Source organism: Kitasatospora sp. NPDC101157 (assembly GCF_044768255.1).
GTDB lineage: Bacteria > Actinomycetota > Actinomycetes > Streptomycetales > Streptomycetaceae > Kitasatospora.
Genome location: NZ_JBIWPL010000039.1, coordinates 1 through 56048, shown reverse-complemented (window position 1 = coordinate 56048; position 56048 = coordinate 1). Strand labels below are relative to the sequence as shown.

Annotated in this window: 51 protein-coding genes (1 of these 51 running past the window's edge); 15 read left to right on the top strand and 36 right to left on the bottom strand. The window is 73.8% G+C overall.

Annotated features, from left to right (window positions below; genetic code table 11):
- The 3 genes from ACIRVF_RS40235 to ACIRVF_RS40225 form a co-directional block, all read right to left on the bottom strand.
- Nucleotides 1-40 carry the beginning of a response regulator gene (locus ACIRVF_RS40235; RefSeq protein ID WP_402829532.1) on the bottom strand. Its footprint begins 626 nt before the window's first position, so the window shows 40 of its 666 coding nt (coding positions 1-40); it begins with the start codon at nucleotides 38-40; its stop codon lies off the left edge, out of view.
- Nucleotides 33-1130 carry a GAF domain-containing sensor histidine kinase gene (locus tag ACIRVF_RS40230; protein ID WP_402829552.1) on the bottom strand — a complete coding sequence of 366 codons (1098 nt, stop codon included), beginning with the start codon at nucleotides 1128-1130 and terminating at the stop codon, nucleotides 33-35. Before ACIRVF_RS40230 ends, ACIRVF_RS40235 begins: the two co-directional genes overlap by 8 nt.
- A gap of 315 nt (nucleotides 1131-1445) precedes the next feature.
- The gene (locus ACIRVF_RS40225) at nucleotides 1446-4064 is read right to left on the bottom strand and encodes an FHA domain-containing protein (protein WP_402829530.1); all 2619 of its coding nucleotides are present in this window, start codon (nucleotides 4062-4064) and stop codon (nucleotides 1446-1448) included.
- A 236-nt stretch (nucleotides 4065-4300) separates the two neighbouring features.
- Between ACIRVF_RS40225 and serB the strand changes: the two genes are divergently transcribed.
- The gene (gene serB, locus ACIRVF_RS40220; RefSeq protein ID WP_402829528.1) at nucleotides 4301-5548 is read left to right on the top strand and encodes a phosphoserine phosphatase SerB; all 1248 of its coding nucleotides are present in this window, start codon (nucleotides 4301-4303) and stop codon (nucleotides 5546-5548) included.
- A 91-nt stretch (nucleotides 5549-5639) separates the two neighbouring features.
- Here serB and ACIRVF_RS40215 read toward each other — a convergent pair whose 3' ends face one another.
- The 3 genes from ACIRVF_RS40215 to ACIRVF_RS40205 all read right to left on the bottom strand — a co-directional run bounded on the left by ACIRVF_RS40215 (nucleotide 5640) and on the right by ACIRVF_RS40205 (nucleotide 7705).
- On the bottom strand, nucleotides 5640-6167 hold the full coding sequence (locus tag ACIRVF_RS40215) for a SixA phosphatase family protein (RefSeq protein WP_402829526.1): 528 nt from the start codon (nucleotides 6165-6167) through the stop codon (nucleotides 5640-5642).
- A 69-nt stretch (nucleotides 6168-6236) separates the two neighbouring features.
- On the bottom strand, nucleotides 6237-6359 hold the full coding sequence (locus ACIRVF_RS40210; protein ID WP_402829524.1) for an SGM_5486 family transporter-associated protein: 123 nt from the start codon (nucleotides 6357-6359) through the stop codon (nucleotides 6237-6239).
- A gap of 56 nt (nucleotides 6360-6415) precedes the next feature.
- On the bottom strand, nucleotides 6416-7705 hold the full coding sequence (locus tag ACIRVF_RS40205; protein WP_402829522.1) for a CynX/NimT family MFS transporter: 1290 nt from the start codon (nucleotides 7703-7705) through the stop codon (nucleotides 6416-6418).
- 124 nt (nucleotides 7706-7829) lie between these two features.
- Between ACIRVF_RS40205 and ACIRVF_RS40200 the strand changes: the two genes are divergently transcribed.
- Nucleotides 7830-8504, top strand: coding sequence for a FadR/GntR family transcriptional regulator (locus ACIRVF_RS40200; protein ID WP_402829520.1), 675 nt, complete (start codon nucleotides 7830-7832; stop codon nucleotides 8502-8504).
- Between the two features lie 87 nt (nucleotides 8505-8591).
- Here the strand turns inward: ACIRVF_RS40200 and fabI are convergent, their stop codons facing one another.
- A complete protein-coding gene (fabI, locus tag ACIRVF_RS40195; protein WP_402829519.1) occupies nucleotides 8592-9359 on the bottom strand; it encodes an enoyl-ACP reductase FabI in 768 nt (255 codons plus the stop codon).
- 2 nt (nucleotides 9360-9361) lie between these two features.
- The gene (fabG, locus tag ACIRVF_RS40190; protein WP_402829517.1) at nucleotides 9362-10081 is read right to left on the bottom strand and encodes a 3-oxoacyl-[acyl-carrier-protein] reductase; all 720 of its coding nucleotides are present in this window, start codon (nucleotides 10079-10081) and stop codon (nucleotides 9362-9364) included.
- Between the two features lie 316 nt (nucleotides 10082-10397).
- Between fabG and ACIRVF_RS40185 the strand changes: the two genes are divergently transcribed.
- The 6 genes from ACIRVF_RS40185 (at nucleotide 10398) to ACIRVF_RS40160 (ending at nucleotide 16287) form a co-directional block, all read left to right on the top strand.
- Nucleotides 10398-11543, top strand: coding sequence for an MBL fold metallo-hydrolase (locus tag ACIRVF_RS40185; protein WP_402829515.1), 1146 nt, complete (start codon nucleotides 10398-10400; stop codon nucleotides 11541-11543).
- 139 nt (nucleotides 11544-11682) lie between these two features.
- Nucleotides 11683-13284, top strand: a complete 1602-nt coding sequence (locus ACIRVF_RS40180) for a TldD/PmbA family protein (RefSeq protein WP_402829513.1) — start codon at nucleotides 11683-11685, stop codon at nucleotides 13282-13284.
- Entirely contained in the window at nucleotides 13284-14681 is a 1398-nt protein-coding gene (locus ACIRVF_RS40175; RefSeq protein ID WP_402829512.1) for a metallopeptidase TldD-related protein, read from the top strand. Before ACIRVF_RS40180 ends, ACIRVF_RS40175 begins: the two co-directional genes overlap by 1 nt.
- Before the next feature lie 32 nt (nucleotides 14682-14713).
- The gene (locus ACIRVF_RS40170) at nucleotides 14714-15262 is read left to right on the top strand and encodes an RNA 2'-phosphotransferase (protein ID WP_402829550.1); all 549 of its coding nucleotides are present in this window, start codon (nucleotides 14714-14716) and stop codon (nucleotides 15260-15262) included.
- A 143-nt stretch (nucleotides 15263-15405) separates the two neighbouring features.
- Nucleotides 15406-15789 (top strand): DUF3099 domain-containing protein, encoded by a 384-nt coding sequence (locus ACIRVF_RS40165; RefSeq protein ID WP_402829510.1) that lies wholly within the window; start codon nucleotides 15406-15408, stop codon nucleotides 15787-15789.
- A 279-nt stretch (nucleotides 15790-16068) separates the two neighbouring features.
- On the top strand, nucleotides 16069-16287 hold the full coding sequence (locus ACIRVF_RS40160) for a hypothetical protein (RefSeq protein WP_402829509.1): 219 nt from the start codon (nucleotides 16069-16071) through the stop codon (nucleotides 16285-16287).
- Here ACIRVF_RS40160 and moaA read toward each other — a convergent pair.
- The 4 genes from moaA to ACIRVF_RS40140 form a co-directional block, all read right to left on the bottom strand.
- Nucleotides 16284-17273, bottom strand: coding sequence for a GTP 3',8-cyclase MoaA (gene moaA, locus ACIRVF_RS40155; RefSeq protein ID WP_402829507.1), 990 nt, complete (start codon nucleotides 17271-17273; stop codon nucleotides 16284-16286). The genes ACIRVF_RS40160 and moaA overlap by 4 nt on opposite strands.
- Nucleotides 17274-17371: 98 nt before the next feature.
- Nucleotides 17372-18979, bottom strand: a complete 1608-nt coding sequence (locus tag ACIRVF_RS40150; RefSeq protein WP_402829505.1) for a cation acetate symporter — start codon at nucleotides 18977-18979, stop codon at nucleotides 17372-17374.
- Nucleotides 18976-19332, bottom strand: coding sequence for a DUF485 domain-containing protein (locus ACIRVF_RS40145; RefSeq protein ID WP_402829503.1), 357 nt, complete (start codon nucleotides 19330-19332; stop codon nucleotides 18976-18978). The genes ACIRVF_RS40150 and ACIRVF_RS40145 overlap by 4 nt, the downstream gene beginning before the upstream one ends.
- Nucleotides 19333-19592: 260 nt before the next feature.
- Nucleotides 19593-20636 (bottom strand): zinc-dependent alcohol dehydrogenase family protein, encoded by a 1044-nt coding sequence (locus ACIRVF_RS40140; protein ID WP_380412858.1) that lies wholly within the window; start codon nucleotides 20634-20636, stop codon nucleotides 19593-19595.
- 146 nt (nucleotides 20637-20782) lie between these two features.
- Between ACIRVF_RS40140 and ACIRVF_RS40135 the strand changes: the two genes are divergently transcribed.
- Together ACIRVF_RS40135 and ACIRVF_RS40130 are read left to right on the top strand one after the other, a co-directional pair.
- Nucleotides 20783-21778: a DEDDh family exonuclease gene (locus ACIRVF_RS40135; RefSeq protein WP_402829501.1), complete on the top strand. Its 996-nt coding sequence runs from the start codon at nucleotides 20783-20785 to the stop codon at nucleotides 21776-21778.
- A 31-nt stretch (nucleotides 21779-21809) separates the two neighbouring features.
- On the top strand, nucleotides 21810-22613 hold the full coding sequence (locus ACIRVF_RS40130; RefSeq protein ID WP_402829499.1) for an SURF1 family protein: 804 nt from the start codon (nucleotides 21810-21812) through the stop codon (nucleotides 22611-22613).
- Between the two features lie 46 nt (nucleotides 22614-22659).
- Here the strand turns inward: ACIRVF_RS40130 and trxA are convergent, their stop codons facing one another.
- Together trxA and ACIRVF_RS40120 are read right to left on the bottom strand one after the other, a co-directional pair.
- On the bottom strand, nucleotides 22660-22992 hold the full coding sequence (gene trxA / locus ACIRVF_RS40125; RefSeq protein ID WP_402829497.1) for a thioredoxin: 333 nt from the start codon (nucleotides 22990-22992) through the stop codon (nucleotides 22660-22662).
- 3 nt (nucleotides 22993-22995) lie between these two features.
- On the bottom strand, nucleotides 22996-23403 hold the full coding sequence (locus ACIRVF_RS40120; protein ID WP_402829496.1) for a MerR family transcriptional regulator: 408 nt from the start codon (nucleotides 23401-23403) through the stop codon (nucleotides 22996-22998).
- A gap of 120 nt (nucleotides 23404-23523) precedes the next feature.
- Between ACIRVF_RS40120 and ACIRVF_RS40115 the strand changes: the two genes are divergently transcribed.
- Nucleotides 23524-24285, top strand: coding sequence for an SDR family oxidoreductase (locus ACIRVF_RS40115; protein ID WP_402829494.1), 762 nt, complete (start codon nucleotides 23524-23526; stop codon nucleotides 24283-24285).
- A 1-nt stretch (nucleotide 24286) separates the two neighbouring features.
- Here ACIRVF_RS40115 and ACIRVF_RS40110 read toward each other — a convergent pair whose 3' ends face one another.
- The 9 genes from ACIRVF_RS40110 to ACIRVF_RS40070 form a co-directional block, all read right to left on the bottom strand.
- Entirely contained in the window at nucleotides 24287-24928 is a 642-nt protein-coding gene (locus tag ACIRVF_RS40110; protein ID WP_402829492.1) for an alkaline shock response membrane anchor protein AmaP, read from the bottom strand.
- On the bottom strand, nucleotides 24925-25536 hold the full coding sequence (locus tag ACIRVF_RS40105) for a DUF6286 domain-containing protein (RefSeq protein ID WP_402829490.1): 612 nt from the start codon (nucleotides 25534-25536) through the stop codon (nucleotides 24925-24927). The genes ACIRVF_RS40110 and ACIRVF_RS40105 overlap by 4 nt, the downstream gene beginning before the upstream one ends.
- Nucleotides 25533-25886 (bottom strand): hypothetical protein, encoded by a 354-nt coding sequence (locus ACIRVF_RS40100; RefSeq protein ID WP_402829488.1) that lies wholly within the window; start codon nucleotides 25884-25886, stop codon nucleotides 25533-25535. The genes ACIRVF_RS40105 and ACIRVF_RS40100 overlap by 4 nt, the downstream gene beginning before the upstream one ends.
- A complete protein-coding gene (locus ACIRVF_RS40095) occupies nucleotides 25886-26077 on the bottom strand; it encodes a hypothetical protein (RefSeq protein WP_380412872.1) in 192 nt (63 codons plus the stop codon). Before ACIRVF_RS40095 ends, ACIRVF_RS40100 begins: the two co-directional genes overlap by 1 nt.
- A 28-nt stretch (nucleotides 26078-26105) precedes the next feature.
- On the bottom strand, nucleotides 26106-26654 hold the full coding sequence (locus ACIRVF_RS40090; RefSeq protein WP_402829486.1) for an Asp23/Gls24 family envelope stress response protein: 549 nt from the start codon (nucleotides 26652-26654) through the stop codon (nucleotides 26106-26108).
- A 156-nt stretch (nucleotides 26655-26810) separates the two neighbouring features.
- Nucleotides 26811-27617: an enoyl-CoA hydratase/isomerase family protein gene (locus ACIRVF_RS40085; protein WP_402829485.1), complete on the bottom strand. Its 807-nt coding sequence runs from the start codon at nucleotides 27615-27617 to the stop codon at nucleotides 26811-26813.
- Between the two features lie 232 nt (nucleotides 27618-27849).
- On the bottom strand, nucleotides 27850-28083 hold the full coding sequence (locus ACIRVF_RS40080; RefSeq protein ID WP_030285640.1) for a helix-turn-helix domain-containing protein: 234 nt from the start codon (nucleotides 28081-28083) through the stop codon (nucleotides 27850-27852).
- A gap of 327 nt (nucleotides 28084-28410) precedes the next feature.
- Nucleotides 28411-30009, bottom strand: coding sequence for an ABC-F family ATP-binding cassette domain-containing protein (locus ACIRVF_RS40075; protein WP_402829483.1), 1599 nt, complete (start codon nucleotides 30007-30009; stop codon nucleotides 28411-28413).
- A gap of 203 nt (nucleotides 30010-30212) precedes the next feature.
- Nucleotides 30213-31211, bottom strand: a complete 999-nt coding sequence (locus ACIRVF_RS40070) for a hypothetical protein (RefSeq protein ID WP_402829481.1) — start codon at nucleotides 31209-31211, stop codon at nucleotides 30213-30215.
- A gap of 369 nt (nucleotides 31212-31580) precedes the next feature.
- Here ACIRVF_RS40070 and ACIRVF_RS40065 point away from each other — a divergent pair, with 369 nt between their 5' ends.
- A complete protein-coding gene (locus ACIRVF_RS40065) occupies nucleotides 31581-32813 on the top strand; it encodes a glycoside hydrolase family 26 protein (protein ID WP_402829480.1) in 1233 nt (410 codons plus the stop codon).
- Nucleotides 32814-32820: 7 nt separating this feature from the next.
- Here the strand turns inward: ACIRVF_RS40065 and ACIRVF_RS40060 are convergent, their stop codons facing one another.
- The 9 genes from ACIRVF_RS40060 to ACIRVF_RS40020 all read right to left on the bottom strand — a co-directional run bounded on the left by ACIRVF_RS40060 (nucleotide 32821) and on the right by ACIRVF_RS40020 (nucleotide 43783).
- Nucleotides 32821-33981, bottom strand: a complete 1161-nt coding sequence (locus tag ACIRVF_RS40060) for a GNAT family N-acetyltransferase (protein WP_402829478.1) — start codon at nucleotides 33979-33981, stop codon at nucleotides 32821-32823.
- Nucleotides 33978-34871 (bottom strand): Wzz/FepE/Etk N-terminal domain-containing protein, encoded by an 894-nt coding sequence (locus tag ACIRVF_RS40055; RefSeq protein WP_402829476.1) that lies wholly within the window; start codon nucleotides 34869-34871, stop codon nucleotides 33978-33980. Before ACIRVF_RS40055 ends, ACIRVF_RS40060 begins: the two co-directional genes overlap by 4 nt.
- 46 nt (nucleotides 34872-34917) lie before the next feature.
- A complete protein-coding gene (locus ACIRVF_RS40050) occupies nucleotides 34918-36033 on the bottom strand; it encodes a glycosyltransferase (protein ID WP_402829474.1) in 1116 nt (371 codons plus the stop codon).
- A complete protein-coding gene (locus ACIRVF_RS40045) occupies nucleotides 36030-36905 on the bottom strand; it encodes a polysaccharide deacetylase family protein (RefSeq protein ID WP_402829472.1) in 876 nt (291 codons plus the stop codon). The genes ACIRVF_RS40050 and ACIRVF_RS40045 overlap by 4 nt, the downstream gene beginning before the upstream one ends.
- Nucleotides 36895-38730: a lipid II flippase MurJ gene (locus tag ACIRVF_RS40040; protein WP_402829470.1), complete on the bottom strand. Its 1836-nt coding sequence runs from the start codon at nucleotides 38728-38730 to the stop codon at nucleotides 36895-36897. The genes ACIRVF_RS40045 and ACIRVF_RS40040 overlap by 11 nt, the downstream gene beginning before the upstream one ends.
- Nucleotides 38727-40097 (bottom strand): O-antigen ligase family protein, encoded by a 1371-nt coding sequence (locus ACIRVF_RS40035; protein WP_402829468.1) that lies wholly within the window; start codon nucleotides 40095-40097, stop codon nucleotides 38727-38729. The genes ACIRVF_RS40040 and ACIRVF_RS40035 overlap by 4 nt, the downstream gene beginning before the upstream one ends.
- Before the next feature lie 6 nt (nucleotides 40098-40103).
- A complete protein-coding gene (locus ACIRVF_RS40030) occupies nucleotides 40104-41627 on the bottom strand; it encodes a sugar transferase (RefSeq protein ID WP_402829466.1) in 1524 nt (507 codons plus the stop codon).
- Nucleotides 41628-42020: 393 nt separating this feature from the next.
- Complete coding sequence (locus tag ACIRVF_RS40025; RefSeq protein ID WP_402829464.1) at nucleotides 42021-43175, bottom strand: glycosyltransferase; 1155 nt, start codon at nucleotides 43173-43175, stop codon at nucleotides 42021-42023.
- 167 nt (nucleotides 43176-43342) lie between these two features.
- Nucleotides 43343-43783: an SRPBCC family protein gene (locus tag ACIRVF_RS40020; protein ID WP_402829462.1), complete on the bottom strand. Its 441-nt coding sequence runs from the start codon at nucleotides 43781-43783 to the stop codon at nucleotides 43343-43345.
- A gap of 157 nt (nucleotides 43784-43940) precedes the next feature.
- Between ACIRVF_RS40020 and ACIRVF_RS40015 the strand changes: the two genes are divergently transcribed.
- Nucleotides 43941-44837 (top strand): HipA family kinase, encoded by an 897-nt coding sequence (locus ACIRVF_RS40015; protein WP_402829460.1) that lies wholly within the window; start codon nucleotides 43941-43943, stop codon nucleotides 44835-44837.
- A gap of 115 nt (nucleotides 44838-44952) precedes the next feature.
- On the opposite strand, the gene ACIRVF_RS40010 is transcribed toward ACIRVF_RS40015, so the two are convergent.
- The 4 genes from ACIRVF_RS40010 to ACIRVF_RS39995 all read right to left on the bottom strand — a co-directional run bounded on the left by ACIRVF_RS40010 (nucleotide 44953) and on the right by ACIRVF_RS39995 (nucleotide 52090).
- Nucleotides 44953-46443: a S8 family peptidase gene (locus ACIRVF_RS40010; RefSeq protein ID WP_402829458.1), complete on the bottom strand. Its 1491-nt coding sequence runs from the start codon at nucleotides 46441-46443 to the stop codon at nucleotides 44953-44955.
- A gap of 246 nt (nucleotides 46444-46689) precedes the next feature.
- The gene (locus ACIRVF_RS40005) at nucleotides 46690-47814 is read right to left on the bottom strand and encodes an amidohydrolase family protein (protein ID WP_402829456.1); all 1125 of its coding nucleotides are present in this window, start codon (nucleotides 47812-47814) and stop codon (nucleotides 46690-46692) included.
- Nucleotides 47815-47817: 3 nt separating this feature from the next.
- On the bottom strand, nucleotides 47818-49287 hold the full coding sequence (locus tag ACIRVF_RS40000) for a glutamine synthetase (RefSeq protein WP_402829454.1): 1470 nt from the start codon (nucleotides 49285-49287) through the stop codon (nucleotides 47818-47820).
- A gap of 76 nt (nucleotides 49288-49363) precedes the next feature.
- A complete protein-coding gene (locus ACIRVF_RS39995) occupies nucleotides 49364-52090 on the bottom strand; it encodes an MXAN_6230/SCO0854 family RING domain-containing protein (RefSeq protein WP_402829452.1) in 2727 nt (908 codons plus the stop codon).
- A gap of 544 nt (nucleotides 52091-52634) precedes the next feature.
- Between ACIRVF_RS39995 and ACIRVF_RS39990 the strand changes: the two genes are divergently transcribed.
- Nucleotides 52635-54410: a 3-hydroxyacyl-CoA dehydrogenase family protein gene (locus tag ACIRVF_RS39990; RefSeq protein WP_402829450.1), complete on the top strand. Its 1776-nt coding sequence runs from the start codon at nucleotides 52635-52637 to the stop codon at nucleotides 54408-54410.
- A gap of 230 nt (nucleotides 54411-54640) precedes the next feature.
- Entirely contained in the window at nucleotides 54641-55561 is a 921-nt protein-coding gene (locus ACIRVF_RS39985) for a TetR family transcriptional regulator (RefSeq protein WP_402829448.1), read from the top strand.
- Nucleotides 55562-56048 lie beyond the last annotated feature (487 nt).

Genomic DNA, 56048 nt, shown 5'->3' with positions numbered 1-56048 from the left:
CGACCAGCAGGACGCGGATCGACGGCGTGCTCTCAGGCACCGGGGACCTCCATCTCGACGAGCGTCCCCTTGCCGGGGGCGGACTCCAGGGTGAGCGTGCCGCCGACGGCGGCCGCGCGGTCGCGCATCGAGGCCAGGCCGAGGTGCCGGCCGGCCCGGCGGACGGAATCGGGGTCGAAGCCGCGCCCGTCGTCGCGCACCCGCAGCACGGCGCCGCGGGCGGCGGTACCGGTGAGGGTGACGGTGACCCGGCGGGCGCCGGAGTGGCGCAGCGCGTTGTGCAGCGCCTCCTGGGCGACCCGCAGCAGCGCGGCCTCCTGGGCGGGCGGCAGGGCGCGGACGCCGTCGGCGGCGAAGGCGAGGTCGGCGGTGTGCGCGCGGTCGAGGAGCTGCACCTGGGAGGCGAGGGTGGCGCTCAGTCCGTCCTCCTCCAGGGCGGCGGGGCGCAGTTCGACCACCACGGCGCGCAGTTCGTCGGCGGCCTCGGCGGCGAGCCGGGCGACCTCGGCGAGTTCGGCGCGGGCGCGGGCCGGGTCGCGGTCGACGAGCTTGGCTGCGGCCTTGGCGGTCAGCCGCAGCGAGAAGAGCTTCTGCGATACGGCGTCGTGCAGGTCGTGGGCGATCCGGGCGCGCTCGCCGGCCAGGGTGAGTTCGCGGCTGCGTTCGTACAGGCGGGCGTTGGACAGGGCGAGGGCGGCGTGTGCGGCGAGGATCCGCAGCAGTTCCTCGTCGTGGTCGGTGAACAGGCCGCCGCCGCGTTTGTTGGCGAGGAAGATGACGCCCATCACCTGCGGCTCGTCCTCGGCGGCCTCGGTGTCCAGGACGGGCATGCCGAGGAAGGCGTCCATCTCGGGGTGGGCGGAGGGCCAGCCCTCGAAGGCGGGGGCCTTGCGGACGTCGACGAGACGGGTGGGGCCGGTCTCGTGCAGCAGCTCGGCGAGCACGCCGTGCTGACGGGGCAGCGGGCCGATCGCCCGCCACTGTTCGTCGGTGACGCCGTCGACCACGAACTGGGCGAAGCCGCCGTGGTCGTCGGGCACGCCGAGGGCCGCGTACTCGGCGCCGAGCAGGTCGCGGGCGGAGGCGGTGATGCGGCGCAGCACCTCGCGGACCTCCAGGTGCCGGCTCATCGCGAGCAGGGCCTGGCTGACGGCTTCGATACCGGCCAGCGGGTCGCAGGCGGTGGGCGGGTCGCAGGCGGTGGGCGGGCCTTCAGGGGTCCGGTGGTCACCGGTGGTGCAGGGCATACCGCCAAACTACCGCCGCCGGGGGCGCGTCCGCGTCCGCCCCGGGCCGCCCCGGACGCAGGTCCGGGGACCTAGGGCGGTGGGCCTGCCGCCCCCGAGCCACCGCTGTCCGAGCGCCCCGGGGGCGAGCGCGGCGGGGGACGGCGAAGGGCGGCCCTCCCCTCGTGGGGAGAGCCGCCCTGGGCGAGGCCGGGGGTGTCAGCCCTTCTGCATGACCTCCGGCTCGTGCCGGCGCTGCAGCCGGGTCACGATCACGCCGATGACGATCGAGATGACGACCAGCACGCTCGCGTCGATCGCCCACTGGGCGACGGAGTGCTTCCACAGCGGGTCGTAGTTCGGGTGCTGGAAGTCCTTGTTCCAGGGGCCCATGAGCTCCGACAGGTTGAGCGTGGTGGAGACGATGCCGGTGCCCCAGCGGGCGGGCATCAGCCAGGCGACCTGCTCCAGGCCGGGCTTGCCGAAGATCTGGAAGAGGCAGCCGGTGAAGACGACCTGGACGATGGCGAACATGACCAGCAGCGGCATGGTCTTCTCGGCGGTCTTCACCAGCGCGGAGATCATCAGGCCGAACATCATCGCGGCGAAGCTCAGCAGGATCATGCCGATGGTCATCTCGATCATCGGCGTGTTCTGGACGATCAGACCGTGCTCGGGGAGCTTGCGCGGCAGGAAGCCGACCGCAGAAATGATCGCGCCCTGGATCACGGAGAAGATGCCCAGCACGATGATCTTGGACATCATGTAGGCCGACCGGGACAGGCCGGTGGCCCGTTCCCGTTCGTAGATCGCCCGTTCCTTGATCAGCTCGCGGACCGAGTTGGCCGCTCCGGAGAAGCAGGCGCCGATCGCCAGGATCAGCAGGATCGTCGCGGCCCCGCTGTTGAGGTGGAGTTGCGTCTTCGGGTTGGGTGCGAGCCCCGGTTCGTTGGGGATCAGCACGCTGACCGCGCCGATGACCGCGGGCAGCAGCACGGACAGCGCCAGGAAGCCGCGGTCGGAGGCGAGCACCGACATGTAGCGGCGCATCAGCGTCCACAGCTGCGAGCCCCAGCTCTGCGGCTTGGGCGGCTTGATGGCCTCCTGGGCGACCTGGACGTGCTGCACCTCGCCCGCCTCGACGGTCGGGGCGGAGTACTGCTGGTAGTGCACCGAGCCCCGGTAGCGGCCGGCCCAGTCGTGGTCCGGGTAGTTCTCGAAGGCCTGGAAGACGTCCGCCCAGGTCTCGTACCCGAAGAAGTGCAGCGCCTCGTCCGGCGGGCCGAAGTAGGCCACCGAGCCGCCCGGCGCCATCACCAGCAGCCGGTCGCAGAGCGCGAGTTCGGCCACCGAGTGGGTGACGACCAGGATCGTGCGGCCGTCGTCGGCCAGGCCGCGCAGCATCTGCATGACCTCGCGGTCCATGCCCGGGTCCAGGCCCGAGGTGGGCTCGTCCAGGAAGATCAGCGAGGGCTTGGTGAGCAGCTCCAGCGCGACCGAGACGCGCTTCTGCTGGCCACCGGAGAGCGCGGTGATCTTGTTGTCGGCGCGCTTGTCCAGGCGCAGCTCGTAGAGCACCTCGTCGATCCGGGCGTCGCGCTCGCGGGCCTCGGTGTCACCGGGGAAGCGCAGCCGGGCCGCGTACTTGAGGCCCTTCCGGACCGTCAGCTCGCGGTGCAGGATCTCCGACTGCGGCACCAGGCCGATGCGCGAGCGCAGTTCGGCGAACTGCTTGTAGAGGTTGCGGCCGTCGTACAGCACCTCGCCGCGGTCGGCCGGGCGGTAGCCGGTGAGGGCGCGCAGCAGGGTCGACTTGCCGGAGCCGGACGGGCCGATGACGGCCACCAGGGACTTCTCCGGGACGCCGAAGCTGACGTCGTTGAGCAGGATCTTCTTGGCGCCCTTGTGCTCGACCTCGACGGTCAGGTGGCGGGCGGAGAAGGAGACCGCGCCGGTGTCGACGAACTCCTGCAGCTGGTCGCCGACCAGCACGAAGCTGGAGTGGCCGACGGTCAGCCGGTCCTGCGGGCCCATCAGCTGGCGCTGCACCGGCTGGCCGTTGAGGAAGATGCCGTTGTGGCTGCCGAGGTCGACGATCTCGTAGCGGCCGTCCGGCAGCTGGCGCAGCTCGGCATGGTGGCGGGAGACCTGGAGGTCGGACACCACGATGTCGTTGTCCAGCGCACGGCCGATCCTGACGGTGCGCATGCCGGCCGTCAGGTTGCGGATCATCGTCGGCTGCGGGCCGCCGCCACCGCCGTGCTGCGGCGCGGCCGGGAAGCCCTGCTGCTGCGGGGGCGGGAAGCCCTGCTGCTGCGGGAACCCGCCGTGCTGCGGCGGTTGCTGGTCCTGCGGCTGCGGCGCGTACGCCTGCTGCTGCGGCACGTACTGCTGCTGGGGCCGGCCCGGCCAGGCCTGCTGCGGCTGCTGGTACGGGTCCTGACCCGGCCACGGCTGCTGCGGGGCGGGCTGCTGGGGCGTCGGGCCGGGGCTGCGGCTGGTGACGGCCTCGTGCACCGGGGACGGCTGCGGGGCGGCGGCGTGCGCGGGGGCGGAGAAGGCGAGGCGGGGCCCGTTCTCCGGGTTGCCCAGGTTGACCACACCACCGGGGAACAGCTGGGCCTGCATGGTGCGGGCGCCGGCCACGTACGTGCCGTTGGTGCTCCCGTGGTCGTCCAGCTGCCAACCGCTGCCGTTGAAGCTGATGGTCCCGTGCTGCCAGGAGACCCTGGCGTCGTCGAACGGGAAGTCCGACTGCGGGTTGCGTCCGATGGTGTAGGACCGCCCGGGCTCAAGAGTCCGCTGCTGTCCGTTGATCTCAATGACGAGTTGCGGCACTGCTCGCCTGCCCCGCTCTCTCGGTTCCCCCGAATTCGGCCCCCGGCCGGGGTGCGCTGTTCCTCTGACTGACGGGGGGAATCATTCCAGCCCGCCGTCCGCCGATGAAAGTCACCCCGGGTGACTGTGACCAGCCTGCTACCCACGGCCGCCGGCCGGCCCCTCGGGCGCGCGCGTCCCGCGACGTGGGACGGGTGCCCTCGGCCCGGCGACCGACGGGTAGCGTGGGAGTCACCATGAACGCATCGCCCTTGGCCGCTGAGCCCCTCCCCGCCGCCCAGCCCCGGACCGCGGACGAGCGCACCCTGCTCGTCAAGGTGTTCGGCAAGGACCGCCCCGGCATCACCGCCGGCCTCTTCGCCACCCTGGCCGGCTTCGGCGTCGACGTGATCGACATCGAGCAGGTCGTCACCCGGGGCCGCATCACGCTGTGCGCCCTGGTCACCCCGCCCCACGCGCCCGGCGCCGAGGGCGGCCTGCGGGCCACCGTGCACCGCTGGGCCGAGGAGCAGAAGCTTCAGGCCGAGATCCTCTCCGGCATCGGCGACAACCGGCCGCGCCGCGAGGGCCGTTCGCACGTGACGGTGCTCGGCAACCCGCTGACCGCCGCCGCCGTGTCCGCGCTGACCTCCCGGATCGCCGCGGCGGGCGGCAACATCGACCGTGTCTTCCGCCTCGCCAAGTACCCGGTGACGGCGGTCGAACTGGCCGTCTCCGGTGTGGCCACCGAGGAGCTGCGGGCCGAGCTGGCCCAGGAGGCGGCCACCCAGCGGGTGGACGTCGCGGTGGTGGCCGCCGGGCTGGAGCGCCGGGCCAAGCGCCTGATCGTGATGGACGTGGACTCCACGCTGATCCAGGACGAGGTGATCGAGCTGTTCGCCGCCCACGCGGGCTGCGAGGAGCAGGTGGCCGAGGTGACGGCGGCGGCGATGCGCGGCGAGCTGGACTTCGCCGAGTCGCTGCGCGCCCGGGTCGCACTGCTGGCCGGGCTGGACGCCTCGGTGACCGAGAAGGTCCGTTCGGAGGTCCGCTTCACCCCGGGCGCGCGCACCCTGATCCGCACCCTGCAGCGCCTGGGCTTCCAGGTGGCGGTGGTCTCCGGCGGCTTCACCCAGGTCACCGACCACCTGGTGGAACAGCTGGGGCTGGACTTCGCGGCGGCCAACACCCTGGAGGTGGTGGACGGGAAGTTCACCGGCCGGGTGGTCGGCGAGATCGTGGACCGGGCCGGCAAGGCCCGCTGGCTGGCCCGCTTCGCCGAGCAGGCGAAGGTGCCGCTGGAGCAGACGGTGGCGATCGGCGACGGCGCCAACGACCTGGACATGCTGAACGCGGCCGGGCTGGGGGTGGCCTTCAACGCCAAGCCGGTGGTGCGCGAGGCCGCCGACACCGCGGTGAACGTGCCCTTCCTGGACACCGTGCTCTACCTGCTGGGCATCACCCGCGAGGAGGTCGAGGCGGCCGACGGCCTCCCGATCGAGTAGTCAGCCGATCGAGTGGCTCCGAGCCGGGCCTGCGGACGTACGTGAGGGGCGCGCGGATCGATCCGCGCGCCCCTCACGCGTGTGTCGGCCGTCAGTCCTGCGGCGTGTGGTACGAGACCAGCTCGGCCACGCCCGGCTCGACGCCCTTCCACGAGCCGCTGAAGCTGAGCACCGCGATCGCCGCCGTGGGGAAGCCGCCCAGGCGCAGCCGCTCCAGCGCGTCCCGGTCGCCGGCGTCCCCGGCCAGCACCTGGGTCAGGCCCAGCACCCCGGGGTTGTGGCCGACCAGCACCACGTCCGCGTACTCCTCGGGGGTCTCCTGGAGGACGGCGATGATCTGGCCCGGGCTGGCCTCGTAGATCCGGTCCTCGTACACCGTCTTGCGGGCCCGCTTGGGCAGCTCGTGCGCCGCCAGTTTCCAGGTCTCACGGGTGCGCAGAGCGGTGGAGCAGAGCACGAAGTCGGGGTTGATGCCGGAGTCGGCCATCCAGCGGCCGGCGTCCGGGGCCTGATGGCGGCCCCGGTCGGCCAACGGCCGCTCGTGGTCGTCCACGCCGTTCGGCCAGTCGGCCTTGGCGTGACGGAGAACGATGATCCTGCGGGGCGTGTCGGCGCTCATACCCAGCAAGCTTGGCAGAAAAGCGGCCCGGGGGCGCGACGCCCCCGGGCGCCGCCACTCCCCGGGGCGTCAGCCCATCGAGGTGGCGACGGTGGCGATGATCGCCACCAGCACGACGATGGCGGCGAAGGCGAGGGCGATGCGGCCGAGCTGCTTGCGGCCGTCGGTGGGATTCGGGTCGAGAACGGGCATGTCGGGAATTCTTCCATCCCGAACACGCCCGTCCTCCGCTGGCCCCACCGCCTTGGTCAGGCCTTGACCCGTCGCTCGGCCGGGTGATCCGCCTCGTCCTCGATGTGCCGGGCGCGCGCGGCCCGCAGGCCGAACAGCATCTGCGGCACCAGCAGCAGCGCCAGGAAGCCCAGCGGCCCGTACCACTGGCCGGTGGCCTGGTAGATCCGGCCGACCAGGATCGGGCCCGGGATGGAGATCAGGTAGCCGACGCCCTGGGCGAAGGCGGACAGCTGCGCCACCCCGCCCGCCGTCCGGGCGCGCAGCCCGATCATGGTCAGCACCAGCGGGAAGGCGCAGTTGGACAGGCCCACCAGGACCGCCCAGATCCATGCGCCCCCGGCCGGGGCGAGCGCCAGACCGGCGTAGCCGGCGATGCCGCAGGAGGCCAGCACCACGACGAAAAGCCGCTGGTCACCGCGCCGGGCGGCCAGGTTGGGCAGCACGAAGGAGACCGGCACGCCGATCACCATGGTGACCGCGAGCAGCACTCCGGAGGTGCCCTTGTCGACGCCGGCGTCCTGGAAGATCTTCGGCAGCCAGCCCATCACCACGTACGCGCCGGTGGCCTGGAGGCCGAAGAAGCAGGCCATCGCCCAGGCGGTGCGACTGCGGGTGATCGGCAGCTTGGCGGGGGCGGCGGGGCCGCCCGCCCGGTCGCCCCGCTCGCGCTTGGACACCAGCACCGGCAGCCAGAGCAGCAGCGCGAGCGCGCCCAGGGCGGCCCAGATGCCCAGGCCGTAGCGCCAGTCGCCGCCGAGCGCGCCGGTCAGCGGCACGGTGACGGCGGCGGCCAGCGCGGTGCCCGCGGACAGCGCCATGGAGTACAGGCCGATCATCGGACCGACCTTCTCCGGGAAGTACCGCTTGATCACCACCGGCAGCAGCACGTTGGAGACCGCCACCCCGGCCAGCGCGAGCGCGGTGAGCAGCAGGAACACCGCGGTGCCGCCGGCGAAGGAGCGGGCCAGCACGCCCGCGGTGATCGCGCCCATCCCGGCGGTGACCACCGCGATCGGGCCGATCCGGCGGGCCGCCGCGGGGGCGGCGAAGCCGAACAGCGCGAAGCACAGCGAGGGGACGGCGGTGAGCAGTCCGGCCAGGGTCGGGTTCATCCCGAGGTCTGCACGGACCTGGTCGAGCAGCGGCCCGAGGCTGGTGACCACGGGACGCAGGTTGACGGCGGCGGCGGCGATCGCGACGGCGAACAGCACGCCGAGGTACTTGGCGGGGCTGGAGGGCCGCTCGGTCTGCGGCCGGGCCCCGGTTCGTGGGGAGGCGGTGGTGGTGTCTGCTGCGGGAGGCATGTGACCCATCATAGAATGATGGGATGAATTGATGCACCTCGGAATTGGCATGATGTGCCGACCGTTCATCCACCGGTCACCTCCCTCCAGGGGGCCACCCACCCCGTAGTCGCAAGGAGTCCCCGTGGCGCTGTCCTCGCCGAGGCGCACCCCGCTGTCCGACCAGGTGATCGCGCAGCTGCGCGCCCAGATCACCTCCGGGGAGTGGCCCGTCGGTTCGCGCATCCCCACCGAGGCCGCCCTGGTCGAGCAGCTGGGGGTGGCCCGCAACACCGTCCGCGAGGCCGTCCGCGCCCTCGCCCACAACGGGCTGCTCGACATCCGCCAGGGCTCCGGCACGTACGTGCTCGCCACCAGCGAGCTGGCCGGGGTGATGCACCGCCGCTTCGCCGACGCCGACCAGGCGCAGGTCGCCGAGCTGCGGGCGGCCCTGGAGACCTCCGCGGCCGGCCTGGCCGCCGTCCGCCGCACCGACCGCGACCTCGAACTCCTGGAGGCCGCGCTGGAGCGGCGCGAGGCCGCCTGGCGCTCCGGAGACGCCGAGGACTTTGTCCAGGCCGACGCCGCCTTCCACCAGGTCGTGGTGGCCGCCGCCCACAACGACGTACTGCTGGCCGTCTACTCCGACCTCGGCGAGGTCACCCGCGAACACCTGCGCAACGACGTCGGCCCCGAGCTGATCGCCGAGCGCTACATCGGCCACGACACCATCCGGGACGCCATCCGGGACCGCGACGCCCAGCGCGCCTCGGTCGAGGCCGGCCGGGCCATCGGCGTCTGTGCGACCCCCGAGGCCTGACCGGCCGGGTGACCCGCCCGCTCACGGAAAACGCCGCTGCCCGGCGCCCCCGAGGACGGGGTGCCGGGCAGCGGCGGTGTCGGACGGTCAGGCGCCGATGGCGTGCAGACCGCCGTCCACGTGGATGATCTCGCCGGTGGTCTTCGGGAACCACTCCGACAGCAGCGCGACGATGGCGCGGCCGGCCGGCTCCGGGTCGCTCAGGTCCCACTTCAGCGGGGAGCGGTGGTTCCAGGTGTCGGCCAGGTCGCCGAAGCCCGGGATGGACTTGGCGGCCATCGAGCCCAGCGGGCCGGCCGAGACCAGGTTGCAGCGGATGTCCCGCTCGCCCAGGTAGCGGGCCAGGTAGCGGTTGGTCGCCTCCAGCGCGGCCTTGGCCGGGCCCATCCAGTCGTACTGCGGCCAGGCGAACTGCGCGTCGAAGGTCAGGCCGACGACCGCGCCGCCGTCCTGCATCAGCGGCAGCAGCGCCGTGGTCAGCGACTTCAGCGAGTACGCCGAGACGTGCATCGCGGTGGCCACGGACTCCCACGGGGTGTCCAGGAAGTTGCCGCCCAGCGCGTCCTGCGGGGCGAAGCCGATCGAGTGGACGATGCCGTCCAGGGTCGGCAGGGTCTCCCGGACCTGGTCGGCGATGCCGGCCAGGTGCTCCGGGTTGGAGACGTCCAGCTCCAGCACCTTGACCGGCTTCGGCAGCTTCTTGGCGATCCGCTCGGTCAGGCTCGGGCGCGGGAAGGCCGTGAGGATGATCTCCGCGCCCTGCTCCTGGGCGAGCTTGGCGGCGTGGAACGCGATGGAGGACTCCATCAGCACGCCGGTGATCAGGATCCGCTTGCCTTCGAGGATTCCACTCATGATCAGTGACCCATGCCCAATCCGCCGTCGACGGGAATGACGGCTCCGGTGATGTACGCGGCCTCGTCCGACGAGAGGAACCGCACGGTGGAGGCGACCTCGGCGGGCGCCGCGTAGCGGCCCAGCGGCACGCCCGAGACGATCTCCGCGCGGCGCTCGTCGCTGAGCACGGCGGTCATGTCGGTGTCGACGAAGCCGGGGGCGACCACGTTGACGGTGATGTTGCGCGGGCCGAGCTCGCGCGCCAGCGAGCGGGCGAAGCCGACCAGGCCGGCCTTGGAGGCGGCGTAGTTGGCCTGGCCCGGCGAGCCGGAGAGGCCCACCACGGAGGAGATCAGCACCACGCGGCCCTTCTTGGCCCGCATCATCAGCTTCGACGCGCGCTTGACCACCCGGAAGGTGCCGGTCAGGTTGGTGTCGACGACGGAGGTGAAGTCCTCCTCGGACATCCGCAGCAGCAGGGTGTCGTTGGTGATGCCGGCGTTGGCGACCAGCACCTCGACCGCACCGTGCTTCTGCTCGATCTCGGTGAAGGCGGCGTCGACCTGGGCGGCGTCCGTGATGTCGCAGCGCACCGCGAGGACGTCGAACTTGGCCAGCGCCTCGGGCACCTCACCCGAGCGGCTGGTGATGGCCACCTTGTCGCCTGCCTCGGCGAAGGCCTGGGCGATCGCGAGGCCGATGCCCCGGTTTCCTCCGGTGACGAGAACCGAGCGGCTCAACGATCCACCTCTCTCCGTGTGTGAGCGCGTACGTCGGAATGCGTACGCGGTGTGACGCTATCGGGCGGTCGGCGGCGGCGGCGAATCGGGCTCCCACAGCGCCGCACCGGCGGAACTGTGGCAATCCGACAATCCGCACCCGCAGCACCGGGCGTCCCGGGACCGTCCGCCGCAGGCCGGGGCCCCGCCCGGATCGGCGTGGGCTGTCCGGGAACAACACGGGCGGGCGTGCCCGTTGCCCCCCTGGTGCGAACCGCCCCGGGGCCGGCCGTACCCTTCCCCGAAGAGTCCCGGCGAGGAAACGAAGGCAGGGCGCATGACCAAGGTACGGCCCGGGAGCACCCACCGACGCGGACGACTGCTCGCCCTCACCGCCCTGGCGGCGGGCCTGGGCGCCACCGCCTGGTCGCTGCGCGACCTGCCCGCGGCGTTCGGGCGCCGCCCCGACGGCGAGCGCGAGGAGCGGGTGCGCAACTCCCCCCAGTACCGCGACGGCGTCTTCCACAACGCGCCGTCCACCCTGGCCCGGGCCGCCGGCGCCCCGGACATCGACCGCGACACCGTCCGCCGGATGCTGTTCGAGCGCGAGGGCCGCGTCCCGGCCCACCCGGTGCCCACCGTGCGCCCCGCCGCCGCGACCGGTCCGGCCGCCGAGGGCGTGGAGATCACCTGGTACGGCCACGCCTCCGCGCTGGTGGAGATCGAGGGCTCGCGCGTCCTGCTCGACCCGGTCTGGAGCGACCGCTGCTCCCCCTCCGCCCACGTCGGCCCCAAGCGGCTGCACCCGGTCCCGGTCGAGCTGGAGGAACTGCCGCCGGTCGACGCGGTGCTGATCTCGCACGACCACTACGACCACCTCGACATGGCCACCGTCAAGCGCCTGGTGCGCAGCCAGTCCGCACCCTTCGCGGTGCCGCTGGGCATCGGCGGCCACCTGCGCCGCTGGGGCGTCCCCGAGCACCGGATCATCGAGCTGGACTGGGACGAGACCTGCACCCTGGGCGAGCTGGTGCTCACCCTCACCTCCGCGCACCACTTCTCCGGCCGCGGCCTGACCCGCAACACCACCCTGTGGGGCTCCTGGGTGATCGCCGGCCCGCGCCGCAAGGTCTTCTACACCGGCGACTCCGGTTACTTCGAGGGCTACGCCCGGATCGGTGAGCAGCACGGCCCCTTCGACGCGGCCCTGGTGCAGATCGGCGCCTACGACGAGGCCTGGGCGGACATCCACATGACCCCCGAGGACGCCGTCCTCGCCCACCGGGACCTCCGGGCCGGACTCCTGGTGCCGGTCCACTGGTGCACCTTCAACCTGGGTCTGCACCGGTGGGCCGAGCCGATCGAGCGGCTGCTCAAGGAGGCCAAGACCCAGGCCGTCCCCCTGGCCGTCCCGCGCCCCGGCGAGCGGGTCGACGTCGACAACCCGCCGGAGCTGGACGGCTGGTGGGAGGCCGTCGCCTGACGGCGCGGCAGGCCCCCTGGCCGAAACCGCAACGCACCGGGCCGAATACGCTGGCCGGAAACCCCGCGGACGGGAAATGATGCGGTGCGGACGCCCCTGCGGCGCCCGCACCGCCACCCTCCGCGACCTGGGAGCCCGATTGCCTCCGATCCCTCCGGCCGACACCGCCGGCGCCGCGCGCGAGCGCGCCGTCGACCCGCTGTTCCTCGCCCTCCCGCTGCGCTCCCTCGCCGACGCCGCCCTCAGCCGGGCCCGTGAACTGGGCGCCGGTCATGCCGACTTCCGCCTGGAGCGGGTCCGCAGCGCCTCCTGGCGGCTGCGCGACGCCCGTCCGGCCGGCACCTCGGACAGCGTGCAGCTGGGCTTCGCCGTCCGGGTGCTGCTGGACGGCGCCTGGGGCTTCGCCGCCGGTGTGGACCTCACCCCCGAGGCCGCGGCGAAGGTCGCCGCCCAGGCCGTCGCGGTGGCCCGGCTCTCCGGCGGGATCAGCCGGGCGGCCGGTTCCACCGAGCGGGTCGAGCTGGCCGACGAGCCCGTCCACCGGGACGTCACCTGGGTCTCCGCGTACGAGGTCAACCCCTTCGAGGTGCCGGACGCCGAGAAGACCGCCCTGCTCGCCGAGCGCAGCTCCCGGCTGCTGGCCGCCCCCGGCGTCTCGCACGTCCAGGCCGCCCTGCTGACGGTGCAGGAGAACAAGTTCTACGCGGACACCGCGGGCACCATGACGACCCAGCAGCGGATCCGGCTCTACTCCGACCTGGAGGCCACCTCGGTCGACGAGCGCACCGGCGCCTTCGACTCGATGCGCACCCTGGCTCCGCCGGTCGGCCGCGGCTACGAGTTCCTCACGGGGGTGCCGGGGTCGTCCCCCCACGGACGCGGCCTGACCGGCGGCGGGTGGGACTGGGACGCGGAGCTCGCCGAACTGCCCGTCCTGCTGGCCGAGAAGATGAAGGCCCCGAGCGTCCGGGCGGGCCGCTACGACCTGGTCATCGACCCGTCCAACCTCTGGCTGACCATCCACGAGTCGATCGGCCACGCCACCGAGCTGGACCGCGCGCTCGGCTACGAGGCCGCCTACGCCGGCACCTCCTTCGCCACCTTCGACCAGCTCGGCAGCCTCCGCTACGGCTCCGATCTGATGCACGTCACCGGCGACCGCACCGCCGAGCACGGCCTGTCCACCATCGGCTACGACGACGAGGGCGTCGCCACCCAGTCCTGGGACCTGATCCGGGACGGCGTCCTGGTCGGCTACCAACTCGACCGCGGCATGGCCAGGTTGAAGGGCTTCGAGCGCTCCAACGGCTGCGCCTTCGCGGACTCCCCCGCGCACGTCCCGGTCCAGCGGATGGCCAACGTCTCGCTCCAGCCTGCCGCCGACGGCCCCGACACCGAGGGCCTGTTCGCCGGGGTGGAGAACGGCCTGTACATCGTCGGAGACCGTTCGTGGTCGATCGATATGCAGCGCTACAACTTCCAGTTCACCGGGCAGCGCGCCTACGCCATCAAGAACGGCGAACTCGCAGGCCAGGTGAAGGACTTCGCCTACCAGGCCACCACCACCGACTTCTGGGGCTCGATGGCGGCGGTCGGCGGCCCGCAGACCTACGTCCTCGGCGGTGCCTTCAACTGCGGCAAGGCGCAGCCCGGTCAGGTCGCGGCGGTCAGCCACGGCTGCCCGTCGGCGCTGTTCCGCAACGTCAACGTGCTCAACACCCAGCAGGAGGCGGGTCACTGATGACCGCGATGCAGCCCCACGAACTCGTCGAGCTGGCACTCGGCCTCTCCCGCGCCGACGGCTGCGTGGTGATCGCCGACGAGGAGTCCACCGCCAACCTGCGCTGGGCCGGCAACGCCCTGACCACCAACGGCGTCACCCGCGGCCGCCGCCTCACCGTGATCGCCACCGTGGCCGGCGCCGAGGGCACCGCCTCCGGCGTGGTCTCCCGCGAGGCCGTCACCGCCGAGGACGTTGAGGACCTGGTCCGGGCCGCCGAGGAGGCCGCCCGCGCGGCCGGTCCCGCCGAGGACGCCCAGCCGCTGATCGCCGACCGGCCGCCGTCCCCGGACTTCACCGCGCCGCCCGCCGAGACCTCGATCGAGGTGTTCGACGCCTTCGGCCCGGCCCTCGGCGAGGCCTTCGCCCGCGCCGCCGCCCAGGGCGAACTGCTCTACGGCTTCGCCCGGCACGAGATGACCACCAGCTACCTGGGCAGCTCCACCGGCCTGCGGCTGCGCCACGACCAGCCCACCGGCACGGTCGAGATCAACGGCAAGACGGCCGACCTCACCGGCTCGGCCTGGGTCGGCGCCGCCACCCGGGACTTCACCGACATCGACGTCCCGGCCCTGCACGCCGAGCTCACCAAGCGGCTCGGCTGGGGCGCCCGCAAGGTCGACCTGCCGGCCGGCCGCTACGAGACGCTGCTGCCGCCCTCGGCCGTCGCCGATCTGATGATCTACCTCCACTGGTCCTCCGGCGGCCGTGACGCCCACGAGGGCCGGACGGTCTTCTCCAGGCCCGGCGGCGGCACGCGGGTCGGCGACAAGCTCTCCGGCCTGCCGCTGACCCTGCGCGCCGCCCCGGACGAGCCCGGCCTGGAGGCCGCCCCGTTCGTGCTGGCGCACAGCTCCGGCGGCGACGTCTCGGTCTTCGACAACGGCGCGCCGATCACCGCCACCGACTGGATCCGCGACGGCGTGCTGACCGAACTGATCACCAGCCGCCACGCGGCCGGCCTCACCGGCCTGCCGCTGCGCCCGGCGGTCGACAACCTGGTGCTGGAGACGGCCGACCAGGAGTCCGCGCCGACCCTGGACGAGATGATCGCCCGCACCGAGCGCGGCCTGCTGCTCACCTGCCTGTGGTACATCCGCGAGGTGGACCCGGCGACGCTGCTGCTCACCGGCCTCACCCGGGACGGCGTCTACCTGGTGGAGAACGGCGAAGTGGTCGGCGCCGTCAACAACTTCCGGTTCAACGAGTCCCCGGTCGACCTGCTCGGCCGGATCACCGAGGCGGGCCGCACCGAACGCTGCCTGCCCCGCGAGTGGAGCGACTACTTCACCCGCACCGCGATGCCACCCGTGCGTGTCGCGGACTTCAACATGAGTTCGGTCAGCCAGGCCTCATAGCCGCTGGCCAACGGGGGGATACCGAGAACATGATGGACGAGAAGCGGCTGGTCAGGTCGAGCAGGATGCTGTCGCGCATCCTGCGCCACGAGCCGGAGCTGGTGGGCATCACCCTGGACGGCTCCGGCTGGGTCCGGGTCGACGTCCTGCTCGACGCCCTCGCGGCGAAGGGCAGGCCGCTCTCCAGGGCCGAGCTCGACCACGTCGTGGCCACCAACAACAAGCGCCGCTTCGGCTTCTCGCCGGACGGCCTCTCCATCCGCGCCAACCAGGGCCACACGGTGGCGGTCGACCTCGGTCTGACCGCCACCGCGCCGCCCCACGTGCTCTACCACGGCACCGCCGACCGCCACCTGGCGTCGATCTTCCGCGAGGGCCTGCGCCCGATGACCCGGCAGGACGTGCACCTCTCGGCGGACACCGAGACCGCGACGCGGGTCGGTGCCCGGCACGGCCGCCCGGTCGTGCTGACCGTCAACGCGGCCGCGATGGCGGCGGCCGGCCACGAGTTCCGGCTCAGCGAGAACGGCGTCTGGCTCACCGACGCCGTACCTCCGCAGTACCTCTCCCGGCGCTCCTGACGGCCGACGGGCCCGTACGGCCCTCCTAGCACGCCCGACCGGGTGGGCCCCGCCCACCCGGTCTCGTCGTCCCCGGCCCCCGGGCGTACCGTGAGAAGGCCGCGCGGCACGGCGCGGGTGCGTGGACGAGGGCGGTAGGACACATGGGCAAGAGCGCCGAGGACGGGCAGGTCTACCGGATCACGGGGGCGCGCAGCAGCCTCACCGAGGACGTCCGGGGGCGCCAGCGCCGCTACGTCATCTCGATGCTGATCCGCACCCTCTGCGTGCTGCTCGCGGTGGCGCTGTGGGACGTCCAGCGCTGGCTCGCCTTCGCGGCGCTGGCGGGCGGCGTGCTGCTGCCGTACTTCGCGGTGCTGGTCGCCAACGCGGGCCGGGAGCGGGCACCGTCGCTGCCGAGCACCTTCGACTTCCCCTCGGAGACGCCGCTGATGCTCGGCCCGGGTGGTACGGGAGGGGCTGGTGCGCCCGCCGGTACAGGACAGGCAAAGAGCGCCGGCACCGGAAGTTCACAGGGCACGGACTGACCGTCCGGTTCACGGTGGTTGAGCCCGAATCGGCTGAGCAAAAGCTCAAAAGAAGCTCAGATTAATCATGCAAGACCTCCCCATCCGAGGGTCTCGGCGTGACATACTGCGTACGCGCTCCGCATCCCCCGTCGGAGCGACGGACCGACGCCGGGCGGCTCCCCCCGTGGCTGCCCGGCGTCGCCATGCCCGGATCCCGACGGGCCGGACGGCGCGCCGCGGCGGCGTGACAGACTGGCGGTGACGACGCACCCGCCGAGCACCGAGGACGACCCCCGAATGGACACCCCGCAGACCCCGATCTGCTCCGCCAAGGGCTGCCGGGCGGACGCCCGTTGGGTGCTGGTGTGGAACAACCCCAAGCTGCACACCCCGGACCGCCGCAAGACCTGGCTGGCCTGCGAGGAGCACCGCGAGCACCTGTCCCAGTTCCTGGGCGTGCGCGGCTTCCTCAAGGAGGTCGTCGCCTTCGCCGACTGGGTGCCCGAGGAAGGCTAACCGCCGATCGCCGACATCGGCCGGTCGGGCTGGTGGAACTCCGGGTCGTCGATCCCGGCCCCGGCCTTCTTGCCCCACATCGCCGTCCGCCACAGCGCGGCCAGCTCCGCGTCGTCCGCCCCCGAGCGCAGCGCGGTGCGCAGGTCGGTCTCGCCGGTCGCGAAGAGGCAGTTGCGCACCTGCCCGTCGGCAGTCAGCCGGGTCCGGTCGCAGGCCCGGCAGAACGGCCGGGTGACGGAGGCGATCACGCCCACCCGGCCCGGCCCGCCGTCCACCACCCAGCGTTCGGCGGGGGCCGCGCCCCGGCGTGCGGACGGCTCGGGGGTGAGCTCGAAGCGGGCGCCCAGCAGGTCGAGGATCTCGCCCGCGGTCACCATCGACGAGCGGTCCCAGCCGTGCTGGGCGTCCAGCGGCATCTGCTCGATGAAGCGCAGCTCGTAGCCCCGCTCCAGGCACCAGGCCAGCAGGTCGGCCGCCTCGTGGTCGTTGACCCCGCGCATCAGCACCGCGTTCAGCTTCACCGGCGCCAGTCCGGCCGCCTCGGCGGCGGCCAGCCCGTCCAGGACGTCCTGGTGGCGGCTGCGGCGGGTGAGCGTGCGGAACACCTCGGGATCGAGGGTGTCCAGGGAGACGTTGACCCGGTCCAGCCCGGCCTCGCGCAGCGCGGCGGCCGTGCGGGCCAGTCCGATGCCGTTGGTGGTCAGCGACAGCTCGGGGCGGGGTTGCAGGTCCGAGCAGGCGGCCACGATGGCGACCAGTCCGGGGCGCAGCAGCGGCTCGCCGCCGGTGAAGCGGACCTCTCGCACGCCGAGGTCGCGCACGGCCACGGTGACCAGCCGGACGATCTCCTCGTCGGTCAGCAGGTCGGGCTTGGCCAGCCACTGCAGGCCCTCCTCCGGCATGCAGTACGTACAGCGGAGGTTGCACCGGTCGGTCAGGGAGACCCGCAGGTCGACGGCCTGTCGTCCGAAGGTGTCGAGCAGCACGTGGCTTCCCTTCCCGAGTAGCGGCCGGCTTCCGGGGAAAGCAGCCGGCCCGGCCACCGTCGCGGCGGGGCCGAGCCAGCATAGTCATGCCGCAACGATCAGTGGGCGCCCAGCCCGGTGAGCGAGCGGACCTCAAGTTCAGCGTACTTCGCCGGGTCGGGGCGCTCCTTGGCCAGGAGGGTGCCCAGCCAGCCGGCCAGGAAGCCGATCGGGATGGAGACCAGGCCGGGGTTCTCCAGCGGGAACCAGTGGAAGTCGGAGTGCGGGAAGAGCGAGGTCGCCTTGCCCGAGACCACTGGGGAGAAGACGACCAGCAGCACCGAGCTGATCAGGCCGGCGTAGACCGAGCTGACCGCGCCGGTGGTGGTGAAGCGCTTCCAGAACAGCGAGTAGAGCAGCGTCGGCAGGTTCGCGGAGGCCGCCACGGCGAAGGCCAGCGCGACCAGGGCGGCGGTGTTGAGCTTGTCCGCGTAGAGGCTGAGCACGATCGAGACCGCGCCGATCCCGACGGCCGCCCACTTGGCCGAGCGCACCTCCTCCCGTTCGCCGGCCTTCCCGCGCCGGATCACATTGGCGTACAGGTCGTGCGCGAAGGAGGCGGAGGATGCCAGGGTGAGCCCGGCGACCACGGCCAGGATGGTCGCGAAGGCGACCGCCGAGATCACCGCGAGCAGGATGGCCCCGCCGGTGCTGCCGCTGCCGCCGCCGAGCGCCTCGGCCAGCTGAGGGGCGGCCGTGTTGCCGGCCGCGTTGGCCGCCTTGATCTGCTTGGAACCGACCAGCGCCGCCGCGCCGAAGCCCAGCGCCAGGGTCATCAGGTAGAAGACGCCGATGATGCCGATCGCCCAGAGCACCGACTTCCGGGCCGCCTTGGCGGTGGGCACGGTGTAGAAGCGGACCAGGATGTGCGGCAGGCCGGCGGTGCCGAGGACCAGCGCGATGCCGAGGCTGATGAAGTCGAGCTTGGCGGTGCCGGTGCCGTACTTCTGCCCGGGTTGGAGGAAGGCTTCGCCCTTGCCGCTGGCGCTCGCCGCCGCGCCGAGCAGTTCGGAGGGGTTGAAGTGGTACTTGGCCAGCACCAGGACGGTCATCAGCGCGGCGCCCGCGATCAGCAGCACGGCCTTGACGATCTGCACCCAGGTGGTGCCCTTCATCCCCCCTATCACCACGTAGATGATCATCAGCGCGCCGACCGCGACGACGGTCCAGCGCTTGGCGGCGTTCCCCTCGACCCCGAGCAGCAGGGCCACCAGCGTCCCGGCGCCGACCATCTGGGCCAGCAGGTAGAAGATCGACACCACGATGGTGGACACGCCCGCGGCGGTGCGCACCGGGCGCTGGCGCATCCGGAAGGCGAGCACGTCCGCCATGGTGAACCGGCCGGAGTTGCGCAGCGGCTCGGCGATCAGCAGCAGGGCCACCAGCCAGGCGACCAGGAAGCCGATCGAGTACAGGAAGCCGTCGTACCCGGCCAGCGCGATGGTGCCCGCGATGCCCAGGAAGGAGGCGGCGGACATGTAGTCGCCGGAGATGGCCAGGCCGTTCTGGAAGCCGGTGAAGCCGCGCCCGCCCGCGTAGAAGTCGGCTGCGCTGCGGTTCTGCCGCCCGGCCCACAGGGTGATGGCCAGGGTGGTCAGCACGAAGAGTCCGAACAGCGCCATCGTCAGGCCGCGGTGGTCGGTGGCGGAGCTCGCGAGCGAGGTCATTCGGCGGCCTCCCGGGGAGCATGGACGACGGCGCCGTGGGCCTCGCGGATGGCGGCGGCGGGCGGGTCGATCCGCCGGTCCGCGTAACGGGCGTACCAGCCGGCGATGACGAAGGTGGTGGCGAACTGCAGCAGCCCCAGCACCAGGGCCACGTTGATGTGCCCCAGGACCTTGGTGCCCATCAGGCCGGGGGCGTAGCAGGAGAGCAGGACGTACAGCAGGTACCAGAGCACGAAACCGATGGTGACCGGGAAGGCGAAGCTCCGGAACGAGCGCCGCAGGGTACGGAACTCCTCGCTGTCGTCGATGAGTTGGACTTCCGTGGCGGTAGTGGCGATCGGCGGCGAATCCACTCTGTCTCCTCACTCCTTCGGCGTAGCGGTCACACGAGGGAAAGAATCGAACGTGAGGGGCGTCACATTCCTCGTGCGCGCCGCGCAATGCTAGGAGCGTCGCGCCCGAGCCGGAAGGGGTTGACCGCGATCAGCCGGTCGTTCACCCCCTCGCACCATCCAATTGGCCGAAAAACACCCCTTCCCGTCACTCATGGATTCGGCCCCGGCAACCGAAAAGGGCGGCACCGTCCCACGGTGCCGCCCTTGTTGGCGAATCGTCAGAAAGCGATCCGGACCTTCAGTGCGGAGCGGTCGTCCATCGCCCGGTAACCGTCCGGGACGCCGTCCAGGTCCACCGTCCGGTCGAAAACCAGGCCCGGCTCGATCGCGCCCGAGAGCACGTCCGGAAGGAGCTCGGGAATGTACGCCCTGGCCGGCGCCACACCACCGTTGAGCGAAACGTTTCGGCCGAACATCTGGCCGATGTCGACGCCCGCGCTGCCGCCGTGCGGCACACCCACGTAGCCGACCGCGCCGCCGTCCCGGGTGATCGAGATCGCCGTCCGCATCGACTCCTCGGTGCCCACCGCCTCCAGAACCGCGTGCGCGCCCAGGCCGCCGGTCAGCTCCTTCACCGCCTCGATCGCGGCCTCGCCGCGCTCGGCCACCACGTCCGTCGCCCCGAAACGCCGGGCCAGCTCGGTCCGGGCGGGGTGTCGGCCCAGCGCGATGATCCGGCCAGCGCCCAGCCGGTTCGCCGCCAGCACGCCGCACAGGCCCACCGCGCCGTCGCCGACCACCGCGACCGTCGCGCCGGGGCGCACCCGCGCCGACACGGCCGCGTGGTGCCCGGTGGACATCACGTCGGACAGCGCCAGCAGTCCCGGCAGCAACTTCTCGTCACCCGCCGCCTCCTTGGGCAGCTTCACCAGCGTCCCGTCCGCGAACGGCACCCGGACCGCCTCGCCCTGGCCGCCGTCCGAGCCGACCTGCCCCCAGAACCCGCCGTGCGGGCAGGACGTCTGCAGCCCTTCGAGACAGAACTCACAGACGCCGTCCGACCACACGAAGGGGGCGACCACCAGGTCGCCCTTCGCGAAGCCGCGGACCTCGGCGCCGACCTCCTCGACGACGCCCAGGAACTCGTGCCCGATCCGCTGCCCGGCCACCCGCTCGGCCACCCCGCGGTAGGCCCACAGGTCGCTGCCGCAGATGCAGGCGTTCACCACCCGCAGCACCACGTCCGTCGGGTGCTGGATCACCGGGTCCGGTACCTCTTCGATCCGGATGTCGTTCGGTCCGTGGATCACCGTGGCGCGCATGCGTTCTTCCTCACACAAAATCCGACCGAGCGGCCGGAAACGATCTCGACCAGATGTACGACACCCCCGCCGACCACTCTATTCCGGCTGCCCGACCGGAACATTTCGACCGGACCCCGCCGACTCGCCCCTTATCCTGTTGGACCATGCAACCGATCCAGCCCGAGACGTACGGCGCGCCGCGGACCGCCCCGGTCCCCGCCCAGCGCTCCGCCGCCCCCGCCGAGGGCTTCGCGGTCGTCGACGTCGAGACCACCGGTCTCGGCCGCTCCGACCGCGTCATCTCGGCGGGCGTCTACCAGCTGGACCAGGACGGCGAGGTCACCGACCACTGGTACACCCTGGTCAACCCCGAGCGGGACCCGGGCCCGGTCTGGATCCACGGCCTCACCGCCGAACTGCTCTCCGGCGCGCCGACCTTCCCCGAGATCGCCGACGAGTTCGCCGCGCGCCTGCGGAACCGCGTGCTGGTCGCGCACAACGCGCTCTTCGACTGGAACATGATCTCCCGCGAGTTCTCCCGGGCCGGCCTCCGTGCCCCCGTCGAACAGCGGCTGTGCACCATGGTGCTCTCCCGCGACCTGCGCCTGCCGCTGCCCAACGGCAAGCTCGCCTCGCTCGCCGCCCACTTCGGCGTCCAGCAGCGCCAGGCCCACAACGCCCTGGACGACGCCCGGGTGCTCGCCGAGGCCTTCCGGCCCAGCCTCCGCCTGGCCCACCTGGCCGGCCTCCCGCTGCCGCTGCAGACCTGCGTCGCCGTCACCGACCTCGGCGAGGACGAGCCCGCCACCCCCGGCCGCGGCAACTGGACCGGCTCCCAGTACCGCCAGGCCAAGAAGCGCCCGCCCTGCCCGTACCCCAACCCGGGGCGCTGGGAGGACGGCAAGCCGCTGGTGCAGGGCATGCGGGTGGCCTTCACCGGCGACACCGCCACCGACCGCGAGGTGCTGGAGGACCGCGCCGTCGAGGCCGGCCTGCACATCGCCACCTCGGTCAGCCGGCTCACCAGTTTGCTGGTCACCAACGAGCCGACCAGCTGGAGCGGCAAGGCCCGCAAGGCCCGCGACGTCGGCACCCCGATCGTCACCGAGGACGCCTTCCTCCAGCTGCTGCGCGAGGTCGCCCCGCACCCCGGTGCGTGAGCCCGTTGTGAGGTCGGCGTACCGTTCCCATGTGTACCGATTTCTGCTGACCCGCCAGTGGCTGATCACCATGCTGATCGCGCTGCTGCTGATCCCCGCGACGATCAAGCTGGGCTTCTGGCAGCTGCACCGCCACGAGGCGCGGGTGGCCCGTAACGAGCTGGTCGGCAAGGCCCTCACGGCGTCGCCGGTGCCGTTCGACAGCCTGTCCGCGGCTCCCGGCGCCGCGGTGCCGTCCGCCCTCACCTGGCACGCCGTGACGGCGACCGGACAGTACGACCCGGCACACGAGTTCGTGGTCCGCAAGCGGACCGACTCCAACGGCACCCTCGGCTACTTCGTCGTCACCCCGCTGAAGCTCTCCGACGGGAAGGGCACCGTGCTGGTCAACCGCGGCTGGGTCCCCTCCGGCGACGGCGCCACCGAGTACCCGCCCGTCCCGGCCGCCCCGGCCGGCGAGGTCACCCTCACCGGCCGGCTGCGGGCCGACGAGACCACGGGCAGCAGTGGCGGCTGGGTCAAGGACCGGGCCGGCCTCCCGGCCCGCCAGTTCAACCTGATCAACAGCGAGCAGCAGTCCAAGGAGACCGGCGCGCCCCTCCTCGGCGGCTACCTGGAGCTCACCGCCACCACCCCCGCCCCGGCCGACCAGCCCGAGCTGATCCCCGAGCCCAACCACTCGGACATCGGCCCGCACATGGCCTACGCCATCCAGTGGTGGCTGTTCACCGCGATGATCCCGGTCGGCGTCTGGGTGCTCATCCGCCGCGAGGCCAAGGACCGTGCCAAGCAGGCCGCCGAGCCCGAGGTCGAGCTCGACGCCCTGCCCGCCTGAGGCCGAGTCCCCGGCAGCGCCGGAGGACGTTCGGCCCGAGGACGTTCTAGAGGACGTCCTCCAGCTCCCGCAGCAGCCGCGCCTTCGCCCGGGCACCCACCACCGACCGCACCGGCTGCCCGCCCCGGAACAGCATCAGCGTCGGCATCGACAGCACGCCGTACGCCGCCTGGGTCCGGGGATTGTGGTCCACGTCGACGCTCACCACCCGCAGGCGGTGGGCCTCCTCCCGCGCGACGTCCGCCAGCACCGGCGCCATCATTCGGCACGGCGGGCACCAGTCCGCCGTGAAGTCGACCAGCACCGGCCCCTCGGCCGCCAGCACCTCCGCCGCGAAGGTCTCGTCCGTGACCGCCGGCACACCCTCGATCCGCACCATCGTCTACTCCTCCGTCAGTTCACACAGGGGCGGCTGCTCGGAGACCGCGAGTTCGTCCCGCGCCCGGACGGCCCGGGCGAACTGCCCGGCCACCTGCTCGCGCACCTCCTGGAGCCGCCCGATGCACTCGTCCAGTTCGGCGAGCTTGCGCCGGTAGACCTCCAGCGAGGCCGGGCAGGAGTCCCCGTCCGGATGCCCGGCGCGCAGGCACTCCACGAACGGCCTGGTCTCCTCCAGGCCGAAGCCGAAGTCCTGGAGCGTCCGGATCTCCCGCAGCAGCCGCAGGTCCGCCTCGTCGTACGCCCGGTACCCGTTGCCCGCCCGCCGGGCCGGCAACAGCCCCAACTGCTCGTAGTACCGCAGCGCCCGCGTGGTCGTCCCCGCCCGCTCCGCCAACTCCCCGATCCGCACGCCGAACCACTCCTCCCGAACAGCCGGTACCGACCGTAAACCTTGCCCCGGGCGTCAACGCCAGTGCGAATCCGCAGGCCTGGGGCCAGCCGGACGGGCCCCGCCCGGCAAGATGTCCCCATGGATCTCGGACTGAAGAACAAGGCCTACATCGTCACCGGCGCCACCCGGGGCCTCGGCCTCGCCGCCGCCCGCGAACTCGTCGCCGACGGAGCCCACGTGCTCGTCAGCGGCCGCACCCAGGAGGCCGTCGACGCCGCCGTCGCCGAGCTCGACACCCTCGGCAGCGCCCACGGCCTGGTCGCCGACAACGCCGCCCCGGACACCGCCGAGCGCCTGGTCGCCGAGGCGAACCAGCGCTTCGGCCGCTTCGACGGCATCCTGATCAGCGTCGGCGGCCCCCAGGCCGGCCCGGTCGGGACCACCCCCGAGTCCGCCTGGCGCGACGCCTTCGAGTCCGTCTTCCTCGGCGCCCTGCGCCTCGCCCGCACCGCGGCCGCCACCCTGCCCTCCGGCGGCGTGATCGGCTTCGTGCTCTCCAGCTCGGTCCGGCAGCCGATCCCCGGCCTCGGCATCTCCAACGGCCTGCGCCCCGGACTCGCCATGGCCGCCAAGTCCCTCGCCGACGAGCTCGGCCCGCGCGGCATCCGGGTGCTCGGCCTGCTCCCCGGCCGGATCGACACCGACCGGGTCCGCGAGCTCGATGCCCTCGCCCCCGACCCGGAGGCCGCCCGCGCCGAGGCCTCCGCCGCCGTCCCGCTGCGCCGCTACGGCACCCCGGAGGAGTTCGGCAAGGTCGCCGCGTTCCTGCTCTCCCCCGCCGCCTCCTACCTGACCGGCCTGATGGTCCCCGTCGACGGCGGCGCCCTCCGCTCGCTCTGACCTACTCCAGCTCCCGGTGCCCCCGCCGACGACCGCGGCGCCGCTTCCCGGCGGGGGCCTCCTGCAGCACCCGGATCCGCAGCTCGGCCGGCAGCTCCGCCAGCCCCAGGCTCCGGACGGCGTCCGCGCGGGGCCCGTCCTCGAAGTGCTCCACCAGCCCGACCGGGTCCCCGCCCGGCGTCAGCCGTACGGCCCCGCGCAGCCGGGGATGTCCGGGCGCGCGCACCAGCCGCACCCCCGCCCGCTCGACCTCCGGCAGCACCGCCGTGCCCTGCTCCAGCGCCTCCTCCAGCGCGCTGGCACCCACCTTCAGCCGCAGCCCGCCCGCCCCCGGGGTCGGCACGTCGATCCAGGGCAGCCCGGTCCGCCGCAGCTGCGCGACCAGCCACCAGGCCGTTCCCACCAGCAGCACCGACAGACCGCCGATCACCGTCGGCCACCACCAGGAGGACCCCACCCAGCGCCCGCGGGAGCGGGCGCTGACCACCGGCTGATCCGGCGAGGTCAGCGGCCACCAGGCCGGCGGGTGGACACCGAGCCGCCGGTACAGGTCCAACCCGCCCGCCAGCACCAGCACCCCGGCCCCCAGCAGCACCGCCCCCACCAGCCCCAGCAGCACCCGGTTGACGACCGTCCGCCTCACCGCGCCGCCTCCTCCGCCCGGTCGGCCGGCTGATCGGGCGCCTCGTCGGCCGGCGCTCCGGCCGACCCGCGCCAGGACCGCACGTCCAGCCGCAGCGGCCGCGCCAGTCCCACCCGCCCCAGCTCCTCCCGCAGCTGCCGCTGCACCACCGCCGGATCCACCGGCCCGCTCACCGACACCCGCACCCGCCGCCGCCCGACCGTGATCCGCAGCCGGTCGATGCCGGTCAGCCCGGCGGCCCGGTCCGTCAGCAGGTGCCCGATCCCGGCCCGCTCGATCGCCGCCTCCGTCCCCCCGTACGGCCGCAGCACCAGCCACCGCCGCAGCCCGGGCGCGATCGCCAGCCACAGCAGCCACCCGCCCAGCAGGGTCGAGACCCCGGCCCCCACCAGCACCCAGAGGTCGTCCAGGTGACGCGTCGCCAGTTCGTCCGCGATCTGCGCCCGCCACCGCCGGGCCGGCTGCCCGGCCCGCACCGCGATCACGTCGTACAGCAGTGCCCCCGCCACCACCAGCACCGCCGTGGCGACCAGCGCCGCCGGTGCCGCCCGGCCCGCGCGCAGCCGGGGCACCCGCAGCGCCGGGCCGGCCTCCCGGTCCCGGCTCACCACGCTCCCCCGGCGACCAACTTCTCGACGACCACGACCACTTCGGACACTCTCGTCCCGGTCAGCCCGAGCACCTGCGCCGCCACCCGGTCCCGTACGCCGCGGGCGAGGCCCGCGAGGTCGGCGGGGAAGGGCGCGTCGACGGCCACCCGCACGGTCACCGTGCTGCCCGGCCTGGCCACCGACACCCGGGGCGGGGCCCCCTTCGCCGACCGCCCGGCCCACGCCTCGGAGAGCACGTCCCGGGCCGCCTTCCCGGCGATCCGCGCGTACACCCGGTCGGCGACCCGCAGCCGCCCCCGGCGGGCCGCACCGGGGGCGGGGGCGGGCGCGGGAACCGAAGCCCCCATCAGCGCCGCCGGTCACGGCCGCGGAGCAGGTCCCCGAGGTCGCCCAGGTCGATGTCGCCCTCCAGCAGCCGCCCGGCCACGAAACCGACCAGCCCGAGCGCCGCCACCAGCAGGAACGCCGCGAACCCGCCGAAGTACCCGGCGAAGCCGAGGGCCATGCCCACCACCAGGCCGACGATGGCCAGGTTCATCCGCTACTCCCTCGTGCTCCGCCGGACGTCACTTGAGCTTGGGCCGCTGCCCGGGCGCCGGCGCCGGCTCCGCTTCCTCCTCGAACTCCGGCTCGTCCGGGAGGTGGACGTCGTTGACCGCGATGTTGACCTCGACGACCTCCAGGCCGGTCATCCGCTCGACCGCGTCGATGATGTTCTCCCGCACCTGACGGGCGAGTTCGGGGATCACCACGCCGTACTCCACCACCAGGGCGATGTCGATCGCGGTCTGCTTCTCGCCGACCTCGGCCTTGATCCCGCGGCCGACGCTGGGCCTGCCGCCGGGCACCCGGTCCCGCATCGCGCCGAAGGTGCGGGCCAGTCCGGAGCCCAGCGCGTGGATGCCGGAGACCTCCCGGGCGGCCATCCCGGCGATCTTCTCCACCACGCCCACGGCCAGCGCCGTCCGGCCGCGCTCACCGGTCGGCTGTCCACCGCCCGCGCCCGCATCCGGCGCGGGCGCGGTCCTGGCCCCGGCGTGTGGTCCGGGCGTCGGCCCACCACCGGGGTTCTTGTGCATGGTCGCGGGCGTCGGAGTGTCAGGCATGGGGCGCATCTCCCTCGTAGCGGCTCCAGCTATATCGCAAACCTCCTCAACTCTGGCATTCCGCCACGGCTGCCGCCCGCCGAGCGCGCTCCCGCCGCCGCCCCGGACGCGCCGGAGGCCCGGCCCGGGACTGTCCCCGGGCCGGGCCTCCCAGCGAGGACCGGCTCAGTCGCCGATGCCCGCGAGCTCCCGCAGCCGCCGCGCCTGCGCCGCCCGTTCGGCCGAACGCTGCTCGTCGTACGACCGTCCGGAGGCGCCCTGGAGCAGCGCCTTGGTCTCGGTCACGGCCCCGCGGGGAGCGGCCAGCAGGGCGGCGGCGAGCTCCCGGGCGGCCGGGTCCAGCTCCGCGCCGGGAACGGCCAGGTTGGCCAGCCCGGTCGCGACGGCCTCCTCCGCACCGACCCAGCGGCCGGTCGCGCAGATCTCCAGTGCCCGGGCGTAGCCGACGAGTTCGACCAGCGGCTTGGTGCCGGCCAGGTCGGGGACGAGCCCGAGCGAGGTCTCCTTCATGGCGAACTGGACGTCGTCGGCGACCACCCGCAGGTCACAGCCGAGCGCGAGCTGGAAGCCCGCCCCCACGGCGTGGCCCTGGACGACGGCGATGGAGACCAGGTCCGCGCGGCGCCACCAGGTGAAGGCCTCCTGGTACGAGGCGATGGCGTCGTCCAGCTCCTTGTCCGCGGAGCCGGCCAGCTGCAGGAAGGTGGGCTCACCGGGGATGCCCTCGGGGGTGAACATGGCCCGGTCCAGCCCGGCGGAGAAGGAGACCCCCTCGGCGCGCAGCAGCACCACCCGCACGCTGCCGGGCAGTTCGCGCCCGGCCTGGGCGAGGGCGCGCCAGAGCGCGGGCGACTGGGCGTTGCGCCGCTTGGGCTGACAGAGGGTGACGACGGCGAGTTCGCCGTCGATCTCCAGACGGACGCCGTCCCGCTCCCAGCTCGGGGCCTGCGGGTCGGTGGCGGGGGCGGTCATGCGGGAACCTCCGGTGGCGGGGGACGTGGCTACCGGAGAGTAACAAACCTGGGCGCGAACGGGCAGGGCCCGGGGCCCGGGAAGATCGGAGCGGGAAGGGGGTCCGGGATCCGGACATGACGATCGGCGGCCGGTCCACTCGGCCCGAGGGTGGACGCCCGGCTGTGGTCAGCCGTCGTCTCCTCGGCCGGCGTCCTGCCGCCGCGCCATCCAGCTCAGGGCCGACGGACCGTCAGGAACCGGCCGCGGCAGTCGCCTTGTTCTTGCCCCGCGTGGCACCACCGCGGCCCCGGAGGATCACTCCGGACTCGCTCAGCATCCGGTGCACGAAGCCGTACGAACGACCGGTCTCCTCCGCGAGAGCGCGAATGCTCGCCCCGGAGTCGTACTTCTTCTTGAGATCGGCCGCGAGCTTCTCACGCGCGGCACCGGTCACCCGGCTGCCCTTTTTCAGAGTCTCGGCCACCCGTGCCTCCTCGTAGCGTTGCTCGGTCAGATTCCCATGATCACCCATCGACCGCGTCCTGGCCACCCATTCGACAAGGTCGATGTCGCAAATGCGTGGTCCTGCGGTGGTGATCCGAGTGCATCAGGGCGCTCACGCAGAGTGCACGCCCCCGGGCGGGTTCCGCCGGGTGCCGAGAAAGAGCTGATCAGCAGTGTCGGCCCGACCACGATCGAGTGGCGGGCCGACAGGAAGTGCTTAAACGGAATCCGGGCCTTCTTCATTCCCGGACACGCCGAAAGGACTAGATTTTCTGGTCCGAAAAGCGGATGGGGCGTCTACTTCCGGTCAGGCCAGCGACACCAGATCGGCGTACGACGGGTTCCACAGGTCCTCCACCCCGTCGGGCAGCAGGATGATCCGCTCGGGGTCGAGCGCCTCGACCGCGCCCTCGTCGTGGGTGACCAGCACGACCGCACCGGAGAACTCGCGCAGCGCGCCCAGGATCTCCTCGCGGCTGGCCGGGTCGAGGTTGTTGGTGGGCTCGTCCAGCAGCAGCACGTTGGCGGAGGAGACCACCAGGGTGGCCAGGGCCAAACGGGTCTTCTCACCACCGGAGAGCACACCGGCCGGCTTGTCCACGTCGTCGCCGGAGAACAGGAACGAACCGAGGATCTTGCGGATCTGCACCAGGTCGGTGTCCGGCGCGGCCGAGCGCATGTTCTCCAGCACGCTGCGCTCCGCGTCGAGCGTCTCGTGCTCCTGGGCGTAGTAGCCGATCTTCAGGCCGTGGCCGGGGATCACCTCGCCGGTGTCCGGCGCCTCCACCCCGGCGAGCATCCGCAGCAGGGTGGTCTTGCCGGCGCCGTTGAAGCCCAGCACGACGACCCGGGAGCCGCGGTCGATCGCCAGGTCGACGTCGGTGAAGATCTCCAGCGAGCCGTAGGACTTGGACAGGCCGCTGGCGGTCAGCGGGGTCTTGCCGCAGGGAGCCGGCTCCGGGAAGCGCAGCTTGGCGACCTTGTCGCTCGCCCGGACCTGCTCCAGGCCCGCGAGGAGCTTGTCGGCGCGGCGGGCCATGTTCTGCGCGGCCACCGTCTTGGTCGCCTTGGCGCGCATCTTGTCGGCCTGGGCGTTCAGGGTCGCGGCCTTCTTCTCGGCGTTGGCCCGCTCGCGCTTGCGGCGCTTCTCGTCGTCCTCGCGCTGCTGCTGGTACTGCTTCCAGCCCATGTTGTAGACGTCGATGGTGGAGCGGTTGGCGTCCAGGTAGAAGACCTTGTTGACGACCGTCTCGACCAGGTCGACGTCGTGCGAGATGACGATGAAGCCGCCCTTGTAGGTCTTCAGGAAGTCCCGCAGCCAGACGATCGAGTCGGCGTCCAGGTGGTTGGTGGGCTCGTCGAGCAGCAGCACGTCGGAGTCCGAGAACAGGATCCGGGCCAGCTCGACGCGGCGGCGCTGACCACCGGAGAGGGTGTGCAGCGGCTGGCCGAGGATGCGGTCCGGCAGGCCCAGCGCGGCGGCGATGGTGGCGGCCTCGGCCTCGGCGGCGTACCCGCCCTTGGTGAGGAACTCGGTCTCCAGGCGCGCGTACTTCTTCATCGCGTTGTCCCGGGTGGCGCCCTTGCCGTTGGCCATCCGGTCCTCGTTCTCGCGCATCTTCTTGAGCACGGTGTCGAGGCCGCGGGCGGAGAGGATGCGGTCCTTGGCGAGGACGTCCAGGTCGCCGGTGCGCGGGTCCTGCGGGAGGTAGCCGACCTCGCCCGAACGGGTGACCGTGCCGGCGGCGGGCAGGCCCTCGCCGGCCAGCACCTTGGTGAGCGTGGTCTTGCCGGCGCCGTTGCGCCCGACCAGGCCGATCCGGTCGCCGGCGGCGACCTTGAAGCTCGCGGACTCGATCAGGATCCGGGCACCGGCGCGCAGCTCAAGGGCGTTGGCGGAAATCATGGCTGGGACTACTCCTGGGACGTGGGCGGGCGGCCGGGTACGGGCCCGGGCAGCGGGAAGTGGGGCTTCATCGGCGGTCGGCGCGGTGGAACTGGGCGCCGCCGCCCGCTATTGCCCGGAGAAGATAGCCATGACGGCCAGTCTACCGGGCCGCGCGAAACGCCCCCGGGCACTACCGTCCCGGGGTACCCGCCGGGGTCCGGCTACTGCTGCGCGGCCGCCTGGTCGCTCGCCGACGCCGCAGGGGCGGGCGGGGTCGGCGGGACGGTCGCCGTCGGACTCGCCGACGGGTCGGTGCAGCCGCTCTGCGGGCGGACCGCGGCGAACGGGGCGTCCGGGCTGGAGCAGGCCGTCTCGGGGGCCGCGGCCTTGGTGTCGAAGACCTTGGGCGGCACGATCGGGCCGTCGGTGATCTCCACCCGGCTGCGGTCCAGCACCTTCACGGTCGCGGCCGGGCCGGTGATCATCGACCAGCCGTTGCTGTCCAGCCGGTAACCGGTGATGCCCCCGGAGACGGCCACCCCGCTGCTGTTGGTGCAGGTCCGCGGGATGAGTACGGCGTAGTCGGTGTGGACGGTGCGCAGCGGGTCGTAGAGGCAGCCGTTGGAGGGGCGGTCGTTGTAGCGCAGGTCACCGTCGGCGTCGCGCAGGCCCATGGTCAGGTTCGGCGTCACCACGGCCAGCCAGGGCGAGCCGTCCCGCTGGACGGTGTGCAGCGCACCTGCGGCCCGCTGCACGGCGGTGTCCTTGCGCTGGGCGTCGGTCCGCTTGTCCGCGCCCGGCTCGCCGCCGGCGCGCAGGTAGTCCGCGAGGCCGGGCACGGCGCGGTGCCAGCGCACCTCGTGGTCGCCCGGGCGCACCGAGGTGACCAGGCCGTCGTCCCAGACCACGATCGCGTTGTCGCCGGCCATCGCCAGGTAGAGCGCCTCCGCGCCCTCGCGGCGGTACGTCCAGGCCCGCTCACCGGTCTGCTTGTGGTACGCCTCCAGGCCGGGGCCGACCACCTTGAGGTCCAGGTCGGCCGAGCTGACCGACTGGGAGTTCACCGGGGTCGCGTCCGCGTCGGCGGGCCCCGCCACCCGGTCGCCGAACGGCACCGGCTTGTTCGCGTGCGCCGCCGCACCGGCCGCAAGGACCAGCATCACCGCCAGGGCAGGCAGGAACGAGCGGGGGGTGAGGACACGCGGCGGCTTCCAGGACACGGCCGGAGCGTACCTTTCACCGACCGCGCGAGTCAGCCGGAATCGCCCCCGGGCCGTCCCGCCCGCCGCACGCCCGATCGTGCGCGCCCGTCCCGTACGCCCGCCCGCCCACCTGCACCGTCGGCCCCCGGCCGGCCGGCCGGACCGGCTGCAACGGGCTCCGCGAGCCCCGCCGGACCGTTACAGAGCTGATACACGCGGCTGGGCCGATGGGGGGCTGCGGCAGACGGCGTTCGAATATCGCCCACTTTAGGGTGACATTCGGCTTTCCCGTCCGTCGCCGGGCCTACTGTCGGCGAGCGCGGCGCCACCCTCCGTCGAGGTGGTCACCGCCCGCTCCCCCACCCCGCGACGTCCGGAGGACAGACCATGCGCATCGGCCGCCTGACGCTGGCCGCCGCCACTCTGCTGCTGACGGCCACGGCCAGCGTCCCGGCCGGGACGCCGCTCAGCCAGACCGAACGGCACGCCCTTTCCTCGGACGCCTTCGAGCCGCGCGGGGCGGCCCCCCGCCCGCCGGTCCAGCGGCCCCGGCACGAGCCGCCGTTCGGCGCCTTCGTCGGCTCCTGGGACAACTACATCCCGCAGATCGGCAAGTACTCCCAGTGGCTCGGCAACGCGAACCTCCAGGTCGGCCACACCTATCTGGCGGGCAACGGCTGGGCGGACATCGAGGGCGAGCCGGCGGTGCTCGGCATGTGGTCGCAGTGGCGGCTGGCCGACCCGTCCCGGCTGCTGGTGCTCGGGGTGCCGATGCTGGTGCCCAACGAGGCGCACGTGCCGGACGGCGAGGTCGCCCGGCTGCTCGGCCAGGGCGCGCGCGGGGACTTCGACAGCCACTTCCTCCGGCTCGCCCGCCGGCTGGTGGCACTCGGCGGCGCGGACACCGTGATCACCCTCGGCTGGGAGATGAACGGCATCACCTACACCCACCGCTGCAAGCCCGACCCCTCCGCCTGGAAGGCGTACTGGCGGCGGATCGTCGGGGTGATGCGCTCGGTCCCCGGTCAGCGGTTCCGCTTCGACTACGCCCCCAACCGTGGCCTGGACGCCATCCCGTGGACGAAGTGCTACCCCGGCGACGACGTGGTCGACATCATCGGCATGGACAGCTACGACCAGCCCGCCGGCAGCACCTTCGACGACCACGTGCGCGAGCCGTACGGCCTGCAGGACCAGGTGGAGTTCGCGGCCAGGCGCGGCAAGCCGGTCTCGTACCCGGAGTGGGGGCTGTTCCGCAACGGCGACAACCCCCAGTTCGTCCGGCGCATGGTCGACTGGATGCGCACCCACGACACCGCCTACCAGACCGTCACCGACTACTGCCCGCACGGCTTCTTCCAGTGCCGCAGCAACCCGCGTTCGACCGCGGTGTTCAAGCAGCTGATGAACGGTTCGCCGGGGGCGCCGCTCGTGCTGCCCTCGGCGCCACCGGCCCCGGTCGTGCCGGTGGCGCCGGGCGCCCCCACCCCGCCGGCCCCGCCCACCGCGCCCGCTCCGCCGACCGTGCCGGGGCCGCCCGCCCTGCCCGGGGCGACCGCGAGCCCCTCCGCCGCCGCGTCGCCGAGCCCGTCGGCGAGCCGGACGCCCTCGCGGCGCTGAGCAGCGGTCAGGCCCGGCTACGGGCCAGCAGCGCCTCCTTGAGCCGCGGGAAGCGGGTGCGCAGCTGGTGCGCCGCCGCCTGCCGGGCACGCACCGCGCCGGCCCGGGCGGCGGCCGCCGGGGCCATCCCGGCCGGGCCCAGCAGCAGGCGCTGGTTGGGCAGCCGGTCCGGCCGCCAGCGCTGCTTGTACGGTTCCTGGCCGCGCAGCAGTGCGAGCACCGGGATGCCCGCGCCGACCGTCTCGTCCAGGGCCGCGCCGAACAGCAGCCCGGCGATGTCCAGCCGCTCGCGCAGCCCCGGATGGGCGCCGTACAGGTACAGCCCGCCGAAGGAGGGGCAGAGCAGCAGCAGGTTGACCGCGACCAACTCGCCGTCCAGGTGGAACCGGTGGACGGCCGCCCGACCGGTGGCGACCAGGCCGACGGTGGACTCGGTCAGGTGCCGGGCGAAGCGCTCGGTGCGGTGCTCGGCGGTGACGCCGCGCTCCTGCCACTGCTGGAAGTGCAGCCGCAGCAGTCCCTCCAGGGCGGCGGGCACCTCGTCCACCGGCGTGGAGCTGACCCGCACCCCGGCCTCGGCGATCTTGCGCAGCTTCACCCGGCTGCGCTGGGCGGTCTTGCCGGGCACCCGCTTGAGCAGCCGCTCCATCGGAACGGCCGGGAGGTACTGGCACAGCGAGTCCTCGTGGCGGCGGCGGGAGCCGCGCCAGTGCTCGTACACCCGCTGGACCGCCGCCTCGGGGTGCACCTCGCGCAGTTCCAGCCAGTGCCAGGGGCGGGTGAGCGGGAGGGCGGCGGCGAACTCGGCGGCGGCCCGGTCCGCGCAGTCGTCGTCGAGCAGGACGTCGCCGTAGTCGACCAGCCCGCCGCCGAGGCCGGTGAGACCGCCGAACGGGCCGCCGCGCCGCATGAAGGCACCCGCGCCGACCAGCCGGCCGTCCCGGCGGACCAGCACCACCACCAGCGCGCCGGGGCGGCCGTAGTGGCGCCACCAGGAACGCTGCCAGGCGGCGGCCTGGAAGAAGGTGGCGGTGCGGCAGCGGGCCGTCAGGTCGTCCCACTCCTCGGCGACGGTGTCGAGGGCGTCGTCCTCGCGGCGCAGCTCGGTGGTCCAGACCGGCGCGGCCGACCGGGCCGGCAGGCCGGCGGCGCGGGCCTCGGTGCTCATCGCCCGCTCCCGGCGGCGGTCTTCGCCTCGGCCGGGGGCTCGGTCTCCGCCTCGGGCTTGCCGCCGGGACGGGTGCCGGCCTTCCCGGCGGGCTCGGCGGCGGGCTTGGGGGCGGGCTTGGGGGCGGTCTTCGGCTCGGTGCTGGAGGCTTCCTTGGTCTCGGTCTTCGGCCGGGTCCGGCCGGCCTGCGCCGCACTGCGCGGGCGGGGTGCGGCCGGGGCCGGGGCCGGGGCGGCCGCGGCCGGCTCCGGAACCGCCGGTGCGGCGGGCGCCGACGGGGCCCCGGCAGCTGTCGGAGCACCGGCTTCGGCCTCGGCCTCGGCGCCGGCCGCGCCGCCGCGCCGCCGGGTCATCAGCACCAGCGAGCCGAGCAGCAGCCCCGCCGCGGCGCCGACCGCGACGTCCAGCTTGCCGGAGGGCGTGGTCGGTTTGTCCGGCTCGGCGGCCGGGGCCAGCGTCACCAGCCGTACGTTGGTGTCCCTGCTGCTGGTGTTGGCGAAGGTGACCAGCGAGCGGGCCACCGCGTCGGCGGTCCGGGCGGCTTCCCGGGCGCGCGGACCGGTGCCGGTGATCTCGATCATCGGGGCGTCCGGGGAGGTCGTCCCGGACACCAGGGACTCCAGCTCCGCCCGGGTGCGCCCGGTCTCGGCGGCCGCGGCCGCGAGCACCTGGGGCTGGCCCGCGAGCCGCCCGTAGGCCTGGGCGAAGTTGGTCGCGGTCCCCGACTCCCCCTGGTTCTGCGGCACCACGAGGACGTAGGCGCTGGCCGAGTACGAGGGGGGCGAGACGACGGCGTACCCGGCGCCGGCCGCGGCGCCCAGCGGCACCGCGAGCGCCACCGGCCACCAGCGGCGGACCAGGTGGCGGGCGCTTCGGCGCGGTGTGGTCATGGGTGTGACTCCTTGGGTCTGGGGCAGCGGTACCGGCGGCGGGCGGTCAGACGCGGGCCAGTCGGTCGTAGAGGGCGCCCAGGTCGGCGGCGACCCGGGCGATGTCGTAGTGGCCGACGGCCGGCGGGTGCGGCAGCGGGTCGGCGATGTGGCCGCTCAGCTGCCGCAGGTCTCGCAGCGCGGCGGCGTACGCGGCGGGTTCCGAGGGGATGCGGCGGGCCTGCGGGGCGGCGCTGGGCGGCAGTTCGTCCAGCGCCGGGCACGCGCTGTGCCGCACCGGGAGCCCGGCCGCGAGGCCCTCCAGGACGCCGAGGCCGAAGGTCTCCGCGGTGGAGGGGGCGGCCAGCACGTCCATGGCGGCCAGCAGGTCGGGCACGTCGTCGCGCTCCCCGGTGAGCACCAGCCGCTCCCGGACGCCGAGTTCGGTGGCCCGGCGCTCCAGCTCGACCCGTTCGGGACCCTCACCGACCAGCACCAGGCGGGTGGCCGGGTCGAGGTCGGCGAGCGCGGCCAGCAGCACCTCGAAGCGCTTGCCGGGGACCAGCCGGCCGACCCCGCCGACCACCCAACTGCCCTCCGGCAGGCCGAGTTCGGCCCGGACCCGAGCGCGGGCGGCGGACCGCTCGGCGTGCGGGCGGCGGTAGCCGGCGGTGTCGATGCCGTTGGGGATCAGCTCGATCCGGGTCGGCGGGACGCCCCAGGAGCGCAGCGTCTGGGCGACCTGCCGGGAGACCGCGACGGTGGTGCTGCCGAGCCGCTCGGCGGCCAGGTAGAGCCCCTTGACTCCCCGGGTGACCGGCCGGCCCTCGATCACCCCGGCGTGCAGCGAGTGCTCGGTGGAGACCACCGCCCGCACCCCGGCCAGCCGCGCCGCCAGCCGGCCGTACAGCTGGGCGCGGTAGAGGTGGGTGTGCACCACGTCGTAGCGGCCGGCCCGGACCAGCCGGACCAGCCGGGGCACGGCGCCGAGGTCCCGGTTGCCGCGCATGCCGAGGTGGTGGACGGTCACCCCGTCCGCGCGCAGCGCGTCGGCGACCGCGCCGGGGTTGGTCAGGGCGAGCACCTCGCAGCACTGGTGCGGTGGCAAGTGGCGCAGCAGCAGGTGGAGTTGGCGCTCGGCGCCGCCCGATGCGAGCCCGGTGACGATGTGCAGCACCCTCACGACCGGCGCTCCGTGACCGCCCGCTCGGCGCGGATCCGGCGGCCGCGCCTCAGTTCGGTGACGGCGTCCCGCAGCCGGTGCCGGCCCTTCTTGGCGCGCAGCCGCCAGGCGCCGTCGCGGTCGCCGACGTAGCAGCGGGGCAGGGCGAAGCGGCCGGTGAGCGGGGAGTGGGCGATGGCGCAGGCGTAGTCGTACCCGGCGTCGCGCACGGCCAGGGCGGCGGGCGCGTCGACGGCGCCGTACGGGTAGCAGAAGCCGGTGACGGGGCCGCCCACCGCTTCCTCCAGCAGCCGCCGGCTCTCCCTGGTCTGCACCGCGAGGACGTCGGCGGGCAGGCCGGGCAGCGCCTGGTGGCCGAGGCCGTGCGAGCCGATCTCCCAGCCCGCGGCGGCGAGTTCAGTGACCTCCTCGACGGTGAGCAGCTTCTTGCGCGGGCCCTCGGTGTCCCAGCCGTTGTCCTGGCCGAGGAGGTCGGCGACCACGTACGCGGTGGCGGTGAAGCCGTACGCCTGCAGAATCGGCACCGCGTAGCGGGCGAAGTCCGCGTAGCCGTCGTCGAAGGTGAGGCCGACCAGCTTGTCGTCCCGCCCGTGGGCCCGGGCCCGCATCAGCTCCCGGACCGAGACCCCGCGCCGCCCGCGTCTGTGCAGCCAGGCGATCTGCTCGGCGAACCGCTCGGGGCTGACGGTGAGTTGGTACGGATCCTCCTTCTCGACCGCCACCGAGTGGTACATCAGGATCCACGGCGAGGAGGAGCCGGGCCGGGCGGGTTCGCCGACCGGACGGCGGCTCCTGGGCAGTCGCGCCCGGTCGGACGGGGCGTTGGTGACGCCCGCCCGGGCCGAACGGAGGGTTCCCCGTTCATTGTCCATGGGGAAACTTCCCTTCATCGGCGACGATTGGCGGGTCCGGCGCCTCTCCGGCGGATCTCGTCGGATCGGCGACTGACGACAGCGCGGCGAGCTGCGCGCTCGCACTCCGCGGGCCCGGCGAGATCCGCCGGAGGGGCCCCCGCCCCATGACCCGGGCGGCGGCGAGGACGGGACCGCGCACCTCGCGCGCCCCGAGTCCGGTACCGAGGGCGGCGAAGGCCAGCACCACGGTGAGGCCCCCGACGACGGTCGAGCTCAGCGGACCGGAGGCCAGGCCCGCGGCGGCGGCCCCCAGTGCGGTGGCCCCGGCGGCGGTGCCGGCCAGCCGGGCGTGGCCGCCGAGCACCCGGCGCAGCCGCAGCGGGATGCCGCGCAGCACCAGGCCGCGCAGCAGCAGCGCCGCGGTGGTGGTGATCCCGGCCGCGTTGCCGGCGGCCAGGCCGAGGGCGCCGAAGCGGGGCGTGGCGAGCAGGCCGACGGTGACGGTCACGGCGAGGCCCAGCAGCATCGCGGCGAGCGGGTACCAGTCCAGCAGCCGGCGGCCGCCGTCCTCGGCGCGCGGGTCCCCGGCCCGGCGGACCACCGGGCGCAGCGAGAAGTAGGGGCGGATCATCACCCCGGTCAGCGCCTGGGCGGGCAGGCCGACGCTGTACACCCGGATGACGGCCGCGGTGGCGGCGGTGTCGTGGGGGCCGAAGGCACCGCGCTGGAAGAGCAGCGAGACCACCGAGGGGGCGCAGGCCATCAGGAAGGCGGTGCCGAGCAGGACGACCGCGGCGGCCTGGCCGAGGTCCTTCTCGACCCGGTCGCGGGCGGCCGTGAGGTCCCCCGCCGCGAGCGCCCGGGCGACCAGCGGGAAGGTGACGGTGCAGATCAGGATGCCCGCGGTCATGGCGAGTTGGGACACCTTGGCGGCGTAGTTGAGGTGCGAGATGGTGCCCGCCGGCAGCGCCGACCCGAGGTAGCGCTCGACGAAGACCTGGGACTGGCGGGTCAGCGTGAACGCCGCCACCGGCAGCAGGGCCAGCGGCATCAGCACCAGGGCGTTGCGGCCGCGCCGGCCGCGGCCGGTGCCGGTCCGGCCGGCCCGCAGGCGGCGCAGGAACGGGCCGACCAGCAGACCGGCCATCAGCAGACTGCCGAACGCCACGCCCAGCGCGGCGGAGCGCACGCCGAGCAGGCCGTGGAAGCCGAACAGCAGGGCCAGGATGCCGAGGTTGTAGGCGACGTAGATGGCGGCCGGGGCGGTGAAGCCGTGGTGGGCGCGCAGCGCGGCGGCCAGGTAGCCGGCCACCCCGAAGGGCAGCACGGTGATCGCGGTGATCCGGGTGCAGACGACGGCCAGGCCCGGGTCGGGCAGGCCGGGGGCCAGCAGTTCGACCAGCTGGGGGGCTCCCAGGGCGGCGACCAGGGCCAGCCCGCTGAGCGCCAGCAGCAGCCAGGGCAGGGTGGCGCGGACCAGGTGGCGGACCGGGTCGGGGCCGTCCGGGTCCTCCTCGCGCAGCACCAGGGCGAGGGCGAAGGCGGGCACCATCAGGAAGGACATGGCGTCCTCGATCAGCAGCGGCGCGGCCGTCTCGGGAACGGTCCAGGCGACCAGGAAGGCGTCGGTGCCCTGGCTGGCCCCGAAGTAGCGGGCCAGCAGCAGGTCGCGCAGCAGCCCGAGGCCGGAGCCGGCCGCGCTGAGCACGGCGGTGATCCCGAAGGCCTTGGCGAGGAAGCCGCCCCGGGGAGCCCGGTCGGCCCCGGGGGCGGGGGCCTCGACCGGGGCGCTGCGGGGCGCGGGGAGGGTGGAGGCGAGGGTGGCGGGCCGGTCCGTGTTCACAGTGCCATCGCCCGCTCGTGGCTCCGGGCGGGCTCGGGGCCGGGCGCCTCCTGGAAGGCCGCGCGGGCCGCCAGGCCGAGGACGACGGAGGTCAGCACGGTGGTGGTGCCGCCGATGTCGGCGTAGAGGAAGTCGACCAGCACCCAGGTGAGCAGGGCGAGGGCGGCGAGGACCGTGCCGCGGCGGTGGCGGAGGCAGCCGAGCAGCAGGGTGAGGAAGAGCGCGGCGTAGGCGGTGATGCCGATCAGGCCCTGCTCACTGAGCACCAGGAAGTACATGTTGTGCGGGGAGAGCAGCGGCTCGCGCTGGAAGCCGATGGTCGAGTCGGCGGCGTCGCTGCCGGAGGACAGCCGCAGCGGGGCGTGGCTGTCGCGCAGTCGGGGGAAGGCCTTGGGCCCGGCGCCGTGGACGGGGTGGTCCTGCCAGATCCGCCCGGCGGTGGTCCACAGGTCGTAGCGGTCGGAGACGGACTGGTCGGGCGCGGCGGAGACCGAGCCGATCGAGCTGAGCCGCTCGGTGACGCCGGAGGCGCCGAGCCCGAGGCCGCCGATCAGGACGACGGCGGCTGCCAGGCCCAGCACGGCGCCGCGGACCAGCAGCCGGGCGTCGGCGCGCAGCAGCAGCACGGTGGCGGCGACGCCGGTGGCGATCCAGCTACCGCGGCTGAAGGAGACGGCGAGCGGGAGGACGAGGAAGGCCGCCGCGGCGAACATCGCCCGACGGAGCCGGGCGTTGCCCCCTTCGCCGCGCTCGCCGAGGGCCAGGGCGAGGGCGGCCAGCAGTCCGTAGCTGACCACGGTGGACATCGCCATGATGTCCAGCGCACCGAAGGTGCCGACGGCGCGGATCGGCTGGCCGGTGTAGGAGGCTCCGGTGCGGGTGAGGTACTGGTTCGCGCCGACCACGCCCTGGATCAGGGCGGCCAGCACGAAGGAGCCGAGCACCAGCCGCTGGTCGGTGCGGTCGCGCAGCGAGCAGAGCACGGCGAGGGGCACCAGGACGAACACCTGGGTGAGCCGGACGAAGCCGGTGAGGCTGGTGGCGGGGTCGATCGATCCGGCGGTGGCGACGGCGGCGGCGACCACGACGCCGCCGAACAGCAGGCCGGCGGTGCGGCTGATCGCCGGCAGCCGCCCGCGCAGCAGGTTGAGCGCGGTGAGCGCGACCAGGGCGAGCGAGGCGACGTCGGCGGCGGTGACGTGGACTGCCGCGGTGACGTCCTTCTCGCCCGCGGGCACGCAGACCAGCAGGACGGTCGCCGCGGCGAGCAGGCTCGGCCGGTCCGCGAGTGCGGGCAGGGCCCGCCGCAAGGTGGTCGCCCGCCCGCTCGCCCCCGCGGCGGGACCGGCCGGAAGGGTCAGGTCCACGCCGGGTCAGCTCCCGTCCGGGTGGAGCATCATGGCCGCGGTGCGGCACAGGATCTTGACGTCCTGCCAGAGGCTCCAGCTCTCGATGTAGCGGTTGTCGAAGCGGGCCCGGTCCTCGATCGAGGTGTCCCCGCGCAGGCCGTTGACCTGGGCGAGGCCGGTGAGGCCGACCGGGACGCGGTGGCGGTCGGCGTACTCGGGGTAGGCCTGGCTGAACCGCATGACGAAGTACGGGCGTTCGGGGCGCGGGCCGACCAGGCTCATGTCGCCGCGCAGGACGTTCCACAGCTGCGGCAGCTCGTCCAGCGAGCTCTTGCGCAGCAGGCGGCCGACGGCGCCCATCCGCTGGTCCTGGGCGATGTTCCAGCGGGTCGCCGACTCGTGCTCGTTGCTGGGGCGCAGGGTGCGGAACTTCAGGACGGTGAAGACCCGCCCGTCCAGGCCGGTGCGCTGCTGGCGGAAGAGCACGCCGGGGCCGGTGTCGAAGCGGACGGCGAGGGCGCACAGCGCGAGGACGGGGGCGAGCAGCAGCAGGCCGAGCCCGGCGGCGGTGACGTCCAGGGCGCGCTTGACGGCCCAGCCGGGGCGGCGCATGGCCGGGCTGCCGAGCCGCAGGCAGGGGAAGCCCCACAGGTGGTCGGCGCCGGCGATCGGGGTGGTGGGCAGCGAGCCGTGCTCGCGCAGCGCGGGCACCAGCCAGACCTGGCAGCCGAGCCGGACGGCGTCGCGCAGGGTGGCGGCGGTCTCGGCCTCGTCGGCGGCACCTGCGGTGGCGATCACGTGGTGGATCCGGTGCCGGCGGACCTCGCGCTCCAGCACCTCGCGGCCGCCGAGGACGGGCAGGTCGGTGTCGCCGGCCAGCAGCGGCGGGTCGGCGTCCAGGAAACCGACCGGGCGCATGCCGTACTCGCCGTGTTCGCGCAGGGCGGTGGCGACCGTGCGGCCGAGCCGCCCGGCGCCGAGGACCAGGACGGGGCTGGGGCGGCCGCGGCGGATCCGCCGGACCAGGTGGTAGAGGAAGCCGCGGCCGACGGAGGCGATCAGCAACTGGGCGCCGAGCAGGACGGTGAGGCGGGCCGGGGTGGCCGGGCCGCAGTCGGGCCAGCGGCCGTCCAGGCAGCCGGCCAGGGTGACGGCGAAGGCGGTGGCGACCACGGCCCGGACGGCCAGGGCGGGCAGTTCGTCCAGGACGGACAGGGTGAGCCGGGTGCGGTAGAGGCCGCCGGCCAGGTTGAGCAGCAGGAGCAGGGGCAGGACGGCCGTGGCACCGAGCAGCGGGGCGAGCGGGACGGGCGGGTCGATCGCCCGGTTGGCGATGCCGGTGCCGGTGCACAGCGCGATCGCGTCGACCTGGACCATCGCGAGCGGCAGGGCGAGCCGGGAGCGGACCGCCCTGCGGTGCCGGCGGGGCGACGGCACGGCCCGGGTGTACGCCGATCCGGTCGGCCGGTCGAGCAGCCCCGTGGCGGGCAGACGAGGGCCGGACAGGGGCCCGCCGGATCGCGGCACACTCTCGTGGTCAATGGTCATCAGCGCACGAACTCCCCTGCTGTGTGCCCGGGGTGACGGCCCCCCGGCACCGATGGGCGAGGAGCGGCCGTCCCGGCCCGGTGGGCGCGGTCCTGACAGCACCTGCCATCGCTGGCGGCTCTCGGTGGTCCCGCGAACGGGCCGATCGCGGAACTGCCGGTCACCTTGGAAGCGGCCGCGAGGGGCCCGGAGGCGAATTTCCGGGATGACATAGAAACGAAGCAGGCAAAATCCGACAATACCGAACCCTTACAGAGGGGCCGGAAGTTGACTTGCCGTTTCATTCCAGCCGCCCATTAATAGGTATTTCGGATTGAACGCCTCGCCCATATCCGGTTGAGGGTGCGAATACTCCGGCGCCGGAACGGCGGGGATTCACGGCATGTGAAACGATCAGATCCGCTCTGGGACACGGGCCCGGCGCCGTCCGGCCGCCGGCCCGGCACCCAGTAGGTCGCGATACAGGTCGTCCACCTGTTCGACCACGGTGCGGACGTCATGGCGGCCGACCACGTGGTCACGCAGCCGGGCACCGCGTCGCTCGCACTCGATCGGATCGGACAGCGCTTCGGCCATCCGGGTGGCGAGCACCTCCGCGTCCTCCGGCGGCACCACCGACTGCGCCCGCTCGTTCTGCGGCAGGCACTCCCGGGCGCCCGGCACGTCGGTCAGCAGCACCGGACGGGCGGCCGCCATCGCCTCCAGCGGCGCCAGCGCCATGCCCTCCCAACGCGAGGGCAGCACCACCAGGTCGGCCGCCGCCAGCCACGGGCGCGGGTCCGGCACGTCCCCGACCAGCCGGACCCGGCACGGCTCGGCCGACTCCCGGACCGTCTCCGCCACCCGCTGCTCCTCCGGCCCGCCGCCGACCAGCGCCAGCCTGGCCCGCGGGACCCGGCGCAGCACCTCCGGCCAGGCGGCCAGCAGCACGTCCTGGCCCTTCTGCCGGCACAGCCGCCCGACGCAGACCGCCAGCGGGGCGTCCAGGTCCAGCCCGAGCGCGATCCGGGCGGCCCGGCGGTCGGCCGGCGCGTAGTGGCGGACGTCGACGCCGTTGGGCACCACCGCCCAGTCGGCGTGCACCCCGACGGCCACCCCGTCCGCCCGCTCCTGGACGCTGACGCACAGCAGCCGGTGCGCCCAGCGGGTCGCGAAGCGCTCCCAGCGCAGGGTGGCGGCGGCCATCGGGCCCTCCGCGGCTGCGAAGGACCAGGCGTGCGGCTGGAAGACGGTCGGCACCGCGCCGCGCACGGCCAGCCGGCCGGCCAGCCCGGCCTTGGCACTGTGCAGGTGGACGACGTCGGGCGCGGCGGCCCGGACGATCCGGCGCAGCCGCCAGGTCTCGGCGGCGGTGGCCGGGCCGGGCGAACGGTCGGCGGACCAGTCCCGGACCAGCGCGCCCACCGCGGCGGCCTCCTCGGCCAGCCGGCCGCCGCGCGGGCAGGCGACCAGCACCCGGTGCCCGGCCTCGCGCTGCCCCCGGACCAGGTCGACGACGACGCGGGCGACTCCGCCGTCCACCGGCTGCGAAACGTGAAGGATCGTCATATGCACGGCGGCGAGCCTAGGGTGGCTCTCCCGCACCGCGAGACCCTCGTCACCCGCAGGTGGCGGGCCGTCCACCCGTACGGCTTGCCGCTCGTACGGGCGGACGAGCCGCTCGAAACTCCGGGCGATTCACCCGGTCCATCGGAACGGCTGGTACTCCGGCCCGGTCAGCGGACCTCGGCGGCCAGGTTGGCGAGCACCTGGTCGTGGATCCGGTTCAGGCCCTTGGGGGCGAAGGTGCGCTCGAAGAAGCCGCCGATGCCGCTCGCGCCCTGCCAGGTCGCGGTGACGGTGACCTTGGAGCGGCCCTCGCCGGCGGCCGAGACGGTCCAGGTGATCACCATGCTGGAGTTGGCGTCCTTCTCCACCAGCTGGTCCGGCTTCGGCGCCGAGACGGTGAACAGGCAGTCGCGCACCCGCTTCTCGGTGGCCTGCAGCTTCCAGTGCACCTGGGTGCCGGCACCGGTGCCGCCGACCCGCACCTCGTACTCGCTGTACTGCGCCGGCAGCAGCTTGGGGCGGGTCACCTGGTAGTCGGCCAGCGCCTCGTACACCCGCTCGGGGGCGGCGTCGTAGACCCGCTCGGTGGTGGCCTGCACCTGTCCCATGACCTTGCTCTCCTCGTGTGGTGGGTACCGGTCTGGCGGACCGTTCTCACCGGCAAGCCAATCACAGCGGCGGAATGCTCACGCGGCGGGCCGGTCCGCGGACGCCGGCCCGCGGGCGGGAGTCTGCGGACCGGCCCGAGAGGATAGGGTGGCCGGTGTGCTCGATCTGGTGACTGCGCTGCGCTACGTGGACCCGCTGCGGGCGGGGGGCTCGGTGCCGGGGATCGTCGAGACCGACGACCTGGGGACGTACGTGGTCAAGTTCACCGGTGCCGCCCAGGGGCGCAAGGCGCTGGTGGCCGAGGTGATCGTCGGTGAACTGGCCCGGCGGCTCGGGTTGCGGGTGCCGGAGCTGCGGCTGGTGGACTTCGATCCGGTGGTGGCCGCGGACGAGCCGGACACCGAGATCCAGGACATGCTCAGGGCCAGCGCCGGGCTGAACCTCGGGATGGACCTGCTGCCCGGGGCCGCGGACTACCGGCCGGGGGCGGTCCCGGTGGACTCCGCCGAGGCCGGGCGGGTGGTCTGGCTGGACGCGCTCACCGGCAATGTCGACCGCACCGTCCACAACCCCAACCTGGTGGTCTGGCACCGGCGGCTCTGGCTGATCGACAACGGCGCGGCGCTGATCTTCCACCACCGCTGGGCCACCGCCGAGGCGTCCGTCGGCAAGCGGTACGACCTCAGCGCCCACGCGCTCGGCGCCTGCGCCCCGGACGTCCGGCTGGCCGACGAGGACCTCGGGCCGCTGGTCACGGTCGAGCTGCTGGAGGAGGTGGTGGCGCTGGTCCCGGACGAGTGGCTGGCCGACGAGCCCGGCTTCGACTCGGCGGACGCCGTCCGGCGCGCGTACGTCGACCACCTGGCCGCCCGGGCGGTGCTCTCCGAGGAGTGGCTGCCGGAGGGGTTCGCCACCCCGGAGCAGCTGCGCGAGGCGGAGCTGCGGCGCGCGGCCCGCACCCGGGCCGGTCGGCCCGCCTGGCTGCGGGAGGTGCCGGACCTGCACGGCAAGCCGTCGGTGGAGACGGTCTGGGAGCACCACTTCGAGGGCTGATACCGGGGCCTCCCGGTGACCGGACGCAGTCGGGGAGCGGGGCCCGTGGCCCCGCTCCCCGAATCGGCGTTCGCCGCTCAGCGCTCGGTGGTCAGTGCGTCAGCACGTCAGCACGTCAGCGCCACCACTGGACCGCCTTCTCGGCGTTGATGATGCCCGCGCCGTAGAAGCCGTTGTCGTCCGCGCCGCCCTCGCAGGTGGCGGTGAACTTGCCGGTGTTGCCCGGGTTGTACACGCCGGTCGGGCAGGCGTGGGACTCGGCCTGGTTGGTGAGCAGCTCGGTCAGCTCGTCCGGGCTGGCCCACGGGAAGGTGCTGGCGAGCAGCGCGACCACGCCGGTGACGTGCGGGGTGGCCATCGAGGTGCCCTGCATGTACCCGTACTTGTTGCCCGGGATGGTCGAGAGAATGCGACCGTTCTTGTCCGGGGTGTTCGGGATCTGGTAGCGGGCGTCACCGCCCGGCGCGGCGACGGTGACGACGCCCTTGCCGTAGCTGGAGTAGTACGACTTGTCGCCGTTGACGCCGACCGCGGAGACCGCGACCACGCCGGGCAGCTCGGTCGGCAGCGACAGGCAGTCGTTGGTGATCGGGCGGCTGCCGGGCTTGGTGTCGTCCGGGCTGGCGACGTCAGTGGTCTTGTGCGCCAGGTCGATGTTCTCGTTGCCCGCGGCGGCGATGTCCAGGACGCCCTTGCGCTGCGAGAAGGCGACGGCCTTGCGGACCGCGTCCGAGATCGCGGCCTGGTCCTTGTCGTTCGGGCAGTTGAACATCCACGGGTCGACGTAGTAGCTGTTGTTCGTCACCTTGAAGCCGTGCTCGCCGGCCCAGACGAAGCCGCAGACCGCGTTCTCCGGGTAGATGAAGCCACCGTCGTCGACGACCTTGACCGCGGCCAGCTTCACGTTCGGGGCGACGCCGATGACGCCCTTGCCGTTCTTGGCGGCGGCGATGGTGCCGGCCACGTGGGTGCCGTGGTCGCTGGTGGTCGGCTGCCAGGCCTTCCAGTCGGTGTTCGTCCTGCCGTCGAGGCAGGAGACCGACTGCGAGGCGTCGACGTTGGCGGCCAGGTCCTCGTGGGTGGCGTCGATGCCGGAGTCCAGCACGCCGACGGTGACGTTGCGGCTGCCGAGCGAGAGCTTGTGCGCCTTGTCGACGCCGATCTGCCGCATGTCCCACTGGTTGGGCTCGTACGGCTCCTGGCCGTCGGCAGCGGCGGCGGCGCCGGTCGGTTCGGCGGCGACGTCGGCCTTGCCCTGGTCCGAGGCGAGGATGCCCTTGGTGCGGCTGGCGCCGACGGAGTCGACGCCCTTGGCCAGGCGCAGCTTCTCCGCGAACCTGGTGTCGTTCGAGTGGGCGACCACGACGCCGACCTGCTCGTAGGACTGGACCACCGTGCCGCCGAGGGCGGTGATGGCCTTCTCGACCTTCTGCACCTGACCGTGGTTGGCCTTGGTGTTGACGACGTAGCTGAGCAGCGGACCGGTCGTCGAGTCGCCGGTGGGCGCCGCGACGGCGGTGCCGGCCGGGAGCGCGAGGGCGCCGGCGGTGGCGAGCACGAGGCCCACTGCCGCGTACCGGGTCCGGCGGATCCGAGTAACTCTCATTGGGGTAGGCCCTCCCGAGTCGTCATGCGGCAGCTGCGGTGGCAGGTGCGCTGGGATGACCGGGACGTTAATGAATATTCGCTGAAAAGCGCAAGAGGTAGTCATCTAATCGTCACATCACAACCAAGAGCGTCGGTTAGCGCTCCATCGGTCAACAACCGCAACAGGGCGGGAGATTGTTAAAAAGTGATGGTTCGCCGACGAGACGACCTGGCTGGTCATGTACGCGAGGAGCAGCCGGAACGCCTACGGAAGCGCGTACAACCGGCGCGCGTTGTCGGCGGCGACCAGTCGCGCCAACCGCCTGGCGTCCGACGCCGAACAGGCGCCGTCCGCCTGCCAGTCGGAGAGCAGCCTGCCCAGTCCGTACCGGAACTGTGCGGCGCCCACCGAGAACAGTTCGGGAAGTCCGTAGGCATCGGTGGAGAACAACAGTTTTCCGAACGGCACGAGTTCGAGCATCTCCCCGAGCACTGCCGCCACCCGCGGCCCGGTGTAGGAGGCCGTCAGCCCGAGGTCCGTGTGCACCGCCGGAAAGGCCTGGGCCAGCCAGGCGGCCTGCCGGTGGTACGGATAGCCGTGCAGCAGCACCAGCGGGACGCCGCTCGGCTCGGCGGCGCGGACGAAGTCGGTCAGCAGGGCGGGGTCGGCGAGGTGCAGGGTGAGGTCGGGGTCACCGAAGCCGGTGTGGAGCTGGAGCGGCAGGCCCAGCTCGGCGCAGATGTCCACGGCCGTCCAGAGCAGGTGGTGCAGCAGCACCGGGTCGGTCAGCCGGGGCCGCCCGCCGCGCAGCCAGGCCCCCGCCGCGGCCACCACGGCCGGGCGCGCGGGCCGTTCGGCCGGGACGGCCAGGCCGTGCCGGTAGGCGAGCACCGACTTGACCGCGACCGCGCCGGTGGCGGCCGCCGCCAGCGCCTCGGCGACGGCCTGCGGCCAGTCCTCGGCGCCGGAGTCCACCGTCCCGGCCACCGACTCCAGCCGGACCACCTCGTGCACCACCGCCCCGGTGGCCTCGGCGAGTTCGGTCAGCGACAGCAGCTCGTGGCCCGCGGCTTCGGTCAGCCCGGTGTCCACCAGGCAGGTGTCCAGCCCGGCGGCCGCGAGCAGCCGGCGGGTCGCCTCGGCGGCGCCCAACTCGCGCCGCCGGGCCAGGTAGTCGGCGGCCGGGGCGTGCGCGGGCAGGCCGAGCGCGGGCGGACACCAGCGCCGCACGGCCAGGCCGAGCGCACTGTCGAAGGGCGAGCAACCGGGCGCGGGCGGGCGGTCGGACTCGGTGAGCAGCCCGGCCAGGGCGTCGTCGGCGAGCTCGGTGGCGACCACGCCGTGGCAGTGGTGGTCGACCAGCGCCCCGATCTCCGGGAGCCGGGCCACCGGTCAGTACCTCCAGCGCGTCGCGGCGACCAACTCCTCGGGGCCGACGGCCGCGTACTGCTCGGCCTCGGCCCGGCGCACCGCCAGCACGGCCTGGTGGAGCGGCTCGCCGAGCGCCTCGCGCAGCACCGCCGAGCGCTCGTAAGCGGCGATCGCCTCCGTCGGGGTCTGCGGCAGCCGGGGCACCGTACCGGGCTCGGCGGCGGCCGGATCCCCGGTGAACTCCGGGGGCAGCGGGTGGCGTTGCTCCAGCCCGGCGAGGCCGGCGGCGAGCACCCCGCCGACCGCCAGGTACGGGTTGGCGCTCGCGTCGAAGCACTTGACCTCGGCGTTCGCGGCGGCGGCCCGCTCCCCGGTGGAGCCGGTGATCAGGCGCAGCGCGGCCTCCCGGTTCTCCAGGCCCCAGCACTGGTAGGCCCCGGCCCAGTGCGACGGCACCAGCCGCAGGTACCCGGCGGGACTGGAGCAGCCCAGCACCAGGAGTTCGGGCAGGGCCCGGAGCACTCCGGCGAGGAAGCCCTCGGCCTCGGCCGTCAGCCCGTGCGGACCGGGGCCGTCGTGGCCGAGGTTGCGGCCGTCCCGCCAGAGGCTGAGGTGCAGGTGCCCGCCGTTGCCGACCGCGTCCGGTTCGACCACGGGGGCGAAGGAGGCCCGCAGGCCGTACCTGGCGGAGACGGCGCGGACGGTCTGCCGGACCAGGACGGAGGTGTCGGCTGCGCCGACCGGGCCCTCGGGGGCGACCGAGACCTCGAACTGGCCCGGGGCGTACTCGGGGTGGATCTGCAGCACGCCCAGCCCCTGCTCGCCGAGGGCGCGCAGGACGTCCCGCAGGTAGTCGGAGAGGTCGGTGAGGCGGTGCATGCCGTAGGCGGGGCCGTGCGTCGGGTACTGCGGCGGCTCGTTCGGGGCCCCGGCCAGGGCGACCACCCACTCGACCTCGATACCGGCCTTGACGCTCAGCCCGGCGGCGGCAACCGCGGCCTCCATCCGGCGCGCGAACAGCCGTTGGCAGCCGGGGTGCGGGCCGCCGGCCTGGGTGTGGCGGTCCCCCGGGGCCCAGGCCCAGCCGGGCTGGGCGGCCAGCGGGACGAGCCGGTCGAGGTCGGGGTAGAGCCGCAGGTCCCCGGTGGGGCCGCCGATGACCGGGCTGGTGGTGATGGAGTCGTCGGCGAGGAACACGTCGAAGCAGGGCGACGTCCCGACGCCCCACTCGGCCGCGTGCACCAGGCCGCCGAGCGGCACGGCCTTGACCCGGGTGATGCCGGCGTTGTCCACCCACGTGACGGCCACCGCGTCGACGGCGGCGGTGCGCAGCCGGTCGGCCGCCTCCTCGGCCCGCGCGGCGCGCTCGGCCCGTGGGGGCAGCGCGACGGCGGCCGTGAGGGCGGCCGGGGCGGTGCCGGGGCCGAACGGCCCGGCGCGCCCGGTGGGGTCGGCCGGCTCTGCGGGCTGGGAGGCGGTGACAGTGCCCATGTCACCATGCTGCCCAACCGACCGGGTGCCGGTAACTCCCCTATCGGGTGGAACAGATGGACGCCCGTCCGTCCGTTCACTCGATGGAGGAGTCGCCGCCCGGAGCGAAGCGGGCCACCAACTCCCCCGCGGTGATCCGCTCCACGGCGTCCGGGGCGCCGTCCAGCGGCCCCGGGTAGAGCCGGTAGAGCGTCCCGCCCGCTCCCGCCGGGGCGGGCACGTCGGCGTGCACCAGGGCCGTGAACGCCCGGGTGCCGGCCAGGCGTTCGGCGATCAGCCGGGCGGTGTCGTCCGGTGGCTGCTCGGTGCGGTGGTCGCTCTCGTGCCGCTCGCGCACCCGCTCGGCGAAGGCGGCCACCGGTTCGTCGGCTCCCCGGCGGTAGCAGCCGAGCCCGCGGCCCGTCCGGTCACGCACCCACACCTCGTCGCTGCCGGCCGCGGCGGCGGCGCAGCCGAGGTCCCACAGGGTGGCCCGGGAGCCCGGGGCGAAGTGGGTCAGCACCGACTCGGCCAGCGAGCCGATCGCGGCGTGGTGCCGGCCGACGTTGTGGAACCCGGCGCCGGAGCCGACGTTGAGGTCGGTCCAGGTGTGGGTGCGGGCCTGCAGGTCGACGATCATCGGCACGCAGATCCGGGCCTCCCCCGCGAGGTCCAGCCGCTGGCGCACGCTGCGGGGGTGGAAGCTGCCGGTGCGCTGCCGGGCCGCCTCGGAAGGGGTGAGGGACATGAATCCGGCGAAGGCGTCGGTGAGGTCCTCGAAGGGAACGTCGTTGTAGCTGAAGACCACCACCACGGCGTACCGGGCGCCTGCCTTGCCCAGCGCCCGCACGTCGAGGTCGACGAACTCGGTGGCGCCGTGCGGCGGCGGGGCGGTGGTGAAGTCGCCGGAGTGCACGGCGGCGCGCGGGCCGAGCACCAGCCGGGTGTAGTCGCACAGGCCGGTGAAACGCCATTCCTCGTCGTAGAAGGCGACCGACAGGTCGAGGTCCACCCGCTGGTGGGCGCGCTGCATCCAGTGCACGAACAGGCGCAGGTGCTGCCCGTCCGGGAGCGGCTGCACGCTGCCGCGGGGGACCGCGACCAGGGACTTGGCACTGGCGCGTTCGGCGAACGGGACGAACAGGTCGGCCAGTCCGGCGTCCAGCACGGCCACCTCGTAGCGGCCGGCCTCCGCCGCCGACCGCTCGGCGCGGCGCAGCAGTTCGGCCTCGATCAGGGCGCAGACCGGCGCGCTCAGCCCGGCCGGGACGGGCGTGCCCCAGTCGGAGCGGGCGTGGGCGGAGGCGACCCGGCCGCGCGGGAAGTACAGCCGCTGCTCGCCGAGCCGGCGGGGTGCGCGCAGCCGTCCGTACGCGCCGAGCAGCGGCCCGGGGGCGACGGCGCGCAGGGCCCGCGGGAGGGCGTCGGCGAGTCCGGCGGGCAGCGGTTCGCCGGGGAGCCAGGCGGCCTGCACCCGCAGCAAGTGGTGCAGTCGGCGCACCAGTTCGCCGGGACGGGTGGCCAGCAGCCGGACGGCGGCGGGCAGGTCGCCCTGGGCGAGGGCGTGCTCGACCCGGGCGGCGAAGGTCTCGACGGTGAGCCGGGTGTGGCCGGCGGGCGTCTCGCGGACCCGCAGCGGGGCGGGGGCCTCGCGCAGCTGCGGGCCGAGGCCGTGCAGGTCGAGGTCGCTCTGCCGCACGACCGCGAAGGCGGCGGCCGCGTAGGGGAAGCGGTCCCGGTGCTCGTAGGGGTGCAGCAGTTCGCCGGCCCGCAGCCAGGCGGCGCGGTGGCGGCGCAGGTCCTCGGCGAGGGTGCCGACCGGGAACGCGTCCAGGACGGCGAGCAGTTCGCGGCGCAGCGGGCGGGGCAGGTTGCGCAGCCGCAGGGTGCGGGCGGTGGCCGGCAGCAGGTCGGGCTCGGCGCCGGACCAGGCCCAGATCAGCCGCAGCACGTCGGTGGCGGTGGTGAGGTGGGCGGCGAGCAGCGGGCGGGTGCGCTCCGGGTCTCGGCGCAGCAGGGTGGCCAGCACGGTGGCGCGGCTCTCCCGGACCGGGATCTCCGCGGGCAGCCAGGCGGCCGGGTCGGCCGGGGCGTGGTCGAGCAGCAGGGCGAGGTCCTCGCGCTCCTGCGGGTCGAGCGGGGTCCGCCGGGTGAGCAGGGCGGCGAGCGCGGCGCCGACGAGCGCGGCCGCGTCGCCGGCCTCGGCCAGGCGCAGGGGCTTGAGCGTCTGGCCCGGTGCCAGGTCGCGGGCGGCCTTGCGGGCGCCCCTGGTGTCGGTGGGCAGGTGGTGCTCGCGGTCCAGCGGAGTGTCGCAGAGCGGGCAGTGGCGATCGTCGCCGTCCTCGCCCAGTTCCTCGAAGCAGTCCCCGCACAGCAGGTGGGCGCAGGGGGCGAGGGCGCCGATCCCGGCCTCCAGGCTGGTGCGCTCGCAGACCACGCAGAGCTGGCCGGCCTGGTGGAGAAGGTGGCCGCGGACGAGGACGGAGTAGTCGGCGTGGGCGTGCGAGGGCACGCCGTCGGGGAAGCGGCGGAACAGCGGCTGGTGGCGGCGGTCGCTGCCGAGCAGGGCCTCGATGCCGGCCAGCAGCCGGGCGCCGGCCTCGGCGAGGTCGGCCGGGCGCAGTCGGCGCAGGGCGTCGTGCAGCGGCTTGGTGAGGACGTGGCCGAGCCGTGCCAGGTCGGCTTCCAGGGCCACCAGGCCCTTGGCCGTCCACGGGTCGGGTTCGCCGGGCGCGGCCCCGGGTGCGACCAGGACCTGTCCGTGGTGGCGCAGCAGGTAGGCGTCCAGGGCGCTCCCGGGCGCGGCGGTGTCGGGCTTCTTCACTTCTCTGTCCCCCGCTGGATATGACGAAGCGGGGGCGGAGAGTGGGCGCACTCGGGTCATTTCAAAGATGAGGAGAAGGAAGCACGCCGCGGAGCCGCCCCCGCGTCGATCACCCTAGCGAATCCGCTGCGGGGCGCCGAACGGTTTTCCGCCCCCGCCCCCTTCCTACCGGCCAGTAGCTTCGCTACAGTGGCCGCACGCACGACCGCCGGGCTTCGGGAGCCGCACCGGCGGGAGGTCGCGGTCGCCGTGTCTGCGGCACCCGCGCGGTGCGTCTTCACCGGCCGGTGCCGCGAACCGCGGCGGGCCGGGTTTCTCTCCTCGTATCAGCGCCGCTTCCTTCACCTTCGAGCGCCTGAGCACCACGGCACACCCCGCAGTTCGGCCGGAGCGGACCGGCCGACGCCCGGGTCTGCCGGATCGTCATCTCCCCAGCCCCCGCGCGTGGACCCTCCTCCGGCGGCGGCCGCCCCCGTTTCGTCGACGGGTGCGGCGGCCCGCCCGCCGGAGCACGCGCGGGCCCTTCATGACTAGGAGTCAGGACATGGAGCGTCCCTTCCCCACCGTGGCCGTCGTCGGCCTCGGCACGATGGGTGCCGGCGTCGCGGTCGCGGTCGCCAGGAGCGGCCGCCGGGTGATCGGCATCGAGGCCACCGAAGACTCGGCCGCCCGGGCGCTGGCCCGGATCGAGGAGGCGACCGCGCACGCGGTCGACCGCGAGCGGATCACCGCCGAGGAGCGCACCGCGCTGCTGGCCCGGATCTCGGTCGGGCACGCGCTGGCGGCCGCCGCCGACGCGGACCTGGTGATCGAGGAGGTCCCCGAGCAGCTGGAGCTGAAGCGGGAGGTCTTCGCCGAGCTGGACCGGATCTGCCCGGAGAGCACCGTGCTGGCCACCGGCACCACCGCCCTGTCGGTGACCCGGATCGCGGCCGCGACCGCCCGTCCGGAGCGGGTGCTCGGCCTGCACTTCTTCAACCCGGTGCACACCATGAAGCTGGTCGAGGTGGTCCGCACCGTGCTGACCTCCCCGCAGACCGCCGAGGAAGCCGCCGCCTTCGCCCGCGACCTGGGCAAGGAGCCGGTGGCGGCCGGCGACCGGGCCGGCTTCGTGGTGAACGGCCTGCTGTTCGCGTACCTGAACCAGGCCGCCGCGATGTACGAGTCCAAGTACGCCTCCCGGGAGGACATCGACGCCGCGATGCGGCTCGGCTGCGGCCTGCCGATGGGCCCGCTGGCCCTGCTCGACCTGATCGGCGTCGACACCGCGCGCACCGTGCTGGAGGCGATGTACGAGCAGTCCCGCGACAAGCTGCACGCCCCCGCGCCGATCCTCGGCCAGCTGGTCTCGGCCGGGCTGCTGGGCCGCAAGTCCGGCCGCGGCTTCTACACCTACGAGGCGCCGGGCTCGTCCAGGGCCGTGGACGCGGCGACCGGACCGGCCCGCGCCCAGGTGCCCGGCCGCGCCGTGCACACGGTCGGGGTCTGCGGCTCGGGCACGATGGCCACCGGCATCGCCGAGGTGTTCGCCAAGGCCGGGCACCCGGTACTGCTGGCCGCCCGCAGCCAGGAGAAGGCCGACCGGGCCAAGGCGCAGCTGGCGAAGTCGCTGGAGCGCTCGGTCGCCAAGGGCCGGCTGAGCGGGGAGCAGCGGGACGCCGCCCTGGCGCTGGTCACCCCGGTCGGCCAGTACTCCGAGCTGGCCGAGGTGGACCTGGTGGTCGAGGCGGTCGCCGAGGACCTGGCGGTCAAGCGGGAGCTGTTCGCCACCCTGGACAAGATCGTCCGCCCGGGCGCGGTGCTCGCCACCACCACCTCCTCGCTGCCGGTGATCAGCTGCGCGACCGCGACCTCGCGGCCGCAGGACGTGATCGGCATGCACTTCTTCAACCCGGCCCCGGCGATGAAGCTGGTCGAGGTGGTCTCCACCGTGCTGACCGCCCCGGACGTCACCGCGACGGTGCTGGAGCTGACCGCGAAGGTGCGCAAGCACCCGGTGGAGTGCGGCGACCGGGCCGGCTTCATCGTCAACGCCCTGCTGTTCCCGTACCTGAACGACGCGGTGCGGATGCTCCAGGAGCACTACGCGACGGTGGACGACATCGACACCGCGATGAAGCTCGGCTGCGGCTACCCGATGGGCCCCTTCGAGCTGCTGGACGTGGTCGGCCTGGACGTCTCGCTGACCATCGAGCAGGTGCTGCACCAGGAGTTCCGCGAGCCGGGCCTGGCCGCCGCGCCGCTGCTGGAGCACCTGGTGGCGGCGGGCTGCCTGGGCCGCAAGACCGGCCGCGGCTTCCGCGACCACGCGCGCCGGTGACCACCGCACGGCCCGGGGGCGGGCAGCTACCGTACGACCCGGCGGCGGGGTCGGGCGGCGCCTACGGCAGCGGTGGCGCGGCGTACGGCCCCGGGGCCGCCGGGCGCCCCGGCTGGACCCCGGGGACGGTGTCCGCGCGCTGGCCCAGACCGGCCGTGACCGGCCCGGTCGTGCCGGTGCGCCGGGGAAGGGCGGCGGGCGCGCAGCCCGGGCCGTGTAGCGTTCCGGACATGGATCGGGTTCAGTCAGCCTCGCCGCAGCACTCCGCCGGACCGCGCGGCACCGACCGGACGGCGGGGCCGTCCGGGGGCGCCGCGCCGGAGGCGGGGCCGGGCAGCCGCCGGGCGGCGGCGCAGCGTCAGCAGATGCGCCAGGACCTGGCCGCTGCGGCGATGGAGCTGTTCGCCTCGCAGGGCTACGAGGAGACCACCGTCGACCAGATCGCCGCGGCCGCCGGGGTGGCCCGGCGTACCTTCTTCCGGTACTTCCGGTCGAAGGAGGAGGCGATCTTCCCCGACCACGACGACACCCTGGTCCGGGTGGCCGACCTGCTGGCGAGCGCCGAGCCGGAGGAGCACCCGCTGGACGTGGTCTGCCGCGGCATCAAGGAGGTGCTGCGGATGTACGCCTCCACCCCGGGGGTGTCGGTCGCGCGGTACCAGCTGATCCGTCAGGTCCCGGCGCTGCGCGAGCGGGAGATCGCCGTGGTGGCCCGGTACGAGCGGCTGTTCACCCGTTACCTGCTGGGCCGGTTCGACACCGGCGAGTCCATCCCCTCGGGCTGGCAGCGCGGGGGCGAGGACGACTCGATGCTGGCCGAGGTGTCGGCGGCGGCGGTCGTCGCGGCGCACAACCACGTGCTGCGGCGCTGGCTGCGGGCCGGCGGCCGCGGTGACGTGGAGGCGCAGCTGGACCACTCCTTCGAGGTGATCCGGCGGACCTTCTGGGCCGCCAGTTCGCCGGGTGCCAGACGCCGGGGCTCGCTGGTGGCACCGGGTGCCAGTGGGATGCCAGAGGCCGGGGTGGCGGAGAGCGCACTGAGTGCCAGTCCCGGAGGTGAGGTACTCATCACAGTCGCCCGCACGGATGCTCCGCTGGACGTCGTGGTGGACAGCATCCGGGCCGCACTGAGCGGCGCCCGGGACGCCTGAAGGTCATAAAACAGCAGTTCAGAGGCTGATTGAGGGCCCGCGCCGAATCTCCGGCGCGGGCCCTCGGCATACCCGCACCATCCGCGCCCCAGCCCCTTCCAGAGCGTCGGAATTCCTGACACCCGGTGTCTTTACGAGTGGCACAGGGTGCCACTACCTTGTTACTCACCAGTCGCGGCGCCGCGGCTCCCCACCTCGGCGCGCCGTCGTCCGGCGTTCCCACACCCCGGGAGCTGTGCCCGACCAAGCAGTGCCGGATCCGTCCGAACCACCCCGGGCGACCGCCTGACCGCCAACCACCCACCTCAGCGAAGCCGGTGTCCGCTCCCGGTTCCCCCAGACGCCCTGTGACCCTCACACAGGTACGCCTTCGGAGGCAGCCATGCAGGAAATCCTCGACGCGATCCTCAGCTCCGACGCCACGTCGGCGGACTTCGCGGCGCTCAAGCTCCCCGAGTCCTACCGGGCGGTCACGCTCCACAAGGAC

Excerpts from the sequence above, each read along its gene's own strand:
- ACIRVF_RS40230 (WP_402829552.1), bottom strand. The coding sequence starts at position 1,130 with ATGAGCCGGCACCTGGAGGTCCGCGAGGTGCTGCGCCGCATCACCGCC.
- serB (WP_402829528.1), top strand. The coding sequence starts at position 4,301 with ATGAACGCATCGCCCTTGGCCGCTGAGCCCCTCCCCGCCGCCCAGCCC.
- ACIRVF_RS40215 (WP_402829526.1), bottom strand. The coding sequence starts at position 6,167 with ATGAGCGCCGACACGCCCCGCAGGATCATCGTTCTCCGTCACGCCAAG.
- ACIRVF_RS40210 (WP_402829524.1), bottom strand. The coding sequence starts at position 6,359 with ATGCCCGTTCTCGACCCGAATCCCACCGACGGCCGCAAGCAGCTCGGC.
- ACIRVF_RS40205 (WP_402829522.1), bottom strand. The coding sequence starts at position 7,705 with ATGCCTCCCGCAGCAGACACCACCACCGCCTCCCCACGAACCGGGGCC.
- fabI (WP_402829519.1), bottom strand. The coding sequence starts at position 9,359 with ATGAGTGGAATCCTCGAAGGCAAGCGGATCCTGATCACCGGCGTGCTG.
- ACIRVF_RS40185 (WP_402829515.1), top strand. The coding sequence starts at position 10,398 with ATGACCAAGGTACGGCCCGGGAGCACCCACCGACGCGGACGACTGCTC.
- ACIRVF_RS40175 (WP_402829512.1), top strand. The coding sequence starts at position 13,284 with ATGACCGCGATGCAGCCCCACGAACTCGTCGAGCTGGCACTCGGCCTC.
- ACIRVF_RS40170 (WP_402829550.1), top strand. The coding sequence starts at position 14,714 with ATGGACGAGAAGCGGCTGGTCAGGTCGAGCAGGATGCTGTCGCGCATC.
- ACIRVF_RS40165 (WP_402829510.1), top strand. The coding sequence starts at position 15,406 with ATGGGCAAGAGCGCCGAGGACGGGCAGGTCTACCGGATCACGGGGGCG.
- ACIRVF_RS40160 (WP_402829509.1), top strand. The coding sequence starts at position 16,069 with ATGGACACCCCGCAGACCCCGATCTGCTCCGCCAAGGGCTGCCGGGCG.
- ACIRVF_RS40150 (WP_402829505.1), bottom strand. The coding sequence starts at position 18,979 with ATGACCTCGCTCGCGAGCTCCGCCACCGACCACCGCGGCCTGACGATG.
- ACIRVF_RS40140 (WP_380412858.1), bottom strand. The coding sequence starts at position 20,636 with ATGCGCGCCACGGTGATCCACGGACCGAACGACATCCGGATCGAAGAG.
- ACIRVF_RS40135 (WP_402829501.1), top strand. The coding sequence starts at position 20,783 with ATGCAACCGATCCAGCCCGAGACGTACGGCGCGCCGCGGACCGCCCCG.
- trxA (WP_402829497.1), bottom strand. The coding sequence starts at position 22,992 with ATGGTGCGGATCGAGGGTGTGCCGGCGGTCACGGACGAGACCTTCGCG.
- ACIRVF_RS40115 (WP_402829494.1), top strand. The coding sequence starts at position 23,524 with ATGGATCTCGGACTGAAGAACAAGGCCTACATCGTCACCGGCGCCACC.
- ACIRVF_RS40100 (WP_402829488.1), bottom strand. The coding sequence starts at position 25,886 with ATGGGGGCTTCGGTTCCCGCGCCCGCCCCCGCCCCCGGTGCGGCCCGC.
- ACIRVF_RS40095 (WP_380412872.1), bottom strand. The coding sequence starts at position 26,077 with ATGAACCTGGCCATCGTCGGCCTGGTGGTGGGCATGGCCCTCGGCTTC.
- ACIRVF_RS40090 (WP_402829486.1), bottom strand. The coding sequence starts at position 26,654 with ATGCGCCCCATGCCTGACACTCCGACGCCCGCGACCATGCACAAGAAC.
- ACIRVF_RS40085 (WP_402829485.1), bottom strand. The coding sequence starts at position 27,617 with ATGACCGCCCCCGCCACCGACCCGCAGGCCCCGAGCTGGGAGCGGGAC.
- ACIRVF_RS40075 (WP_402829483.1), bottom strand. The coding sequence starts at position 30,009 with ATGATTTCCGCCAACGCCCTTGAGCTGCGCGCCGGTGCCCGGATCCTG.
- ACIRVF_RS40065 (WP_402829480.1), top strand. The coding sequence starts at position 31,581 with ATGCGCATCGGCCGCCTGACGCTGGCCGCCGCCACTCTGCTGCTGACG.
- ACIRVF_RS40060 (WP_402829478.1), bottom strand. The coding sequence starts at position 33,981 with ATGAGCACCGAGGCCCGCGCCGCCGGCCTGCCGGCCCGGTCGGCCGCG.
- ACIRVF_RS40055 (WP_402829476.1), bottom strand. The coding sequence starts at position 34,871 with ATGACCACACCGCGCCGAAGCGCCCGCCACCTGGTCCGCCGCTGGTGG.
- ACIRVF_RS40045 (WP_402829472.1), bottom strand. The coding sequence starts at position 36,905 with ATGGACAATGAACGGGGAACCCTCCGTTCGGCCCGGGCGGGCGTCACC.
- ACIRVF_RS40030 (WP_402829466.1), bottom strand. The coding sequence starts at position 41,627 with ATGACCATTGACCACGAGAGTGTGCCGCGATCCGGCGGGCCCCTGTCC.
- ACIRVF_RS40025 (WP_402829464.1), bottom strand. The coding sequence starts at position 43,175 with ATGACGATCCTTCACGTTTCGCAGCCGGTGGACGGCGGAGTCGCCCGC.
- ACIRVF_RS40020 (WP_402829462.1), bottom strand. The coding sequence starts at position 43,783 with ATGGGACAGGTGCAGGCCACCACCGAGCGGGTCTACGACGCCGCCCCC.
- ACIRVF_RS40010 (WP_402829458.1), bottom strand. The coding sequence starts at position 46,443 with ATGAGAGTTACTCGGATCCGCCGGACCCGGTACGCGGCAGTGGGCCTC.
- ACIRVF_RS40000 (WP_402829454.1), bottom strand. The coding sequence starts at position 49,287 with ATGGGCACTGTCACCGCCTCCCAGCCCGCAGAGCCGGCCGACCCCACC.
- ACIRVF_RS39990 (WP_402829450.1), top strand. The coding sequence starts at position 52,635 with ATGGAGCGTCCCTTCCCCACCGTGGCCGTCGTCGGCCTCGGCACGATG.
- ACIRVF_RS39985 (WP_402829448.1), top strand. The coding sequence starts at position 54,641 with ATGGATCGGGTTCAGTCAGCCTCGCCGCAGCACTCCGCCGGACCGCGC.